At 67.3% G+C, this 42,138-nt stretch carries 47 protein-coding genes, 1 tRNA gene and 2 pseudogenes (1 of these 50 only partly in view); 31 read left to right on the plus strand and 19 right to left on the minus strand.

The window, feature by feature from the left end:
- Both hemA and murI read right to left on the minus strand, forming a co-directional pair.
- A protein-coding gene (hemA, locus tag D5S08_RS07150) for a 5-aminolevulinate synthase (RefSeq protein WP_121117099.1) crosses the window boundary here: on the minus strand, window positions 1–1,100 show its 5' portion. 121 nt of this gene lie to the left of the window's left edge; only the first 1,100 of its 1,221 coding nucleotides appear in the window; the start codon lies at window positions 1,098–1,100; its stop codon lies off the left edge, out of view.
- 103 nt (window positions 1,101–1,203) lie between these two features.
- Window positions 1,204–2,004: a glutamate racemase gene (gene murI / locus D5S08_RS07155; protein WP_121117101.1), complete on the minus strand. Its 801-nt coding sequence runs from the start codon at window positions 2,002–2,004 to the stop codon at window positions 1,204–1,206.
- Window positions 2,005–2,060: 56 nt separating this feature from the next.
- Between murI and plsY the strand changes: the two genes are divergently transcribed.
- The 3 genes from plsY to D5S08_RS07170 all read left to right on the plus strand — a co-directional run bounded on the left by plsY (window position 2,061) and on the right by D5S08_RS07170 (window position 4,148).
- Entirely contained in the window at window positions 2,061–2,660 is a 600-nt protein-coding gene (plsY, locus tag D5S08_RS07160) for a glycerol-3-phosphate 1-O-acyltransferase PlsY (protein ID WP_121116941.1), read from the plus strand.
- Complete coding sequence (gene dprA / locus D5S08_RS07165) at window positions 2,657–3,751, plus strand: DNA-processing protein DprA (protein ID WP_121116943.1); 1,095 nt, start codon at window positions 2,657–2,659, stop codon at window positions 3,749–3,751. The genes plsY and dprA overlap by 4 nt, the downstream gene beginning before the upstream one ends.
- A gap of 157 nt (window positions 3,752–3,908) precedes the next feature.
- Complete coding sequence (locus D5S08_RS07170; protein WP_121116945.1) at window positions 3,909–4,148, plus strand: twin-arginine translocase TatA/TatE family subunit; 240 nt, start codon at window positions 3,909–3,911, stop codon at window positions 4,146–4,148.
- Between the two features lie 75 nt (window positions 4,149–4,223).
- Here D5S08_RS07170 and D5S08_RS07175 read toward each other — a convergent pair whose 3' ends face one another.
- Window positions 4,224–5,453, minus strand: a complete 1,230-nt coding sequence (locus D5S08_RS07175; protein ID WP_121116947.1) for a PQQ-dependent sugar dehydrogenase — start codon at window positions 5,451–5,453, stop codon at window positions 4,224–4,226.
- Between D5S08_RS07175 and D5S08_RS07180 the strand changes: the two genes are divergently transcribed.
- The 3 genes from D5S08_RS07180 to folP all read left to right on the plus strand — a co-directional run bounded on the left by D5S08_RS07180 (window position 5,452) and on the right by folP (window position 8,526).
- Window positions 5,452–6,096, plus strand: a complete 645-nt coding sequence (locus D5S08_RS07180; RefSeq protein ID WP_121116949.1) for a ribonuclease HII — start codon at window positions 5,452–5,454, stop codon at window positions 6,094–6,096. The genes D5S08_RS07175 and D5S08_RS07180 overlap by 2 nt on opposite strands.
- Before the next feature lie 184 nt (window positions 6,097–6,280).
- A complete protein-coding gene (locus tag D5S08_RS07185) occupies window positions 6,281–7,405 on the plus strand; it encodes a site-specific DNA-methyltransferase (protein ID WP_121116951.1) in 1,125 nt (374 codons plus the stop codon).
- 2 nt (window positions 7,406–7,407) lie between these two features.
- Entirely contained in the window at window positions 7,408–8,526 is a 1,119-nt protein-coding gene (folP, locus tag D5S08_RS07190; protein ID WP_121116953.1) for a dihydropteroate synthase, read from the plus strand.
- Here folP and D5S08_RS07195 read toward each other — a convergent pair.
- Together D5S08_RS07195 and D5S08_RS07200 are read right to left on the minus strand one after the other, a co-directional pair.
- The gene (locus tag D5S08_RS07195; RefSeq protein ID WP_126665507.1) at window positions 8,523–9,167 is read right to left on the minus strand and encodes a hypothetical protein; all 645 of its coding nucleotides are present in this window, start codon (window positions 9,165–9,167) and stop codon (window positions 8,523–8,525) included. The two genes, folP and D5S08_RS07195, sit on opposite strands and share 4 nt — an antisense overlap.
- Before the next feature lie 64 nt (window positions 9,168–9,231).
- Window positions 9,232–10,647 carry a sigma-54-dependent transcriptional regulator gene (locus D5S08_RS07200; RefSeq protein WP_121116957.1) on the minus strand — a complete coding sequence of 472 codons (1,416 nt, stop codon included), beginning with the start codon at window positions 10,645–10,647 and terminating at the stop codon, window positions 9,232–9,234.
- Between the two features lie 172 nt (window positions 10,648–10,819).
- Here D5S08_RS07200 and D5S08_RS07205 point away from each other — a divergent pair, with 172 nt between their 5' ends.
- From D5S08_RS07205 to D5S08_RS07240, 8 genes are read left to right on the plus strand one after another with little or no spacing between them, the layout of a single operon-like run.
- Complete coding sequence (locus tag D5S08_RS07205; protein ID WP_121116959.1) at window positions 10,820–10,942, plus strand: aa3-type cytochrome c oxidase subunit IV; 123 nt, start codon at window positions 10,820–10,822, stop codon at window positions 10,940–10,942.
- A gap of 14 nt (window positions 10,943–10,956) precedes the next feature.
- Window positions 10,957–12,078, plus strand: a complete 1,122-nt coding sequence (locus tag D5S08_RS07210; RefSeq protein ID WP_121116961.1) for an NAD(P) transhydrogenase subunit alpha — start codon at window positions 10,957–10,959, stop codon at window positions 12,076–12,078.
- Window positions 12,079–12,082: 4 nt separating this feature from the next.
- Entirely contained in the window at window positions 12,083–12,388 is a 306-nt protein-coding gene (locus tag D5S08_RS07215; protein ID WP_121116963.1) for an NAD(P) transhydrogenase subunit alpha part 2, read from the plus strand.
- A complete protein-coding gene (locus tag D5S08_RS07220; protein ID WP_241557273.1) occupies window positions 12,385–13,857 on the plus strand; it encodes an NAD(P)(+) transhydrogenase (Re/Si-specific) subunit beta in 1,473 nt (490 codons plus the stop codon). The genes D5S08_RS07215 and D5S08_RS07220 overlap by 4 nt, the downstream gene beginning before the upstream one ends.
- The gene (locus tag D5S08_RS07225; protein WP_241557274.1) at window positions 13,854–14,219 is read left to right on the plus strand and encodes a hypothetical protein; all 366 of its coding nucleotides are present in this window, start codon (window positions 13,854–13,856) and stop codon (window positions 14,217–14,219) included. The genes D5S08_RS07220 and D5S08_RS07225 overlap by 4 nt, the downstream gene beginning before the upstream one ends.
- 45 nt (window positions 14,220–14,264) lie before the next feature.
- Entirely contained in the window at window positions 14,265–14,984 is a 720-nt protein-coding gene (locus D5S08_RS07230) for an aspartate/glutamate racemase family protein (protein WP_121116965.1), read from the plus strand.
- Between the two features lie 60 nt (window positions 14,985–15,044).
- The gene (locus D5S08_RS07235; protein ID WP_121116967.1) at window positions 15,045–16,229 is read left to right on the plus strand and encodes a deoxyguanosinetriphosphate triphosphohydrolase; all 1,185 of its coding nucleotides are present in this window, start codon (window positions 15,045–15,047) and stop codon (window positions 16,227–16,229) included.
- Window positions 16,226–16,819: a DUF938 domain-containing protein gene (locus D5S08_RS07240; protein WP_121116969.1), complete on the plus strand. Its 594-nt coding sequence runs from the start codon at window positions 16,226–16,228 to the stop codon at window positions 16,817–16,819. Before D5S08_RS07235 ends, D5S08_RS07240 begins: the two co-directional genes overlap by 4 nt.
- Before the next feature lie 10 nt (window positions 16,820–16,829).
- Here D5S08_RS07240 and D5S08_RS07245 read toward each other — a convergent pair whose 3' ends face one another.
- The 5 genes from D5S08_RS07245 to D5S08_RS07265 are packed head-to-tail and all read right to left on the minus strand — an operon-like array spanning window position 16,830 to window position 20,259.
- Window positions 16,830–16,958 carry an entericidin A/B family lipoprotein gene (locus D5S08_RS07245; RefSeq protein WP_081996058.1) on the minus strand — a complete coding sequence of 43 codons (129 nt, stop codon included), beginning with the start codon at window positions 16,956–16,958 and terminating at the stop codon, window positions 16,830–16,832.
- Window positions 16,959–17,000: 42 nt separating this feature from the next.
- Window positions 17,001–17,915, minus strand: a complete 915-nt coding sequence (locus D5S08_RS07250; RefSeq protein WP_121116971.1) for a DMT family transporter — start codon at window positions 17,913–17,915, stop codon at window positions 17,001–17,003.
- A gap of 57 nt (window positions 17,916–17,972) precedes the next feature.
- Window positions 17,973–18,269, minus strand: a complete 297-nt coding sequence (locus tag D5S08_RS07255) for a polyhydroxyalkanoic acid system family protein (RefSeq protein ID WP_121116972.1) — start codon at window positions 18,267–18,269, stop codon at window positions 17,973–17,975.
- Window positions 18,269–19,057 (minus strand): hypothetical protein, encoded by a 789-nt coding sequence (locus D5S08_RS07260; RefSeq protein WP_121116974.1) that lies wholly within the window; start codon window positions 19,055–19,057, stop codon window positions 18,269–18,271. The genes D5S08_RS07255 and D5S08_RS07260 overlap by 1 nt, the downstream gene beginning before the upstream one ends.
- Window positions 19,057–20,259, minus strand: a complete 1,203-nt coding sequence (locus tag D5S08_RS07265; protein WP_121116976.1) for a toxic anion resistance protein — start codon at window positions 20,257–20,259, stop codon at window positions 19,057–19,059. The genes D5S08_RS07260 and D5S08_RS07265 overlap by 1 nt, the downstream gene beginning before the upstream one ends.
- A 147-nt stretch (window positions 20,260–20,406) precedes the next feature.
- On the opposite strand from D5S08_RS07265, the gene D5S08_RS07270 reads away from it, so the two are divergent.
- Window positions 20,407–20,802, plus strand: a complete 396-nt coding sequence (locus tag D5S08_RS07270; protein ID WP_121117106.1) for an MAPEG family protein — start codon at window positions 20,407–20,409, stop codon at window positions 20,800–20,802.
- On the opposite strand, the gene D5S08_RS07275 is transcribed toward D5S08_RS07270, so the two are convergent.
- Both D5S08_RS07275 and D5S08_RS07280 read right to left on the minus strand, forming a co-directional pair.
- On the minus strand, window positions 20,795–21,775 hold the full coding sequence (locus D5S08_RS07275; protein ID WP_126665508.1) for a hypothetical protein: 981 nt from the start codon (window positions 21,773–21,775) through the stop codon (window positions 20,795–20,797). The genes D5S08_RS07270 and D5S08_RS07275 overlap by 8 nt on opposite strands.
- Window positions 21,776–21,861: 86 nt before the next feature.
- Complete coding sequence (locus tag D5S08_RS07280) at window positions 21,862–23,589, minus strand: fatty acyl-AMP ligase (protein WP_121117108.1); 1,728 nt, start codon at window positions 23,587–23,589, stop codon at window positions 21,862–21,864.
- 138 nt (window positions 23,590–23,727) lie between these two features.
- Here D5S08_RS07280 and D5S08_RS07285 point away from each other — a divergent pair, with 138 nt between their 5' ends.
- From D5S08_RS07285 to D5S08_RS17100, 4 genes and pseudogenes are all read left to right on the plus strand, one after another.
- Window positions 23,728–24,309 (plus strand): regulatory protein RecX, encoded by a 582-nt coding sequence (locus tag D5S08_RS07285; RefSeq protein WP_121116980.1) that lies wholly within the window; start codon window positions 23,728–23,730, stop codon window positions 24,307–24,309.
- 26 nt (window positions 24,310–24,335) lie between these two features.
- Window positions 24,336–24,824, plus strand: coding sequence for a DUF192 domain-containing protein (locus D5S08_RS07290; protein ID WP_121116982.1), 489 nt, complete (start codon window positions 24,336–24,338; stop codon window positions 24,822–24,824).
- Window positions 24,825–24,905: 81 nt separating this feature from the next.
- Window positions 24,906–25,307: an NADH:ubiquinone oxidoreductase subunit NDUFA12 gene (locus tag D5S08_RS07295; RefSeq protein ID WP_121116984.1), complete on the plus strand. Its 402-nt coding sequence runs from the start codon at window positions 24,906–24,908 to the stop codon at window positions 25,305–25,307.
- Window positions 25,308–25,498: 191 nt separating this feature from the next.
- Window positions 25,499–25,747: pseudogene (locus D5S08_RS17100) on the plus strand (DUF2155 domain-containing protein); the annotation flags it as partial.
- A 35-nt stretch (window positions 25,748–25,782) separates the two neighbouring features.
- On the opposite strand, the gene aat reads toward D5S08_RS17100, so the two are convergent.
- Window positions 25,783–26,586 carry a leucyl/phenylalanyl-tRNA--protein transferase gene (gene aat, locus D5S08_RS07305; protein ID WP_121117110.1) on the minus strand — a complete coding sequence of 268 codons (804 nt, stop codon included), beginning with the start codon at window positions 26,584–26,586 and terminating at the stop codon, window positions 25,783–25,785.
- A 92-nt stretch (window positions 26,587–26,678) separates the two neighbouring features.
- Here aat and D5S08_RS07310 point away from each other — a divergent pair.
- The 9 genes from D5S08_RS07310 (at window position 26,679) to D5S08_RS07340 (ending at window position 31,851) form a co-directional block, all read left to right on the plus strand.
- Window positions 26,679–26,754 (plus strand) — tRNA-Trp (locus D5S08_RS07310).
- Between the two features lie 143 nt (window positions 26,755–26,897).
- Window positions 26,898–27,050 (plus strand): hypothetical protein, encoded by a 153-nt coding sequence (locus D5S08_RS16910; RefSeq protein ID WP_175578894.1) that lies wholly within the window; start codon window positions 26,898–26,900, stop codon window positions 27,048–27,050.
- Between the two features lie 257 nt (window positions 27,051–27,307).
- A complete protein-coding gene (secE, locus tag D5S08_RS07315) occupies window positions 27,308–27,502 on the plus strand; it encodes a preprotein translocase subunit SecE (RefSeq protein WP_121117112.1) in 195 nt (64 codons plus the stop codon).
- 53 nt (window positions 27,503–27,555) lie between these two features.
- Window positions 27,556–28,095 carry a transcription termination/antitermination protein NusG gene (gene nusG / locus D5S08_RS07320; protein ID WP_121116986.1) on the plus strand — a complete coding sequence of 180 codons (540 nt, stop codon included), beginning with the start codon at window positions 27,556–27,558 and terminating at the stop codon, window positions 28,093–28,095.
- Between the two features lie 229 nt (window positions 28,096–28,324).
- Window positions 28,325–28,756 carry a 50S ribosomal protein L11 gene (rplK, locus tag D5S08_RS07325; RefSeq protein ID WP_121116988.1) on the plus strand — a complete coding sequence of 144 codons (432 nt, stop codon included), beginning with the start codon at window positions 28,325–28,327 and terminating at the stop codon, window positions 28,754–28,756.
- A 4-nt stretch (window positions 28,757–28,760) separates the two neighbouring features.
- Window positions 28,761–29,459, plus strand: coding sequence for a 50S ribosomal protein L1 (gene rplA, locus D5S08_RS07330; protein WP_121116990.1), 699 nt, complete (start codon window positions 28,761–28,763; stop codon window positions 29,457–29,459).
- A gap of 142 nt (window positions 29,460–29,601) precedes the next feature.
- Window positions 29,602–30,531 (plus strand): DUF3800 domain-containing protein, encoded by a 930-nt coding sequence (locus tag D5S08_RS16380; protein ID WP_126665509.1) that lies wholly within the window; start codon window positions 29,602–29,604, stop codon window positions 30,529–30,531.
- Window positions 30,532–31,050: 519 nt separating this feature from the next.
- The gene (locus D5S08_RS07335; RefSeq protein ID WP_121116992.1) at window positions 31,051–31,548 is read left to right on the plus strand and encodes a hypothetical protein; all 498 of its coding nucleotides are present in this window, start codon (window positions 31,051–31,053) and stop codon (window positions 31,546–31,548) included.
- A 105-nt stretch (window positions 31,549–31,653) separates the two neighbouring features.
- Window positions 31,654–31,851, plus strand: a complete 198-nt coding sequence (locus tag D5S08_RS07340) for a hypothetical protein (RefSeq protein ID WP_162301929.1) — start codon at window positions 31,654–31,656, stop codon at window positions 31,849–31,851.
- Between the two features lie 9 nt (window positions 31,852–31,860).
- Here the strand turns inward: D5S08_RS07340 and D5S08_RS07345 are convergent, their stop codons facing one another.
- Window positions 31,861–32,619: a competence/damage-inducible protein A gene (locus D5S08_RS07345; RefSeq protein WP_121116996.1), complete on the minus strand. Its 759-nt coding sequence runs from the start codon at window positions 32,617–32,619 to the stop codon at window positions 31,861–31,863.
- Window positions 32,620–32,693: 74 nt separating this feature from the next.
- On the opposite strand from D5S08_RS07345, the gene D5S08_RS07350 reads away from it, so the two are divergent.
- A complete protein-coding gene (locus D5S08_RS07350) occupies window positions 32,694–33,659 on the plus strand; it encodes a magnesium and cobalt transport protein CorA (RefSeq protein WP_121116998.1) in 966 nt (321 codons plus the stop codon).
- Here the strand turns inward: D5S08_RS07350 and folD are convergent.
- Window positions 33,654–34,541 (minus strand): bifunctional methylenetetrahydrofolate dehydrogenase/methenyltetrahydrofolate cyclohydrolase FolD, encoded by an 888-nt coding sequence (gene folD / locus D5S08_RS07355; RefSeq protein ID WP_121117000.1) that lies wholly within the window; start codon window positions 34,539–34,541, stop codon window positions 33,654–33,656. The two genes, D5S08_RS07350 and folD, sit on opposite strands and share 6 nt — an antisense overlap.
- Before the next feature lie 272 nt (window positions 34,542–34,813).
- Here folD and D5S08_RS07360 point away from each other — a divergent pair, with 272 nt between their 5' ends.
- Window positions 34,814–36,847 (plus strand): TonB-dependent receptor plug domain-containing protein, encoded by a 2,034-nt coding sequence (locus D5S08_RS07360; RefSeq protein ID WP_121117114.1) that lies wholly within the window; start codon window positions 34,814–34,816, stop codon window positions 36,845–36,847.
- Window positions 36,848–36,893: 46 nt separating this feature from the next.
- Window positions 36,894–37,757, plus strand: coding sequence for an alpha/beta hydrolase (locus D5S08_RS07365; RefSeq protein WP_121117002.1), 864 nt, complete (start codon window positions 36,894–36,896; stop codon window positions 37,755–37,757).
- Here the strand turns inward: D5S08_RS07365 and D5S08_RS07370 are convergent, their stop codons facing one another.
- The 4 genes and pseudogenes from D5S08_RS07370 to D5S08_RS17105 all read right to left on the minus strand — a co-directional run.
- Window positions 37,758–38,141: a hypothetical protein gene (locus tag D5S08_RS07370; protein WP_121117004.1), complete on the minus strand. Its 384-nt coding sequence runs from the start codon at window positions 38,139–38,141 to the stop codon at window positions 37,758–37,760. It lies immediately after the preceding gene.
- Window positions 38,142–38,206: 65 nt separating this feature from the next.
- Window positions 38,207–39,733, minus strand: coding sequence for a Ppx/GppA family phosphatase (locus D5S08_RS07375; RefSeq protein WP_121117006.1), 1,527 nt, complete (start codon window positions 39,731–39,733; stop codon window positions 38,207–38,209).
- On the minus strand, window positions 39,730–41,916 hold the full coding sequence (locus D5S08_RS07380) for an RNA degradosome polyphosphate kinase (protein WP_121117008.1): 2,187 nt from the start codon (window positions 41,914–41,916) through the stop codon (window positions 39,730–39,732). The genes D5S08_RS07375 and D5S08_RS07380 overlap by 4 nt, the downstream gene beginning before the upstream one ends.
- A gap of 95 nt (window positions 41,917–42,011) precedes the next feature.
- Window positions 42,012–42,138, minus strand: a pseudogene (locus tag D5S08_RS17105) (P-type DNA transfer ATPase VirB11); the annotation flags it as partial.

Here is a 42,138-nt window from a genome sequence, read left to right on the forward strand (position 1 = left end):
CCGCGCGGCACGGTGGGGAAATTGATCGGCTGCACATAGACGCCGTATTCGGCGAGCAGAATGTCGCTGATCCGCTTGGCACGGACCGGATCGCCCACCATCAGCGGCACGATATGGGTCGTGCTGTCCATCACCGGGAGGCCGGCATCACGGAACATGCGCTTCAGCATGGCGGCCGCCGCCTGCTGGGCATCACGCTCCTCGCTCGACGCCTTCAGGTGGCGCACGGAGGCGAGCACGCCGGCAACCAGCACCGGGGAGAGCGAAGTGGTGAAGATGAAGCCGGGCGCGTAGGAGCGGATGCAATCCACGATCCGTTGGTCGGCCGCGATGTAGCCACCCATCACGCCGAACGCTTTGCCCAGCGTGCCTTCGATGATGTCGATCCGGTCCGCCGCTGCGTCCCGTTCGGAGATGCCGCCGCCGCGCGCGCCATACATGCCGACCGCATGGACCTCGTCGATATAGGTCAGCGCATTGTACTTGTCGGCCAGATCGCAGATCGCATGGATCGCCGCGACATCGCCATCCATCGAATAGACGCTTTCGAACGCGATCAGCTTGGGCACTGCGGGGTCTTCCGCCGCCAGCAGCTCTTCCAGATGCGCCACGTCATTGTGGCGGAACACGCGCTTCTCGCAACCGGAATTGCGGATGCCGGCGATCATGCTGGCATGGTTCAGCTCGTCGGAGAAGATCACGCACCCCGGCAACAGTCGGGCAAGGGTGGAGAGCGTGGCGTCGTTGGAGACATAGCCGCTGGTGAACAGCAGCGCGGCTTCCTTGCCATGCAGGTCGGCCAGCTCCCGCTCCAGCTGGATATGGTAATGCGTGTTGCCGCCGATATTGCGCGTGCCGCCGCTGCCGGCGCCGACATCGTGCAGCGCCTCTTCCATCGCGGCGACCACCTTGGGGTGCTGGCCCATCGCCAAGTAGTCGTTCGAACACCAGACGGTAATCGGCTTCGGCCCATTGTGCCCGGCGAAGCAACGCGCGTTGGGATAGGCGCCCTTGTTGCGCAGGATATCAATGAACACACGATACCGGCCTTCCGAATGGAGGCGGTCGATGGCCTTGTCGAAGATCAGATCGTAGTTCAGCGGACCAGTCCGTGTTGGCGAGACATTCCGGGGCAAACCCTGCCCGTGGCATGTAAACCCTTCGCCGCGCCCTTCAAAGCGTTCACTTTGCGACGGATTCGCGTTAAAAGCGTTCACACTGTTCGACGTGGTAGTTCAGCAGCGCGGGGCCGATGGCGTGCAGATCATCGGCCGTCCCGGTGAACAGGGCCCGATCAGGCGACTTACGGATGAAGGTCTGGCCCTGCGTCAGATGTGCAATGCGCCGGGCGATTCCCGCCGCGCCGTCGACGAAGCGCACATCCGGGCCGAAGGCGTGGGACAATTTGTCCACCAGCAGCGGGAAATGCGTGCAGGCCAGCACCACCGTGTCGATCGAATCGCCGCCGGGCTGGCGGCGCAGCCCGGTCACCGCGGCCTCGATCGCGGCCGGGTCCATCGCGGCCCCGCGCAGCCGACCCTCCGCCGCCTGCACCAGTTCGGGCGCTGCATGGCGCAGCAGGCGCTTGCCGGTGGCGAACTCGGCTTCCAGCTGATCGACATAGGCCTGCCGGATGGTGGCAGCGGTGCCGAGCAGGCCGATCGTGCCGCTGCGGGTCATCGCCGCTGCGGGCTTGATCGCCGGGACTGTCCCCACGATCGGCACCTGCAGCACGTCCCGCACCATGCCCAGCGCGATGGTAGAGGCGGTGTTGCAGGCGATGGTGATCAGGCGGGGGGCGAAACGTTCGGACAGGCGGCCCAGCAATCCGGCAACCCGCGCGGCGATCTGCGCCTCCGTCTTCTCGCCATAGGGCAGCCCGGCCGTATCCGCGACATACAGCACCGGTGCCTGCGGCAGCACGCGGCGCAGCTCGGCCAGCACGGTCAGCCCGCCGATACCGGAATCGAACAGCAGGATGGGCGCGTCGGGTGCAGGCTGCATGGTCGCCCGCATATTTTGCCCCTGCCGAAATGCAAGCGAACCGCTAAGGGACAGGCATGACGCTGCCCATCGGTACCACCGCCCTCCTGGCCTTTCTGCTCGGCTATGCGATCGGATCCATCCCCTTCGGCCTGCTGCTGGTGCGCGCCGCCGGCAAGGGCGATGTGCGCGATGTCGGCTCCGGCAATATCGGCGCCACCAATGTGCTGCGTGCCGCTGGCAAGGGCATCGCCGCCGCCACGCTGGTGCTGGATGCGCTGAAGGGACTGGTGCCGATCGCCATTGCCGCGATGCTGTGGGGCGCGGGGCAGGACTGGGCGGCGCTGGGTGCTTTCCTGGGCCATTGCTTTCCCGTCTGGCTGCGGTTCAGGGGCGGCAAGGGTGTCGCCACCTTGATCGGCATCGGCCTGGGCCTGCACTGGACCATCGGTCTTTCGGTGATCGTGGTCTGGCTGGCCGTGGCCAAGCTGTCGCGCATCAGCAGCCTGGGGGGCATGGCCGCCGCCGCTGCGGCGCCGCTGGCCGCGCTCGCCTTCGGCCATACGATCTACCTGCCCGTGCTGCTGGTGGTGTTCGCGGTCGTGCTGCTGCGTCATCGCGCCAACATCGCCCGCCTGATATCCGGGACGGAGCCGCGCATCGGCCGCAAGGGATGAGCCTGACGCAGGCCGAGGCCTTTGCCCGCATCCGGCTTCTGCGCTCGCCGCATATCGGGCCGGTGTCCTACCGCCAGCTGCTGGCACGCTTCGGCACGGCTGAGGCGGCGGTCACCGCGCTGCCCGATCTCGCCCGTCGTGGCGGTCGCCCCTACACCGCGGCGCACGCGGACCGGGTGGAGCGGGAGGTGGCGGGCGTACGCCGGGCAGGCGCGCGCTACCTGTTCCATGACCAGCCGGACTATCCGCAGCTGTTGGCGCAGGCGCCTGCCGCACCGCCGATCCTGACCATGCGGGGTGCGCTGGCACTGGCGGCCCGGCCGTGTGTCGCGCTGGTCGGCGCCCGCAACGCCAGCGCCGCGGCGGTGCAGCTGGCGCGGGAGTTCGGCGCGGCGCTGGCCGCAGAAGGCTTTGCGGTCGTGTCTGGCCTAGCCCGCGGGATCGACGGGGCCGCGCATGACGGCGCCTTTCCCCACACGATCGGCGTGATCGCCAGCGGGATCGACATCGTCTACCCGCCGCAGCACCGCGACCTGCAGGAACGCATCGCCAGCGACGGTCTGCTCCTGGCGGAACAGCCGGTCGGTACGGAGCCGCGCGGCAGCCACTTCCCCAGCCGCAACCGCATCATCGCGGGGCTGTCGCTGGGCACTCTGGTGGTGGAGGCCGCGCCGCAATCGGGCTCGCTCATTACTGCGCGACTCGCGGGCGAATATGGGCGGGGGGTCATGGCCATCCCCGGTAGCCCGCTGGAGCCCCGCAGCGCCGGGGCCAACGAACTGATCCGCGACGGCGCCGTGCTGGTGCAGGATCCGGCGCAGGTGGCGGAGCTGCTGCGCCGGTTTGACGGAACCCCGCGCACGGCGCTGGCGGAACGCCAGCAGCCCTTCATCGCCTTCGAGGACGAGCCGGCAGAAGGCCCGGCGGGCAGCGACATTGCCGCTCTGATGAGCCCTGCTCCGGTGCATGTGGACGAGCTGATCCGGCAAAGCGGGCAGGGCACCGGCGCCGTGCAGATGGCGCTGCTGGAGCTGGAGATCGCCGGCCGGCTGGTCCGTCACGAAGGCGGGCGCGTGTCGCTGGCCAGTTGAGCCGCTTCAGCTATCGCTTGAAACGGAGCGGGAGCACCATCTACCGCAAGACCCGATCATCCATTGTCTCGGCTCGGCTTGCTGGTGTAAGTACGCGATTAACCGGCGCTTCTCACCGATAAACCATCGAGTGCGCCATGGCTTCTGGAGATGCGTGATGGCTTCCTTCTCACTCGTACACTGGCTGGTCGTAGCCGTCGTGGTCCTGGTGCTGTTCGGCCGGGGCAAGATCTCGGAGACGATGGGCGACTTCGGAAAGGGGATCAAAAGTTTCCGCAAGGGAATGACGGAAGAGGAATCCGCACCGGCACCCAAGCTGGCGCAGATCACTGTCGCCAATGACGGCAACGCTCAGCCGGCGACGACCGATGCCGGCGTGCGGACGACGAACTCCTGACGAACAGCCCCGGTCGCGATCAGCTTGCGACCGGGGCCTGCTGCGGCGCGCTGCCGCTCTTCCCGGCGCGTCAAATCAACGTGGTGTCAGTCGCAGCAACCGGCCGCCAACGCCATCCTCGATCAGCAGCAGCGATCCGTCTGGCGCTTCCTCGATATCGCGCAGACGCTCGGGGAAGGGATGGCGGGCCTCTTCCGTGCCGCTCTCGCCATTGATCGACACCCGCACCAGCGCCTTCGATGACAGGCCCGGGATCAGGGCCTGACCCTGCCATTGCGGGAACATGGACCCGCGATAGAACAGGAAGTCACCTGGCGCGATCACCGGGGTCCAGCCGATCGCCGGAGCGCGGAATTCAGGGCGGGTGGCGTGGTCCGGGATGGGCGTGCCGTCGTAATCGATGCCGTCCGACACGATCGGCCAGCCATAATTCTCGCCCGCCGACACCAGGTTCAGCTCATCTCCGCCGCGTGGCCCATGCTCCAGATCCCACAGCCGGCCCTGCGCGTCGAAGTGCAGGCCCAGGATGTTGCGGTGGCCCAGGGACCAGATCTCCCGCGAAACACCGCCCCGCTCTGCGAAGGGATTGCCGGCGGTCGGCGTGCCGTCCAGGTTCAGGCGCAGCACCTTGCCGAGATTGACGCCCGGATCCTGCGCGGGGGTCTTCTTCTGCCGATCTCCGGACGCCAGGAACAGATGCTGCCCATCGGGCGAGAAGGCGATCCGGTGCGAGTAATGACCGGCGCCGCTCACCTTGGGCTGCTGCCGCCAGATGACCTGCAGGTTCTCCACCCGGCAGCCCGTGTTGCCGTCGCATGCCAGCGTCCCGCGCCCCAGTGCCGCGCCGCGTGTATCGCCTTCACCCGCCTCCGCCCAGGTCAGGTAGATCGTGCGCCCGCCCAGCTCGGCAGCGCTCTCGGCGGGCAGGAAGGCGACATCGCCAAGCCCGCCCTGACCGGCATAGGCTACCTGCGGCAGGCCGGAGACTTCACCGGTGCGCCCGGTGGCCAGATCGACGAACTTCATCGTACCCGCGCGCTCCGTCACGAAGACCGTGCGGGTGCCCGGTGCCATTGCCAGCGCCCACGGCTCCGCAAAACTGCCCAGCGATGCCGCCTGGAAAGGCGCATCGCCTTGCAGCGTGACCGCCTGACCGGCTGCATAAGCCGCCGGCGAAGAGGCCGGAGCTGCTTTGGCGACCGCCGGGGCGGACGTGAAGGGACTATCCCCCGTATCAGCGCTGCCGCAGCTTGCGGAACAGAGCGCGACGGGTAACAGGCTGCTGACAAGGAACGGAATTCGCATGCTTTCGGGAACGCCCTCTCCGGATTTTTGTGCCAGCCTTGGCGCGCCGCTGATCGTGGGCGTCGATGAGGCGGGGCGCGGGCCGCTGGCCGGGCCGGTCGTCGCGGCCGCCGTGCTGCTGTGTCGGCCCCGGCCGGCCGGGCTGGATGATTCCAAGAAGCTGACCGCGGATCGCCGTGCCTTGCTGGAGGAACGCATCCTGCGCCGCTGCGCCTGGGGCATCGGGGTGGTGGAGGTGGAGGCGATCGACCGGCTCAACATCTTCGGCGCCACCATGCTGGCGATGACGCTGGCGGTGGAGCAGCTCTGCACCGCACTGGGCCGCGACTGCTGCCAGGTGCTGGTGGATGGCAACCTTACCCCCGCCGGCCGCCGCATGGAATGGCGCTGGCCCGCCCGCGCCATTGTCGGCGGCGATGCGTGCGAACCGGCGATCAGCGCCGCCTCCATCCTGGCGAAGGAGCATCGCGACCGGCTGATGCGGGCCGCCGCGGCCGATCACCCGCATTACGGGTGGGACCGGAACAAGGGTTATGGCACGCCCGATCACCTTGCGGCCTTGCGCACGCACGGGCCCAGCCCGCTGCATCGCCGCTCCTTCGCACCCGTCGCGCAGGCCGATCTGTTTTCCTGCGCGGGCTGAGTCCTGCCGGCCACACCACAGCATGTTGAGTCCCCTTGGCAGGGTCGGACTCAACATGCTGCGCCGAACTCCTTTCGTTCCGTCCGGCCCAAGCAGAATCGGGGCGACTCGGCAGAAAAGCTGGACTTGACGAGGGAGTCCCTGATCGCGCACGCTGTGGATAAGTCACAGGGGCAGGCAGATAATGGGCGAAGTTCTTTCCATCCGCGCACCGCGCACCAGCAGCACGACGAAGGCGGAGCTGCCGCTGGGGCAGATCCTGTCGGGCGACTGTATCGAGGCGATGCGTTCGCTGCCGCCGCGCAGCGTGGACCTGATCTTCGCCGATCCGCCGTACAATCTGCAGCTGGGTGGTGATCTCAACCGCCCGGATGGCAGCATGGTGGATGCGGTGACGGACGCTTGGGACCGGTTCGACAGCTTCGCCGCCTATGATGCCTTCACCCGCGAATGGCTGGCCCAGTGCCGCCGCGTGCTGAAGCCGGACGGCGCCTTGTGGGTGATCGGCAGCTACCACAACATCTTTCGGGTCGGCTCGATGATGCAGGATCTGGGCTTCTGGCTGCTGAACGACATCGTCTGGCGCAAGGCCAATCCGATGCCCAACTTTCGCGGCACCCGCTTCACCAACGCGCATGAGACGCTGCTGTGGGCCAGCATGGGCGAACGCAGCCGGTATCACTTCAACTATCGGGCGATGAAGACCCTGAATGACGAGCTGCAGATGCGCAGCGACTGGCTGATTCCCTTGTGCGGCGGGCAGGAACGGCTGAAGCGCGACGGGACCAAGGCGCACCCGACGCAGAAGCCCGAAGCGCTGCTCTATCGCGTGTTGCTGGCCACGACGGAGCGGGGCGACGTGGTGCTGGATCCGTTCTTCGGTACCGGCACGACGGGTGCAGTGGCCAAGCGGCTGGGTCGGGAATGGATCGGTTGCGAGCGCGAGGCGATCTATCGCGAGGTGGCCATGGAGCGGATCGAGGCTGCCCTGCCGCTGGATGAAAGCGCGCTGGAAGTGATGCAGAGCCGCAAGGGTGCCCCGCGCGTCGCCTTCGGCACGCTGGTGGAAACCGGCCTGGTGCCGCCGGGCAGCGTGCTGTTCGACCGGCAGCAGCGCTGGCGCGCCCATGTACGGGCCGATGGCTCGCTGGAATGCGGCGGCCATACCGGATCGATCCACGGGGTCGGCAAGGCGCTGCAGGATGCGCCCAGCTGCAATGGCTGGACCTTCTGGCATGTCGAGCATGAAGGCACGGCCAAGCCGATCGACGCGCTGCGCCAGCTGCACCTGCTCGCTGTCGACGATTGAGCATGAGCGGCAATGCCCGGGTTTATGTCCAGCCGCTGACGTCCGCGCCATCCCCGCAGGCGCTGGATGGCGACGCGGTGCGGCTGGCCGGCGGCATGGCCTGGGCCCATGCATTCGCCGTGATCGTGACGGAGGATGGCCGGGTCACTCGGCGCGACGTCGCGACACCCACCTCGATTGCTGCCACACTGGCGCGTCTGCCTACCGATCTGATGGCGGAGGGGGAGGCGCAATGGGCCAACCTCACCCGTCCGCGCGCGCCGCTCGCGACCAGGGGCGGCACCCTGCGGCTGGACGAGCCGCAGGTGATGGGTATCCTGAATGTCACGCCTGACAGCTTTTCCGATGGTGGCCGGCACATCGCCGACCCCGCCGAACACGTCCGCGCGATGCTCGAGGCCGGGGCGACGATCATCGATGTGGGCGGCGAAAGCACTAGGCCGGGCGCCGATCCGGTGTGGGAAGGGGACGAGATCGCCCGCATCGTGCCGGCGGTGGAAGCTTGCCGCCAGCTGGGTGCGCTGATCAGCCTGGACACCCGCCGGGCCGCGGTGATGGAAGCCGGGCTGGCTGCCGGCGCGCATGTCATCAATGATGTCTCGGCCTTGTACGATGATGCGTACGCAACGCAGGTGGTCGCGGCTGCCGGTGTGCCGGTGGTGCTGATGCACGCGCCGGGCGCAGGCGGGGGCGGGGGGCTGCACGCTGGTGGCGACTACACCAACATCCTGTTCGACGTGTTCGACTGGCTGCGTGCCGCGCGCGACCGGGCTGTCGCCGCCGGAATCTCGCCCGATCGCATCATGCTCGACCCCGGCATCGGCTTCGGCAAGCCGCTCGCCGGCAATCTTGCATTGCTGAACGGGCTGGCCCTGTTCCATGCGCTGGGCCATCCGGTGCTGGTGGGCGCCAGCCGCAAGCGCATGATCGGCGCGCTGCATGCGGAGGCACCCGCCGGCGCGCGCCTGGGCGGCAGCGTGGCCCTGGCACTCGCGGCCATGCAGGCCGGGTGCCAGATCGTGCGCGTGCATGATGTCTGGGATACGGTGCAGGCCCGCAATGTGTGGCGCGCATTGCGCGATGGCGCACTCAGCGACGTGAGCGGACTGCCCGTGCCCTAGTGGCGGGCACCTGGCAGCGCCTTGGCCAGGCTGCGGATCGTTGCCGCGATCGCGGCCTGCGCCACGCGGTTGTCGGTTACGAGCTCCTGCTCCGCCACCATCAGCGTGCGTTCGCCTACCGGGATGAAGCGGTATAGCGAATGCCGGCCCAGCCGGGTGCGCCTGTAAGCAAAGCCGACCGACCCATCCAGCCGCGCCGGCATCAGTTCCGCACCGAGGCCGGCCTGTATGAAGTCTTCCCGGTAATCCTGGATCGGGCGTTCCAGCAGGGACATGACCAGTCCGCCTTCGTCACGAGCATTGCAGGTGCGGCGACGGGGTGGATCGCCGTAGATGCAGCCTTGCTGCCCCAGCAGGTCGGCGCGATCCGCGGGTACCAGCTTGGCACCCCAGGCCTGCTGCTGCGGCCCGATCGGGAACATGATCGGCATCTCGATCAGGGTCAGCGCCTCCTGGTCGTAATCGAAGCGCAAGGGGCCAAGACTGCCCGACTGCAGCTCCGCCAGCACCTCGTCACCATCCATCACGTCGATACCGGCGACGTCCGGCCCACTTCCGCTAGCGCTGCCCGGCTGCTGTTCGCATCCGCCCAAGGCAGGCAGGCACAGCAGGGCACACAGAAGAAACCGGGACGAGATCATACAGGTGCAAGTGCGCGCCTGCCCTGCCGGTTCCTGCCATATTGCTGGCAGCGAAGCATTGTGGTCACACTGTGTTATCCATGCCGAGGTCCGCCAGCTTGCGGTACAGGGTGGATCGCCCGATCCCCAGCCGGCGGGCGACCTCCGACATGCGGCCGCGATAATGCCCGATCGCCAGCCGGATCACATCGGCCTCGACCTCTTCCAGCGAACGCAGGTGACCGTCGCTGGTGAAGATGTCGACGCCGCCGCGCTCCGTCGGCTGACCGCCACGATCGCCCTCGCCGACCAGCTCGGCCAGTTGCGGGAAGTCCTGTTCGGTCAACGCATTGCCGTCGCAGAACACCGCTGCACGAAACAGCACCGCCTGCAGCTGGCGCACATTGCCCGGCCAGTCATACCCGGCCAGCAGGGTCAGCGCGCCATCGGTGATGCCCAGTTGCCGCAGCCCAGGCTCGGCCGCGATCCGCGCCAGGAAGTGGCGGGCGAGCGCCACGATATCACCATGCCGTTCGCGCAAGGGGGGCACCGCGATCACCGTGGCGCTGACCACGCCCAGCAGATCGTCGTTGAAGTTGCCGGTGGTCGCCAGGTCGATCAGCGGCAGGTGACTGGTCGCGATCACCCGCACGTCCAGGTGGAAACCGTGCGGCGAACCGATCGGCCGGACGCGGCCATCGCGCAGCACCTGCGCCAGTTGGGTCTGCACATCGGGGGGCAGGTGGTCGATCTCGTTCAGCACCAGCGTTCCGCCGTCACTGGCCTGCAAGGCGCCGACATGGCGTTCGAAGGCGCCGGCAAATGCCCCTTGTTCATGACCGAACAGGACGGAAGCCAGGCTGGCCTGCGGGATGGCGGCGATGTTCAGGATGCGGAACGGGGCGCGTACACGGGGGCTGGCGGCATGGATGGCGCGCACCAGCATCTCCTTGCCCGTACCGCGCTCCCCTTCGATCAGCAGGTTGCCATGGCCACGCGCCGCCTTGGCCGCGCGGGCCAGGGCGGTGCGGAACGGCGGCGCGGTGCCGACCATGGCGTCGAAGTCCAGCACGGCCGGCATCTTCTCGCTCAGCGGCGTCAGTTCCTGCTGCCAGGCGGCGGCGGCGGTCACGTTGCGCAGCGCCTGCATCAGCCGCTCGGGCGCGACCGGCTTCACCAGATAATCGCTGGCGCCCGCCCGCATCGCGGCCACGGCCTGCACGGGGGAGGAACTGCCGGTCAGCACCAGCACGGGCAGCGTGGGCCGCCTTTCGCGCATGGTGGTGATCAGTTCCATCAAATCGTCCCCCGGCACGATCTGGTCCAGGATGATGGCGCTGATCCCCGATCCGTCCCGCGACTTCAGCAGGTCCAGCGCCGTCACCGGATCCCGCGCGACGGATGCGCGCCACCCTTCACGCCCGGCGAGCGCGGTGATCAGCCTGATCTGCGCCGGCGCGTTATCGATCAACAGCAACGTTCGCGCACCCGGCTCGGCCATCCGCTCCAACACCTTAGATTGCCCCATTCATGCTCCCAGTTAGTCGCCACTGGTAAAAAGCCATTTAACCCCATAGCGCGGATGTTGCGTGAGGATAGCTGACGAAGTAGCATGCTTCCAATGTGATAATGACTGAAATCATTATGGTTAACTGTCTGGTGGAGGACATACGATGGAACCGGCAAACGACATGGAGGCCGCGGGCAGCACATATGCCGGCTTCATCGGTACGCTGAAGTGGTCGGTGCCGCTGATCGCGGTGCTGGTCTTCATCATCGTCCTGGCGATCTCCTGATCGCGCCGGCAGCGGTGCGCATCGCCGTCCTGGCCGAAAGCGCAGCGGGCGAGACCCGCGTCGCGGCCACGCCCGAAACAGTCCGCAAGTTTCTGGCGCTTGGCGCCGAAGTCGCGGTGGAGCGCGGCGCCGGAGAGACGGCTGCCATCTCGGACGCGGATTACGAGGTCGCCGGCGCCACGCTGGGGCTGGCGGCGGAGGTGGTGCAGGGCGCCGCTATCGTGCTCGGCATCCAGGCGCCGGAACCGCACCTGCTGGCCGGGGCAGCCCCCGGCGCACAGGTAGCGGCCCTGTTCGATCCGTTCACGCAGCCCGCCCGGGTGCAGGCCTATGCCGCCGCCGGGCTGGAGGCGTGGAGCATGGAGCTGATGCCCCGCATCACGCGGGCGCAAAGCATGGATGTGCTGTCCAGCCAGTCCAACCTCGCCGGCTACAAGGCGGTGCTGGCCGCCGCGAACCAGTATGGCCGCGCCTTCCCGATGATGATGACCGCCGCGGGCACCGTGTCCGCCGCGCGCGTCTTCGTGATGGGGGTGGGCGTCGCCGGCCTGCAGGCGATCGCCACCGCGCGCCGCCTGGGCGCGCAGGTCAGCGCCACCGATGTGCGTAGCGCCACGCGCGAACAGATCCAGTCGCTGGGCGCCAAGCCCGTCTTCGTGGAGAATGTCGCCGGGATCGAGGGCGAGGGCAGCGGCGGCTATGCCAGCGAGATGAGCCCGGAATACCAGCAGGCGCAGGCCGAGCTGGTCAGCGGCCATCTGGCCAAGCAGGACATCGTCATCACCACCGCGCTGATCCCCGGCCGGCCCGCCCCGCGCCTGATCACGGATGCACAGATCGCCACCATGCGGCGCGGCAGCGTGATCTACGATCTCGCCGTGGCGCAGGGCGGCAATGTGGAAGGTTCCGTCGCCGACCAGGTGGTGGAGCGGCATGGCGTCACGATCATGGGGTATAGCAACACGCCCGCACTGCTGCCGGCGGATGCCAGCGCCCTGTTCTCCCGCAACCTGCTGAACTTCCTGTCCGCCTTCTGGGACAAGGAGCAAGGGCGCCCCGTGCTGGACGAGGAGATCGGCAATGCCGTGCGGCTGACGCAGGGCGGCGCTGTCGTGCATGAGAGGTTGAAAGGCTGAGCCAATGGATTTCATCTCCATCCTCTCCATCTTCGTGATGGCCTGCTTCGTCGGCTATTACGTCGTCTGGTCCGTCACCCCTGCGCTGCACACGCCGCTGATGGCAGTGACCAACGCGATCAGCTCCGTCATCATTGTCGGCGCGCTGATCGCATCGGCGGAGGCGGGCAGTCCAGCAGCCAAGTGGCTGGGACTGGGCGCGGTGGTGCTGGCCAGCGTCAACATCTTCGGCGGCTTCGCCGTGACCGAACGGATGCTGGCCATGTACAGGAAGAAGGATCGGCCCGCCGCCAAGGGGCCGCGCACATGATGCTGGCACCCGAGAATACGGTCGACCTCAGCCTCGCCGCCGATGCTGCTCATGCGGTGAACCCATGGGTGGCGCTCGCCTATCTGGCGGCGGGCGTGCTGTTCATCCTGGCCTTGCGCGGCCTGTCCAGCCCGGCCACCAGCCGGCGCGGCAACCGTTATGGCATGGCAGGCATGGCCATTGCCGTGATCACCACCTTGGTGACGCACAGCATCGCCAGCCTGCCGGAGATCCTGGCCGCCATCGCCATCGGCGGCGCGATCGGCTTCGTCATCGCCCGCCGCATCGCCATGACCGCGATGCCGCAGCTCGTGGCCGCCTTTCACAGCCTGGTCGGCCTCGCCGCCGTGCTGGTGGCGGCGGCCGCCTTCCTGAACCCGGCAGCGTTCGGCATTCTCGGGCTCGACGGCAACATCCTGCCGGTCAGCCGGCTGGAACTGATGCTGGGTGCGGCCATCGGCGCGATCACCTTCTCCGGCAGTGTCATCGCCTTTCTGAAGCTGAACGGCAGCTTGAGCGGCGCGGCGATCCTGCTACCGGCACGGCACTGGATCAATCTCGGCACGCTGGCGGGCATCCTCGTCCTCACGGTGATGTTCACCCATTCGCCGGTCGGCGGCCCGGGCGAGAACCCGCTGTTCTGGGTGGTGCTGGGGCTGGCCTTCGCCATCGGCTTCCTGCTGATCATCCCGATCGGCGGCGCGGACATGCCGGTGGTGGTGTCCATGCTGAATTCCTATTCCGGCTGGGCCGCAGCCGCGATGGGATTCACGCTGCACAACACCGCCATGATCATCACCGGCGCGCTGGTGGGATCGTCGGGTGCGATCCTCAGCTACATCATGTGCCGGGCCATGAACCGCTCGTTCCTGTCGGTGATCGCCGGCGGCTTCGGCGCGGAAGCGTCCAGCAGCGGGGGCGAGGCGCGGGAGCAGCGCGCCTACAAGCAAGGCAGCGCGGATGATGCCGCCTTTATGCTGAAGCAGGCCGAAAGCGTGATCATCATTCCCGGCTACGGCATGGCGGTGGCCCAGGCGCAGCACGCCTTGCGCGAAATGGGCGACCTGCTGAAGGAGGAAGGCGTCAGCGTTCGCTACGCCATCCACCCCGTCGCCGGCCGCATGCCCGGGCACATGAACGTGCTGCTGGCGGAAGCCAACGTCCCCTATGACGACGTGTTCGAACTGGAGGACATCAACAGCCAGTTCGCACAGGCCGACGTCGCCTTCATCATCGGCGCGAACGACGTGGTGAACCCCGCGGCCAAGACGGACAAGGGCAGCCCAATCTACGGCATGCCGGTGTTCGATGTCGACAAGGCCAAAACCGTGATGTTCATCAAGCGGTCAATGGGCGGGGTCGGCTATGCCGGGGTGGACAATGACGTGTTCTACATGGACCAGACCATGATGCTGCTGGCCGATGCCAAGAAGATGGTCGAGGAAATCAACAAGGCGCTGTCCGCATGATCAAGACCCCTTTGCTGCTGTTGGCGGCGTGCATCGGCGTGATCACGCTGGCACTGGGCGGTTGCGCGCAGGTGATCGCCGAGAGCCGTGTACGTTCCGCATTGCAGGGGGCGGGCCTGTCCGAACGCAATGCCACCTGCATGGCAGGCCGGATGGTGGATCGCCTGACGATCGAGCAGCTGCGCCGGCTGGAGGGGCTCAAGCCGCAGCAGGGGGAGCCGGCCCGGCCGGCCACTCTTGGTGATTATGTCGAACGGGTGCGCCGCGTCGGCGATCCGGAGGTGGTAACGGTGACCGCCTCGTCCGCAGCCCTGTGCGCAACCGGTCTCGCATGGCTGGACGCTGGCGCCGCTCCTTCCTAGAACCGGGGTGCCGGGTCGGGCCGGCAGGTTGGCGAAGGAGGCAATGTGCGCAAGCTGGGGTTGATCGGGGGCATGAGCTGGGTGTCCACCCGCACCTATTACGAACACATCAACCGCATCATCCAGCAGCGTCGCGACCGGCGCACCAGCGCGCCGCTGCTGATCGAAAGCGTGGATTTCGCGCAGCTCTACGCCCTGCGCACCGAGGATGACTGGCAGCGCGCCGCCACGATCCTGACCGCCAGCGCGCAACGGCTAGAGGCTGCCGGGGCGCAAGGCCTGATCATCGGCGCCAATTCCATGCACCGCGTGTATGACAGCGTGAGCAAGGCCGTATCGATCCCCATCCTGCATATCGCCGATTGCGTGGGCGAACGGATGCAGGCCGATGGCGTGGGCACCGCCGCCCTGCTGGGCACGCGCAACGTCATGGTGGAAGGGTTCTACCGCCGCCGGCTGGTCGCCCGCGGCGTGGACCTGCTGCCGCCGGACATGAACAATGTGGAGCAGCTGGACCAGATCATCTACGAGGAACTGATGGTCGGCCGCGTCACCCGCAGCGCCGAACGCGCGTTGAAAACCATGCTGACCGTTATCCAGCAGGGCGGCACGGAGGCGGTGGTGCTGGCCTGCACCGAACTGGAGATGGTGGTCGATACCGACGCCAATGTCCTGCCTATCTATGACAGCGCGCGCATTCATTCCGAAGCCGCCGCCGAATGGATCCTGGCGGACGGCGAACAGGTGGATAACATCGCCGCCTGAGGCCGCGTTCGCCTCCTGTTCACGGTGACAGGGAGGCGGCCGGGCTCTAGCCACGCAGGCATGGTCCCCGGCTCCTTTCGCGCACCCTACGCCGCAGACCCCACCCGGTCACGCGGACGCGAATTCGCCACGCCCGGGGCCGGAGAGCAGGGGGGTGCCCGCGGTCCGCGCAGCGCGTTCCAGCGTGATCGCGACCGCATCATCCATTCCATCGCCTTCCGCCGGCTGGCCGGCAAGACGCAGGTCTTCATCGCGCCCGACGGCGATCATTACCGCGTCCGCCTGACGCACAGCTTGGAAGTCGCGCAGATCGGCCGCACGCTCGCCCGCGCGCTGCAGTTGGACGAGGATCTGACGGAGGCGCTGTGCCTGGCGCACGATATCGGCCACCCGCCCTTCGGCCATTCGGGCGAGGATGCGCTCCATGCGGCGCTGGCCGATCATGGCGGGTTCGACCACAACGAACATTGCCTGCGCACGCTGATGCGGCTGGACAGCCCCTATTGCGACCTGCCTGGCCTGAACCTCAGCTGGGAAGTGCTGGAAGGGCTCGCCAAGCATAATGGTCCCGTCACCTCCGCCGGCTGGGCGCTGGCGGAACTGGACGCCGCCTTTCCGCTGCGCCTGAACGAACATGCCAGTCTGGAGGCGCAGGTCGCGTCGCTGGCGGACGACATCGCCTATGACAATCACGACATCGACGATGGCCTGCGCGGCGGGTTCCTGCAGCTGGACGACCTGCTGACGCTCCCCGAACTTGCCGATCAGTGGCGGGACGTGGAGCGGCGCCATCCGGGCAGCAACCGCCAGGCGCAATTGCGCGAACTGGTGCGCACGCAAATCGGCCTGATGGTCAACGACCTGATCGCCACCACCAAGGCGCGGATCGCCACGGTCGGCTCCGTGGAGGAAGTGCGCGCCGCCGGCGAACCGCTGGCGACCTTTTCCCCCGCCATGGCGGAGTACGAACGACGCCTGAAACGCTTCATGTACCAGCGGCTCTATTACCACCCCGAACAGAAGGCGACCGCGTTGCGCGCCCGCGAAGTGGTGGCGCAGCTGTTCACCGCCTTCCGCGATGATCCTGCGCTGATGGGCGACAGCTGGCAGCACCGCCTGCCGGCCGATGAACCCGCCCACAGTCGCCACATCGCCGATTACATCGCCGGCATGACCGACCGCTTCGCCATCGACCAGTTCCGCCGCGCGACCGGCACCGTGCCGGAGAGCCTGTCGAGCGTATGAAGGGCCACGCGCCCGCCGCCTTGCGCAATCGCGCGCCGATTGCCGCCGTGCTGGCGGAGGAACTGCCGGAATGGGGCATCGTCCTGGAGGTCGCCAGCGGCACGGGCGAGCATGTCGTCCATTTTGCTCAGGCGTTCCCGCACCTGGTATGGCAGCCGAGCGACCCCGATGCGGATGCCCGCGCCTCCATCGCCGCCTGGGCGCAGGAGGCGCAGCTGCCCGACCTGCTGCCCCCGATCGCGCTCGATTGTTCGGCGGCCGAGTGGCCGGTGCCGCGGGCGGACGCGATCTTCTGCAGCAACATGGTGCATATCAGCCCGGTCGCAGCGACGCTGGGCCTGGTGGCAGGGGCGGCCCGGCTGTTGCCGGCCGGTGCGCCGCTGCTGGTTTACGGGCCGTTTGTGGAAAGGGACGTGCCCACGGCGCCGTCCAACCTGGCCTTCCATGCCGACCTGCAGCGACGCAATCCGCGCTGGGGCCTGCGCGACCTCGCCTGGCTGGACGAGGTCGCCGGCGCGCACGGGCTGAGCCGTACGCGCCGGGTGGCGATGCCGGCCAACAATCTGATGCTGACCTACCGCCGGGGCTGAAGGACCGGGCTCAGAGAGCCCGGTCGCCGGCTTCGCCCACGCTCTGGATGTCGCGGCCAACGCCCTTGACGGTGTTGCAGGCGCTGACGGTCAGCGTGGCGGCGGCGAGGCAGAGGGCGAGGGCAAGCTTGCGGGTCATGATGGTGGCTCCTTTTTCAGCTACAATGCACTAGCAAGCCAATCAGGCATCTTCCAGCGGCGCCGGCGCCCGGCGCGCACGGGACAGGCGGTGTTCGCGCCAGGCAATCACGACCCCGGCCCCGGCGATCAGCGGCGCACCGAACCAGGTGCTGCCCGGCGGCAAGGTGTCGAACAGCAGGAAGCCATACAGCGTGGCCCAGAACAGCGCGGAATAATCCATCACGATCACGCTGGAGAGTGACCCGAAGCGCAGGGCCGCCGTCAGCAGCAATTGCCCGATCAGCCCGCTGACGCCGATGCCCGCGATCAGCAGCCAGCCGGTCGTATCATGTGCCTGGCTCACGAAGGGCAGGGCGATCGCCGTCATCGGGGCAGAAAAGGCCGCGAAGTAGAACACGATGCTCAGCGGCTTGTCCGTGCGGTTCAGGTCGGCGATCTGGATGGAGATCAGCGCCACCATGAACGCCGCGCCCAGCGCCACCAGCGCGCCATGCAGCGGGAAATGACTGCCGCCCGGCTGCGCGATGATCAGCACACCGGCAAACCCCGCCAGCACCGCGGACCAGCGCCACAACCCGACCTGTTCCTTCAGCAGCACGACGGACAGCAGCACAGCGAAGATCGGCGCGGTGAAGCTGAAGGTCGTAGCCTCCGCCAGCGGCAGCAGAATGACCGCGCCGAAGGTGCACGCCATGCCGATCGTGCCATACAGCGCGCGCAGAAACTGCGTACCGGGGCGGCGGGTCTTCAGCGGCTGCAGGCTGCGCGCGGTCACCAGCACCCAGCCCAGCAGCAGCGGCACGGTGATGAACTGGCGCCAGAACATCAGTTCCAGCAGGTGCACGCCGCGCTGCGATGCCAGCTTGATCAGCGCCGACATCGTCGCCAGCGCGGCAACCGCGCCAAGGCGGATCAGCAGGGCGAGGAGCGGCCGGGTGGCCAGGGCGGCTTGCATGCTGCATTGCCATAGGTGCAGCGCAGCATCGCGCAACCGCGAAGGTGATGGCCGGCTCTATTTCAGCAGCTTGGGCCCCTGCTGGCGGATGGCGCCGGCGATCATCGGCTCCAGGAAGCTCAGCATCGGCGGCAGCGTCACGCTGAACAGCAGCTGCGTGTCGTCGATGTCCACGTTGCCGTCCACGACCTGTCCCATGGCGGTGATTGTCATGTGCATCCGGTCGGGCGTGGGCCAGTCGGTCTTCACCTCCGCCGCGCCGCCCGGCATGGCATCGGCCAGCGTATGACTGCGACTGCGCAGCCGTTCGCGCGCGGTGTCCCGGCCCAGCGTGTGGGGAATGGCGACCTGCATCAATGCTTCTCCGGCTGTGTGGCGATCTGTGGGGCGATCTGGGGCGTGTCACCCGCGACTTCGCCATCGCTGTATCGGTATTCCAGGAACCGGGTTCGCACGGCCAGATCGTCCAGCGCGCCATCGGCCAGCTGGCGGGTCACCCGGTCCAGCTCCTCGCTGATCCGGCCCAGGCTTTCGGACAGGCGATCATCGGCGGTGGCGCCCGCATGATCCTCCCGCCGCAGCGATGCCGGCACGCGGCGCCATGCGTCCACCGTTTCGGGCAGGTGTTCGCCCACCAGCTTGCGCGTTTCCGCGGCGGCGGGGTGGCCGGGATCGATCGTCTCCAGCTGCAGGCCCAGCGCATCCAGCTGCACGCCGATCCGATCCACCAGCGTCACCGCCGGCGCGGGCAGGGCAGGGCGCTGATGCTCCAGCCACAGCTCCGTCCGCGCGACCAGTTGGCGCGCATCGCTGGTCCGGGTCAGGTCCGCACGGCGCGGGACCTTCACCTTGGGAAAGTTGCTGAACACCAGCACGGCGACCAGCAGCGCCAATGCCGTCAGCATGACACCGGCGAAACCAATGCCGTTCAGCACCAGCCCGGCCACCATCGCCGCCACCAGAATGGCGAGCACCGCCGCGCCGATCAGCTTCAGCCGGTTGACCAGGTTGCGCCGCCGCAGCCGGGCGGAGCCTTCGCCGATCGGCTGCCTGTCGACGCGCCGGCCGCCCCGCCGGTTCTCGTCCAGCGACGCGCGGGCGCTGCGCAGGATGGTGTCGCTGTGATGCGTGCTGTCGGCCATCAGCTATCCAGGCTCAGCAGCCCGCGCTGCTCGATCTGCGCCGCCGCCTGCGACTGTCCTTCGGCCAGGGCGATATAGCCCTTGGACTTCTCCACCTCGGCAGACAGCGTGGTCACTGTCTGGCGCATGCTTTCCAGCGCGCGCAGCTTGAAGGTGTCGACCTCGTCCATCGTGTCGTAGATGTTCTGGAAGGCGCGCTGCAGCGTTTCCAGCGGGATGGTGCTGCTGGCCGCCTGCTCGTGGATGCGGCCGGTGTTCTCGCGCAGCAGCTTGCTGGTGGAATCGATGATCCCGGCGGTGGTCTGGTTCAGCGCGGTGATCTGGCCCAGCACCAACCGCTGGTTGGTCATCGCCTGGGCCACCGTCACCGCCGTGCGCAGCGCGCCCACGGTGGTGGTGCTGGCCCGGTCCACGCCCTTGACCAGTTCGACATTGTTCTTCTTGACCAGATCCAGCGCCAGATAACCCTGCACGCTGACCGCCATCTGCGTCAGCAGGTCCTGCGTGCGCTGACGGACATAGAACAGCGCGGTCTCGCGCACCGCTTTGGCCTTGGCCGGATCGGTCGAGTCCAGATTGGCGGCCTCCTCCTCCAGCCGGGCGTCCAGCGAGTTGGAGATATGGATCATCTGCTCCAGCTTGCCCATCGCCTCCCACAGCTTCTGCCGTTCCAGGTCGATGGCGGCATTGTCCATCAGCAGCTCGTCCTTGCCGCTGGACAGCCGCGTCAGGATCGCCTGGATGTGCCCCTGCGCGGAGGAATAGCTGTCGAAATAGGTCTTCAGCTTGTTGCCGAAGGGAATGATGCCCAGCAGCTTGCGCGGGGCGGTCGCCTTGCGGCCGGGATCCAGCTCTTCCACCGTGCGGCGCAGTTCGGCGAGGTCGGTGCCGACACCGCTATCCTTGTCCATCGCGCGGACCGGGCGATCCAGGAACCGGTTGGACATCTGCGCCGCGGCGGCGATCTCCTTGCGGCCCATATTGGTGATCTGGTCGACCTTCTTGCCGAAATCGGGCGAGTTCGCGTCCAGCGCCACCAACTCGGCGACGAAGCCTTCGACCCGCTCATCCAGCTTGTTCTTCTGCGCGGCATCGACCGGCACCAGGCCGGCGGCACGTTCCGCCGTCACCACCGGCACAGGATCGGGCGGCGTCAGTTCCAGCTTGAAATCGTCGGTCGTGGCGGTCGGCGTCGTGGCCATGCGTATCGTCTCCCGGGTGCCTCCAGCTGTATTAGTTGCGCAAGACACGCAATTCAAGCGGTTCACGTTCCAGTCGCACCCCGCTATTGCCCTCGCTGGGCCGACCCGCGCGAAGATGCGCCCGTGCAGGAGCAATAGGAGGTGTATTTGCCAACCGAACTCGCCGTGCTGGTGCTGGGCGCCGTGCTGCTGCTGGTGCACATCATGCTGGCCGGGCAATTCAAGACGCTGCAATATGGCGTCGAATGGAACGCCGGCGCGCGCGATGCCGACATGCCGCCGCTGAACGCGGTGGCCGGCCGGCTCAGCCGCGCGCAGGCGAACTACCAGGAAACCTTTCCGGTCGCGATCGTCGCGCTGATCGGCGTGGTGCTGGCAGGCAAGACCAGCGATCTCACCGCCATCGCCACATGGACGTGGCTGGTGAGCCGGATCGTCTATCTGCCGCTCTACTGGGCCGGGGTGCCCTATGTCCGCTCGCTGGCCTGGGGTGTCGCCACGCTGGCGCTGGTGGTGATCCTGGGCGTGCTGCTGTTCAGCTGACCCGCTCGCGGCCGGACTGGGCCAGCCGCTGGCGCGCGGTGTTGCCCGGCACGGCCACCTGCACGGAAGGATCGAACTCGCGCCCGACACCGGCGGCCCCGTCCTCCACCCACACCTCCACCAGCGTCTGGCTGTAGCCTGACGGGATGTAGCGCACGCGGAACCCGTCCGGATGCTCGCTCCACCGGCCTGACGGGATCACCTGGCTGCCCGGCCCTAGCGGGGCGGCACCGGCCAGGACGGCGATCGACTCCAGTTGCGCGAAATCGCCACCACCGCTGGCGAAGGCCTGCCGCAGCTCGGCCTCCGCCTCCACCACGGCGCGCAAGGGGGCGGGTACCTGGCCCAGCAGGCGGCTGAACGAATTGCCAGGCAGCAGGTCCAGCGCCGATCGGTTCAGCGTGGCCAGCTGGCGCGGGCTCAGCAGCGCGGCTGCCGCCAGCCGCAGACCATTGTTCAGGTCTTCCAGCTTGGCGCGCGACAGGATCGCCCAGATCAGCGACTGCACCGTCGATTGCTCGATCTCCGGCCGGGCCACCGAATTGCGCAGGATAACGCGCACCACGATCTCGGCCGACCCCGCCAGCGGGGCATACAGGTATCCATCGCCTTCGCCCGGGCCATGCGTGCCGGCATGCAGGCAGTAGCTCTGCGCGCTGTAGCTGTAATAGCCCGGCTGCAGCATGAAACCGCCGGTTGCGGTCCGCTCCAGCGCGGTCATCGGGGATGCCGGCACGGTGGGCGTCACGCCGTCCAGCTCGGGCGCGCCCCACTGCGCATCACCCAGGCTGGTGGTGATCGGCTGCCCGCCGCCGATCAGGCCGTCGATCCCGATGCTTTCGGTCACGCCGCGCACCAGATCGCCCAACCGGAACTGCGCCCGCGCTGCCGGCGCCGCCACCGCACAGGCGAGCCCGCCCGCGATCATCGCCCGCCGTGTCGCCGAAACGCCCTTGGCCGCACACTCGTCCATGCAGATACTCCCCCCAAAGCCCCTGCGCGCTGTGTTGCGAACAGCGCGCGATTTGGCAAGCGGGAAGGGTGCTGCGCGTCAGGCGTTCAAGCCGCCAGCGTGAACGGCTCAATCTCGCCCGAAAGATACAACTTCTTGGCCTTGGCCCGGCTCAGCTTGCCGCTGCTGGTGCGCGGCAGGCTGCGGGGCGGGACCAGTTCGACCACGCAGTTCATGCCGGTGATCGCGCGCACCTTGTCGCGGATCGTGTCGCGCAGCCGCAGCCGGTCCTCCGGGTCGGAGACGCGGCAATGCACCAGCACGGCGGGCGCTTCCTCGCCATTGTCCGTCTCGATGGAGAAGGCGGCGATATCGCCATGGTTGAAGCCGGGCAGCTGTTCCACCGCCCATTCGATATCCTGCGGCCAATGGTTCTTGCCGTTGATGATGATCATGTCCTTCGCCCGGCCGACGATGAACAGGTAGCCTTCCGCCATGTAGCCCATGTCGCCGGTGTCGAGCCAGCCATCCACCATGCAGTCGGCGGTCGCCTCCGCATTGCGGAAGTAGGAATGCATCACCGACGGGCCGCGGCACCAGACCTTGCCGATCTGCCGGTCCTTGCGCAGGCCGCCATCCTCGCCGCGGATCGCCACTTCCATGTCGGGCAGCGGCTTGCCGCAATTCACGATCGCGCGGTAGCGGGCCGGGCGGCTGAGGTCGCGGCGCGTGCCGCTCAGCCGTTCCTCCTCCACCAGCTCCACCCGGATGCCCTCGCCCGGTGGCATCACCGTGACCGCCAGCGTCGCCTCCGCCAAGCCGTAGCTGGGGGTGAAGGCGCCCGCCTTGAACCCGGCAGGGGCGAAAGCATTCACGAAGCCCTGCATCACGTCCGGCCGGATCATGTCCGCGCCATTGCCCGCGATGCGCCAGCGGGACAGGTCGAAGCGGTCGGCCACGCTGCTCTGGCTGGAGATGCGCCGGGCGCAGATGTCATAGCCGAAGGTCGGCGAGTAGGAGAGCGTCGTGCCCTGGTTGCGGCTGATCAGGTCCAGCCAGGCGAGCGGGCGCCGCGCGAAATGTTCCGTCTTCAGGTAATCCACGCTGACCTGATTGGCGATCAGCGACAGGAAGCAGCCGACCAGGCCCATGTCATGATACCACGGCAGCCAGCTTACGGCGCGATCGCCTTCGCCCACTTCCATGCTGGTGGAATGGCCATACAGATTGTGCAGCAGCGCCCGGTGGGTCACCGCCACGCCGGTAGGGAACCGGGTCGATCCGCTGGAATATTGCAGGTAGCAGATGTCGTCCGGCTCGGGCGTCGGCAGCTCCACCTCGGGCGCCTCGCGCTCCGCGAAGCTGGCCCAGTCCAGGCCCTGGCAACCCTGCCGCGCCGCCGCCTCGCCGCACATGTCGGCCAGTTCCGGCGGATACAGCAAGATCGTCGGATCCGCGCTCCCCAGCTGCAGCGCCAGCTGCTCGATATAATTTTCGCGTCCACCGAACGTGGTCGGCAGCGGCAGCGGCACGGGCCAGGCACCCGCATAGACCGCGCCGCAGAACAGGGCGGCAAACGGCGCAGCGGTGTCCGCGATCAGCGCGACCCGGTCGCCCTTGCCGATACCCAGGGCCAGCAGCCGGCGCGCGCAGGCCAGCGCATCCGCACGCATGCGGGAATAGGGGTAAACCTCCGCCAGTTCCCCACGCATGTCGTGGAAATTCAGGCCCTTTTCGCTCTGCGCGGCATATTCGATCGCCTCCACGAAGGTGGCGAAATCCGCACGCCGACGCGGCAGCGGGCAATCATTGGGGGTTGGAACCAAATTCGTCATATGCTGCAAGGCCAAACCCATCCCATGGCGCTGCCTGGCGCCTTTGCTCTATACACAAGGCACCGATCCCCAGGGGGCTCCGGGCCAAACTGCTCCCTTTGGCAAGGAGTGTGGCAGCAATAAGGCGATACTCCCAGGATGCAAGGTGACGAACCCGGTGATCCACAGGCGCAGACCGGTCGCCGCCGCATCCCGCCGCCGCTTGATCGCACCCGGCTGGAGGACCTGGCGCTCGCCTATGTCGCGCGCTTTGCCACCAGTGCGGGCAAGCTGGAACGCTATCTGACACGCAAGCTGCGCGAACGCGGCTGGAGCGGGGAGGGGCAGCCGCCGGTCGCTGCCATCATCGTCCGCCATGTGGAACTGGGCTATATCGACGATGCAGGCTTTGCCCGCGCGCGCGCGGGATCGCTGCTGCGGCGCGGCTACGGCCCGCGCCGTATCGGGCAAGTGCTGGGGGAGGCCGGCATTGCGGAACCGATCCGCCATGATGTGCGCCCTGATGGGCCCGCCCGGCGGCAGGCGGCGCTGGCCTTGGCCCGCAAGCGGCGCTTCGGTCCGTTTGGCGGAAAGGTGGCGGCCGATCCGGCGCTGCGCCAGAAACAGATTGCGGCCATGCTGCGCGCAGGCCACATGCTGGCCGAGGTGCGCGGCGTGATCGATGCGCCCAGCACGGCGGTGGCCGAAGGCTGGGCCGCCGCGGCCGATGATGATGACTGACACACGATGACCTTCACGAGGTGACTATGCGCCTGGCGTCCCTGCTGCTTTCCGCCCTGTCCGCCACCGCCGTGGTCGCCTGCGCACCGCAGGATGGCAGCGCCGGTTCGACGGCCCAGGCCGCGCCCGCCGTGCACGCGGAGTCCGGCCTGCGCGTGATCCCGCTGACGGTGGAGGCCGGCGGCACGACGCACCGCTTCCGCGTGGAAGTGGCCGAATCGGCCGAGGCGCAGGCGCGCGGGCTGATGTTCCGCACGAAGATGGGGCAGGACGAGGGGATGATCTTCCCCTACCGCTCGCCGCAGCAGCTGTCCTTCTGGATGCGCAACACGGTGCTGCCGCTGGACCTGGTCTTCATCGGGGCGGACAATCGGGTGATCAATGTCGCCGCCAATGCGGTGCCTTATTCGGAAGATCAGCTGATGTCCGAAGGGCCGGCGATCGCGGTGCTGGAACTGAATGGCGGCCGCGCGGCGCAGCTGGGCATCGGCCCGGGCGCCGTGGTCCGCTGGTAAGGCGCGGACACGCGATACGAGTGGCAACCTTTCTGCTGCCCCTTGCGCTTGGCAGGGGCGGCGCGCTAACGGCGGGGCACGATGGGTATTCTCGGCAAGATCTTCACCTGGTGGGACGGCGCAACGATCGGCACCGCCCTGTTCTCCGCCCGCAAGGGGGAGCAGGTCGGCACTGACGCGCAGGGCAACAAGTACTTCCGCGCCGCCAAGCTGCGCGGGCCTGACGGGCGCGAGAAGCGCTGGATCATGTATAATGGAGCCAACGATGCCAGCCGCGTGCCAGCGGAATGGCATGGCTGGCTGCATCATTCCTACGATGCACTGCCGGAAAGTCATCTGGCCCCGTCCAAGATCTGGGAAGTGGACTACACTCCCAACGCCACCGGCACGGTGGGCGCCTACCGGCCGGCCGGCGCGCTGGAGAAGGGTGGCCGTCGCGCGCGCGCGACAGGCGACTACGAAGCCTGGTCGCCCGACGCCTGAGATGATGGCCTGGTGGTGAAGGCGCGGTCATGACAGCCCGTTCCGCCGCGTTGGCGGCGGCATTGCCGCTGCTGCTGCTCGCCTGTTCCGACGGCGCGCCGGAGCCGGAGGCGGAAAGCACCGCCATTCCGCGCGAACTCGCCGCACCGCCCGCACCGCCTGCACCGGCCGGGGAGACCATCGGCACGCCCATGGCGCAGCGCGTGGCGACGCTGGGCCTGCTGAACAAGCGCAACAACATCACGCAGGATGTCGAGCTGAAGCCCGGTGAGAGCCGGCGCGTGGGCGACGTGATCCTGCGCCTCGCCACCTGCGAACGCACCGCCCCGTGGGAGCCGCGGGCAGAGACCGGTGCCTTTGTGCAGGTGCTGGTGCAGGAACGCGCGCAGGCGGGCGCGGAACCGCAATGGCGCGGCATCTTTTCCGGCTGGTTGTTCAGGAATTCGCCCAGCCTGAATGTGGTCGAACACCCGATCTACGATGTCTGGATCAAGGATTGCGCGATGAGCTTCCCGGGGGAGGAGGCCACGCCCCGCTCGCCGGCGGCTTCCGGTGCCTCATCTTCACGCGCCGCACCTGCGCCGGCTGCCACGCCGTCGCCGACACCCACGCCGGAGGAGCCGGCGCCTGCGCCCGAAGCGGCGGACAGCACCGCGCAGTAGGTTTCGCGAAGATTGTCCGCCCGGCCATGTGCCACGGCGGCGGTCAGCGATTGCAGGTAATCCTCCCGGCTGACCGTCACCGCGCCCATGGAGTGCAGGTGATCGGTCATGAACTGGCAGTCCAGCAGCCGGAACCCCGCCAGCCGCATCAGCGCCACCAGCCAGGCCAGCGCCACCTTGGATGCGTCCCGCCGGCGGCTGAACATGCTCTCGCCACAGAACACCCGCTCGAACGCAACGCCATACAACCCGCCGACCAGCGTGCCGTCTTCCCAGCATTCCACCGAATGGGCATGCCCGGCCGCGAAAAGTGCGCGATAGCTGGCGTCGATCGGCTGGTTGATCCAGGTATCGCTGCTGCCGGCCCGCGGCGCGGCGCAGGCCTCGATCACGCCCGCGAAATCCGCGTCCACCGTCACCCGGAACCGGTCGCGCCGGATTGTGCGGGCCAGGGAACGGGAACAATGGAACCCGTCCAGCGGGATGATCGCCCGCTCGCGCGGCTCCACCCAGAAGATCTGCTCGTCCGTCCGCCCGTCCGCCATCGGGAAGATCCCGCTGCGATAGGCGTTGAGCAACAGCTCGGTCGGGATCGGCGGCGGGGTCGGCGCATGCATCGCGCCCACGCTTAGCAGAGCCGCATCCACGCGAAACCCGTCACGCACGCTTGCCAAGCGGCGCCGGCCTGTTTAGGGGGCGCGTCTCCTGCAGGAGTGTAGCTCAGTTGGTAGAGCATCGGTCTCCAAAACCGAGGGCCGTGGGTTCGAGTCCCTCCACTCCTGCCAATCCCCTGACCTGAACCGACCGGTGTGGCGGCAAAGCCACACAGCGCGTCCGTCGTGCCCGCCAGCGGGACGTATCGGGAACCCTTGCGACCAGCCGTTCATTATCGGCGGTAAGTAACATCGCAACTCAAGGGAGGTTACCGATGTCGAGCCTCAGTTTCCGCAGCAGCCAGCCCGATCGCTGGACCTTGCCCCGCCCGCAGCAGAATGCCGGCACCCGCTTCCGCATCCACGGCCCGATCCTGCCGATGGAGGAACGACCGGGCTTCCTGGCCCGCTTCTTCCGCCGCTTCTGACCGGCGGCACCTGACATTTCACGGCGGCCCTGCAGCGATGCGGGGCCGTCCTGCATTCGGGGGCAGGGCGCCGCCAGCGCCAGTACGCCCCGGCCGCCTTGCCATCCGCACCTGCCCGCGCTACATGCGCCTCCGCTTTCCGACATCGGAGCCATCCTGCCCCTCCCGGCCCGCACGGCCGGGGCGGCGATGAGCCCATGGCGGCAGGCGCAGTCATTGCCACGGCCGGTCAGCGGCCCCAGCCGAGCGAGCGAAAGATGGAAAAGACCAGTCCCGGGGAATTCATCCGCCAGGTCCGTTCCGAAGCGGGCAAGGTCGTCTGGCCCACCCGCCAGGAAACCACCCGCACGGCGATCTTCGTCGCCATTCTGGTCGTGATCCTGTCGGTGTTCTTCCTGGGCGTCGACTCCGTGTTCGGCGCCGTCGTGCGCTGGCTGCTCACGCTGGTTTGACCCTTACCGGGGCCCACCGGCCCTGACCTGAAAAGACGCGCAAGGAACCGCCCATGCCCGCCCGTTGGTACATCATTCACGCCTATTCCGGCTTCGAGAACAAGGTCCGCGAGTCCATCCTGACGGAGGCTGACCGCATGGGCCTGGCCGAAGCCGTGGAGGAGGTGCAGGTCCCGACCGAGACCATCAACGAGGTGAAGCGCGGCAAGCGGGTGCAGACCGAACGCAAGTTCATGCCCGGCTATGTCCTCGCCAAGCTGAACATGACGGACGACGTCTACCACCTCGTCAAGAACACGCCCAAGGTCACCGGCTTCCTCGGCAATGGCGGCAAGCCGCAGCCGATTTCGGAGCGGGAGGCCGCCCGCTATTTCGGCGGCATGGAAGAGGCGAAGGCCGCTCCCAAGAAGCAGGTCACCGTCGATTACGAGATCGGCGATCAGGTCAAGGTCAATGCCGGCCCGTTCACCAGCTTCAACGGCATCGTGGAGGAGCTGGATTTCGACAAGAGCCGCGTAAAGGTCGCCGTGTCGATCTTCGGCCGCGCCACGCAGGTGGAAATGGGCTTCGAAGAGGTCGAGCTGGTCAAGTAAGACCCGCCCGGATCGAACATCAGCAAGGGGCGCGCAGGCCGACTGCGCGCCCCTTGTCGTATCCGCCGCGAAGGCTTGCGAAAACCGGGCCGGTCCGCTATGCGCGCCGCTTCCCAAAGCTCGGGAAACCACGCGGAAGGTGCATCCAGCCCGGATGTGCCGTTCGTACCGCTTACCATGAGTCCCGCGCCGAACAGGCCCGGGGCGACAGTGAGAAAGGAGGCCAGCGATGGCCAAGAAGATTACCGGCTATATCAAGCTGCAGGTTGCGGCCGGCAGCGCCACCCCGTCCCCGCCGATCGGCCCTGCGCTGGGTCAGCGCGGCGTCAACATCATGGAATTCTGCAAGGCCTTCAACGCTTCGACTCAGGAGCTGGAGAAGGGCATGCCGATCCCGACGGTCATCACCGTCTATGCGGATCGTTCCTTCACGTTCGAGACCAAGACCCCGCCCGCCAGCTTCCTGATCAAGAAGGCCGCCGGCCTGAAGTCGGGTTCCAAGGAGCCGGGCAAGAACATCGTGGGCCAGATCTCCCGCTCCGCGCTGGCCGATATCGCGCAGCAGAAGATGAAGGATCTGAACGCGAACGATATCGACCAGGCGACCAAGATCATCGAGGGCTCCGCGCGCTCGATGGGCCTCGAAGTGGTGGAGGGCTGACCCAATGGCAAAGTTGACCAAGCGCCAGAAGATGCTGGCCGAGACCCTCGATGCCGAGAAGCTCTACGGCTTTGACGAGGCGCTGACCACGCTGCGCGGCCTCGCCAGCAAGAAGTTCGACGAGACGATCGAGATCGCCATGAACCTGGGCGTGGACCCGCGTCATGCCGACCAGATGGTCCGTGGCATGGTGTCGCTGCCGTCGGGCACCGGCAAGACCATCCGCGTTGCCGTGTTCGCCCGTGGTGACAAGGCTGCCGAGGCCGAGGCCGCCGGTGCCGACAAGGTCGGTGCCGAGGACCTGATGGAAGACATCCAGAACGGCAATGTCGATTATGACCGGATCATCGCGACGCCGGACATGATGGGCGTCGTCGGCCGGCTGGGCAAGCTGCTGGGCCCCAAGGGCCTGATGCCGAACCCGAAGCTGGGCACCGTGACCCCCAACGTGGCGCAGGCCGTGAAGGACGCCAAGGGCGGCCAGGTCGAGTTCCGCGTGGAGAAGCAGGGCATCATCCATGCCGGCCTGGGCAAGGTCAGCTTCAGCGATGACGAGCTGAAGACCAACTTCAAGGCCTTCACCGACGCGATCGTGCGCGCCAAGCCCTCGGGCTCCAAGGGCAAGTACGTCCGCAAGGTCTCACTCAGCTCTTCCATGGGGCCGGGCCTGAAGCTGGACCTGGAAGAAGTGCAGGGCGCCTGACGCTTTTTACCAGCTTAGGCTGAACATGAGAGGCCGGGAGGGGAGACCCTTCCGGCCTTTTTTCTGTAAAGCTGGCAAGCGTTGCTGCTGTTACTGACTTCTTCGTTTTGCAAGTAGGTTGCTGGGGTCCATTGCTATGCGCTTGATCTATGCGGATGAGGCCGGAACCGCTCCGGCAGAGCCGGTGCGGGTAGTTGCATGTGTGATCATTGAAGGGGATGACCAATGGCGCTCTATTGATCATCAACTCTCGCGTGTAATCCGTGAAAGCGTCCCTGAATTATATCGAAATGGCTTTATATTCCACGGAAAAGAAGTCTTTAACGGCGGAAAGCATATTAGTCGATATGAGTGGGCATTTAACGAAAGATTGGACTTCTTCAAAGAAGTTGTCAGCCTGCCTTTTGCTTATGATCTGCCAGTATCATTGGGTGTTGTATGGAGCGACATGCTATCAGGTGGTGAAGGTCTTCCAGACTTCATTGCAAATGGTACTGTCAAAAAGCAACATTATGAGCACCTAATGGCGTTCGGCTACAGCTTGGAACGGGCGGATCACTTCCTGAGAAAGTACCTTTCGGGTTGCGAAAACGGTGTGGTCATCGCTGAGGATCTGCCGGAAAATAGAGCGCTACTTGCGAGAGGTGGTCTGGTGTTCCGAGAGGCGCCGTATGAGCTACCTAGTAGCGGACTGACGCCAAATATCTTTCAAGATATGTACGGATTAACTCCACCCCCAGTACATTATCAAATAAAGCATATTATTGATGCTCCTCACTTTGCAAAGAAAGGGCAAGCTTCATTGCTACAATTAGCAGATGCTTGTGCCTTTGCATTCCGTAGGTATCTTTCCCGTCTTAATCACGGCGAAGACTTAATTCTATCGATGCTTGGGCCTAAGCAGGGGCCAGCCTTTGTCGCAGAACCTGCCTGGTTCGATGCGGTATCATCTGGGTTATTCAATGTTGAGTCATATGTTACTGACGAGATTAGAGCTAAAAACGTTGAAGCATTCGAAGCTGCGATGATGGCTAAAGCATTGTGCGATCTCTTGATGGGTGAGCCTGATTGAAACAGCAGGTCTGTGCTAAGCGCAGATTGCACGTATTGTTGCTTTGATACGCCTGGGCTACTAAAAGACATCTCTCTACATCTGCCACTTGCGCTTACGCCCGCGCACCATAAGCATTCGTGGCAGAACCTCGTTCGAGCGCCCCAAGCCTTGGCAGCCTTACCCGCCTGCCTGCCTGCCCGCCTTTCTTCCCGCCCCGCTGCGCGCCCGCCAAGATGACTCGACTTCGCAGCGGCAGCCCCCCTTGATCAGCCTGCTCGTGTAAACAGCAAGGCCACTTGGCCTTCATTGTCATGCCGAACTCGTTTCGGCATCCATCTTTCATTGTGCGCCGCCGTTCGTTCCTGCGCGGTGGGTCCTGAAACGAGTTCAGGACGACGTGGGGTGGAGACGGTACACCCCTGTAATTCGCGACGTCAGTGCGTTGCTCTCTGCGCCTCCGTTAGCGCCAACCCTCCGCGACTCCGCGCAGACCAAACCACTTTCCTACACCCACCCCGCGCGCCTACGCGCGAGCGCATGAGCAACCGCCGCAACACCTCACCCAGGCGCCGCAAGCCCTGGCAGGCCTATCTGCGCCTCCCCGCCTTCCTCCCCGTCCCGCTGCGCGCCCGCCGCGATGGCTGGACGCCGCAGCGGCAGGCCCGCTTCATCGGCCTGCTCGCGCAGACCGGCTGCGTGCGCAAAGCCGCGCAGATGCTCGGGCTCAGCCGGGAAAGCGCCTATCGCCTGCGCCGCCATCCGCAGGCCGGTTCCTTCATCGCCGCCTGGAACACCGCCTTGCAGGGCCGCACACAGCCGCGCTGGAAGTTCACACACGCCGACCGCGCCCCGCTCGCCTTCGGGGAACTGCTGCAGCCGCGCCTGTGGCGCCGCCGCTTCGTGGGCATCCAGCGCAAGTCCAGCGATTCCGCGCTTCTCGCGCTGCTGGCCAGCCTCGACCGGCAGACCGCCGGCTGCGATTTCGACCCCTTCACGGACCGGCAGACGCGCGCACTTTTCGGCCGTTTCTGGTAAACTTCGCCACCCCTCCGAACCCCTGCCGGAAACACGGGCCCTCTCGCACGTTGGTTCGCCAACAAAGCATTGACGGAGAAGACCATGGCGGGCGGATTATGGAGCGTGTTGACGGTATTGGGGCCGATCCTGCTGATCGGCGTGATCGGCTGGGCCATGCTGCGCAATCGCGGCGGCACGAAGCGGGAGGTCGATCAGGCCGAACGCGGCGCGGTCGATCTGCGGCATGATCTGGATGACGATGCCCAGGTGACGGATCACACCATCACCAACACGGACGATCACCCCGGAACCCGGCGCTAGAGGCCGCCCTTACAACCCACCCGGCGTCCAGTCCCACCCCGCCGCGCCCAGCGCGTCGCACAGGGTGTCGCGGCACGATGCCAGCATCTCCGCATCGGTCGACCGGATCACGAAATTGGCCCCGCTGCGCCCTTCCTTGAAGAAGGGGTAGCTGCCGATCTGGCATCCTTCATGCGCCTTCTCGACGGTGCGCAGGATATCCGCCACCTCGCTTTCCGGCGCGCGGCTGCCGATCGTCTCGGTCAGCAGGGGCAGGCCGCCCTCCAGCGATCCGGTCAGCGCGTCCAGCATGCCCGCGGTGATGCCCGGCACGCCGGCCATGATGTAGATATTGCCATGCCGGATGCCCGGCGCCCCGCTGATCCGGTTGGGGATCAGGTCCGCCCCTTCCGGCACCCGCGCCATGCGCAGCCGCGCCGGGTTGGTCCCGCCGCGGGTGGAGTAATACTCCTCCAGGATGGCACGCGCCTCCGGATGCTCGACCACCGGCACGCCCAATGCGGCGGCGATGGCATCCACGGTGATGTCGTCATGCGTCGGCCCGATGCCGCCGGTGGTGAACAGGTAATCGTTGCGGGCGCGCAGTGTGTTCACCGCCTCCACGATGGCGTCCTGCACATCGGGCACCACCCGCACCTCGGCCAGGCGGATGTTCTGGATCTGCAGCCAGCTGGCGATCTGCGCGATGTTCTTGTCGGCCGTGCGGCCGGACAGGATCTCGTCCCCGATCACGATCAGCGCGGCGGTCCAGATGCGGGGTGTGTTCATGGCGTGGGCGATAGGACAAAGCCGGGCCACGCGCCAGATTGCACCGCGGGCGCTACTCTGCCACGTCCGGCGCCATGACCATCGCCGCCGCCCGCCGCTACCGCTCCGGTTCCGTGATCGATCGCCAGCTGTCGCTTGATGCCGGGCCAGCGGGGGAAGGGGAGTTCGACTGGATCGGCCTGGTCGAACCCACGGCGGAGGAGATGGAGCAGGTCCAGCGCCGGTACGAGCTGCACCCGCTGGCGGTGGAGGACGCGCTCGGCCGGCGGCAGATGCCCAAGGCGGAAAGCTACGCCCACCAGCTGTTCGTGGTCGTCAAGACCGCCAGCTTCGGGGAGGATGACCGCATTGTCTATGGCCAGACCGCCATCTTCCTGGGCCACGATTTCGTCGTCAGCGTCCGGCAGGGCAACGCGCAGGGTCATGTCGAGGTGCGCAGCTGGCTGGAGGCCGTGCCCGACCGGCTGTCCGAAGGGCCGGACATCGTGCTGCATGGGCTGCTCGATTTCATCGTCGACCAGTACAGCCCCCTGCTGGACCGGCTGGAGCAGATCGTGGACGAGATGGAGGACGCCGCCGTCGCCAGCTTCCCGCGCCCCGACTCGATCCGCCGCATCTTCCGCCTCCGCCGGGAGATGCGCCGGTTCGAGGAAGTGGCCGGCCGGACGGAGGAGGTTGCCGGCAAGCTGGGCCAGGTGCCGCTGCCCTGCATCGACGAACACGCCCGGCCCTACTTCCGCGACATCTACGACCACGCCAAGCGCGCCGAAAGCCGCGCCCGCTGGCTGACCGACACGCTGGGCAACATCGTCGACATCGCCGGCCTGCTGGAACAGAGCCGACAGGGCGACATCAGCCGCCAGCTGGCCGGCTGGGCCGCGATCCTGGCGGTGCCGACCGCCATTGCCGGCATCTACGGCATGAACTTCGAATGGATGCCGGAGCTGCACGCCCGCTACGGCTATTTCGTGGTGCTGGGCGTGATGGCGGCGATCTGCACCGGTCTGTTCATCCGCTTCCGCCGGATGGGCTGGCTATAGCGTCTCGGCTTCGGCCACCGTCTCGCCGGCGGAGACGCGGGCCGCCTTCACGGTGTTGCTCAGCAGGCAGGCAATGGTCATCGGCCCCACGCCGCCCGGCACCGGGGTGACCGCGCGGGCATGGTCCATCTCGGCAAAGGCGACGTCGCCCACCAGCCGGTCCTTGCCGTTCTCGCCCGCGATGCGCGTGATGCCGACGTCGATGATCACCGCGCCCGGCTTCACCCAGTCGCCCCGCACCAGTTCGGGGGAGCCGGCCGCGGCGACGATGATGTCGGCCTTGCGGGTGATCTGCGGCAGATCCTTGGTGTGGATATGCGTTACGGTGACCGTCGCCTCGCGCTCCAGCAGCAGCATGGCGATGGGCTTGCCCACGATGTTGGACTTGCCGATCACCACGACGTCCAGCCCCTTCAGGTCGGGCAGCACGCTGTCGAGCAGCATCATCACGCCCAGCGGCGTGCACGGCACGATGCCACCGGTGCCAGTGGACAGCCGCCCGACATTGACCGGGTGGAACCCGTCCACATCCTTGTCCGGCAGGATCGCGTCCAGCACCGCGCCTTGGTCGATATGCGGGGGCAGCGGCACCTGGCACAGGATGCCATGGACCTGCGGATCGGCATTGAGTCCGGCGATCACCGCCATCAGCTCGCCTTCGGTGGTGGTGGCGGGCAGGCGGCGTTCGAAGCTGGTGATGCCCACCGCCTCGCAGCCCTTGATCTTGCGACGGACATAGACCTGGCTGGCCGGATCATCCCCCACCAGCACCACGGCGAGGCCCGGACGCGGACCGCCGGCGGCGACAAGCGCGGCGACATCGGCCCGGGTGCGTTCGTCCAGGGTGCGGGCCAGCGCCTTGCCGTCGATCAGTTCTGCCATGCGGTACCCCTCGCGCCCTGATGCCGGGCGGCGTAATCGTGGATCCATTCAGGCGACGTATTCGGCCTGCCAAATGGGTGAATGCGGCCAAACCCGGCCGTGGCCCGGTCCTTAGCTTGCGCCGGAGCGATTCGACCAGCCAGTCCGGTGCGGCAGTGCCCGGTGATCTCCCCGTCCGGCAGGCTGCCCTTGGCTGATGGTGCCCCCTGTGGCACGGGCGCGCCATGAATGACGACCAACGCCGCGCCGCAGGGGCAGACTGCACCAGCCCAATGCGCTTTCACGCCAGCCTGCCCGCTGTGCGCCGGCTTCTTGGCCGCGCCGGCGTCGCAGCGTTGCTGGCTGGCGCGGCCATCGTGCCGGCCGTGGCACAGGATTCCGGGCCGATCATCGTGACCGGCACCGGCCTGCCGGACACGCCCGCAACGCCGGCTTACGGAACAGTGACGATCGACCGAGAGACGATCACCAGCAGCGCATCGGGCCGGCTGGAGGATGTGCTGGGCAATGTCGCCGGGTTCCAGCAATTCCGCCGGTCGGACAGCCGGTCGAGCAACCCTTCGGCGCAAGGCATCACCTTGCGGGCGCTGGGCGGCAATGCCAGCAGCCGGGCACAGGTGCTGCTGGATGGCGTGCCGATGGCCGATCCGTTCTTCGGCTATATCCCGTTCAGCGCCATCGCGCCGGAGCGGCTGGCGCGAGCACGGGTGACGCGCGGCGGCGGGTCCGGCCCGTTCGGCGCAGGCGCGCTGGCCGGTACGGTGGAACTGGAGAGCGCGGGCGCCGAGACCCTGGGCCTGTTCAGTGGCGAGGCGCTGGTGGATCATCGCGGGGAGACGGCGCTGTCGGCCACCGTGGCGCCGGAACTAAGCGACGGGTTCGCGGTGGTCAGCGGCCGGTGGGATCGCGGGCAGGGCTTCTTCACCACGCCGGCGGACCAGCGCGTGCCCCCGACGGCGCGGGCGGCCTTCGACAGCTGGTCCGCCAGTGCGCGGTTGGTACAACAGGTGGCGCCGGCGCTGGAACTGCAGCTGCGCGGCCTGGCCTTCGACGATCATCGCATGCTGCGTTTCGCCGGGGCGGACAGCAGCAGCCAGGGGCAGGACCTGTCCGTGCGGCTGGTGGGGCGTGGGGCGTGGCAGGTGGATGCGCTGGCCTATGGCCAGTGGCGCAACTTCACCAATCGCGTGATATCCGCCACCAGCTACGCCCTGACGCTGGACCAGCGGGATACGCCATCGACCGGGTTCGGCGGCAAGCTGGAGGTGCGGCCGCCGGTTGGCGGCGGGCACACGCTGCGGCTCGGCACGGATTACCGCCGGTCCGAAGGTGACTTGGCGGAGGATCGCTATCTCGCCAGCGGGGCGGCCAATGGCAGCCGCTTCGCCGGCGGGGTCAACAGCACGCTGGGCCTGTTCGTGGAAGATGACTGGCAGCTGGGACCGGTGGTGCTGACCGGCGGCCTGCGCGCCGATCGCTGGTCCATCCGCAATGGCTACCAGCGCAATCTGGCCGGTAGCGGCGCGGTCTTGCTGGACGAGACCTATGCCGACCGCGAGGGCTGGGAAGTGAACTGGCGGGCGGGCGCCACCTACGATGCAGGCGCCGGCGTACAGCTGCGCGCGGCGGGCTATAGCGGGTTCCGCCTGCCGAACCTGAACGAGCTTTATCGACCCTTTGTGGTGTTTCCCGTCACCACCAGCGCCAATCCGCGCCTCGGCAACGAGCGGCTGACCGGCGTGGAGGCGGGGGTCGACTGGCAGCTGGCGCCGGCGGCACGCCTGTCGTTCACGGCGTTCGACAATCGCATCCGGGGCGCGATCGCCAATGTGACCCTGACCGGTACGGAGCGACAGCGGCAAAACCTGGACGCCGTGCGCGCCCGCGGGCTGGAACTGGCGGGCGAGGTGACGCAGGGGCGGCTGGCGCTGGAAGGAACGCTGGCCCTGACCGATGCCGAAGTCGAGGCTGATGGCGCGGCCGCGGCGCTGGACGGATATCGGCCGGCGCAGGTGCCTGCCTGGGCCGGCAGCGCAACGGTCAGCTGGAACCTGGCGGAAGGTGCCCGGATCGCTGCGACGCTGCGCCATGTCGGGCGGCAGTTCGAGGGCGATCAGGAGGACGATCCGCTGCCGGCTGCAACCACGGTGGACCTGTTCGCCCAGGTTCCGCTACACGGCGCGCTGACGCTGGTCGGACGGATCGAGAACCTGCTGGATGAAGACATCGTCACCCGCAACGGCGGCGGCTCCATCGATCTGGGCGTGCCGTTCACCGCCTGGGCGGGCGTAAGGTACGGTTTTTGACCGTACAATCCCTGTCTCCTGTCACAATGGCGCGATAGGGGAGTACATGACCCCCGATCTGCAAACCAGCATCGCCCGCGAAGGGCGCGAAGTGACGCCGCGCATGATTGCGGCGACGCGCCAGCTGTTCGCGCCGTTGCTGGACCTGCCTGACCCGGGCGTGCTGCGCGATGTGCCCTATGGCCCAGATATCCGGCACCGCATGGACCTGTATCCCGGCAGCGACGGTGTGGCGCGGCCGGTGCTGCTGTTCGCCGGCGGTGGCGGGTACGATCAGGATCGATGGCCGGATGCGGGGGCCCGGCCGGACAATGTCGCCGCAATGGCGGCATGCCGGGGGATGCTGGGGGCAGTGATGCAATACCGTCTGGCGCCCGAACATCGCTTCCCCGCCGGGCCAGAGGATGTCGCGCGTGCGGTCGCGTGGCTGCGCGACCATGCGGCCGATCATGGCGGCGATCCGCTGAAGATCGTGCTGGTGGGCCATTGCACCGGGGCAACGCATGTCGGCGGCTATCTGGCGGATCCGTCGCTGCATGTCGGCCCGGCTGGCGGTGTGGCCGGCGCCATATTGATGTCGGGCATCTACGATCCGCGCAATGCCACGCCCGATGATGGGGCAAAGGCCTATTTCGGAGCGGACCGCCGGACCTGGGGGGAGGCGTCCTGCGCGGTCGGATTGCTGAGCACCGACGTGCCGCTGCTGTTCACCGTGTCCGAGCTCGATCCGCCCGACCACCAGACGCAGGCGGCGCAGATGGTCGGTGCCTGGGGGCTGGCGCATGCAGCCTACGCGCCGATGCACCTGCTGATTGGGCACAATCACGTATCGCCGGTGCTGAGCGTGGGGACGCCGGAGCGCGACGTCGAGGGATTGATCACCAACTTCGTACGGCGTGTGACCGCCTGATCAGCGCGGCGGCGGGTTGCCGAACGTCGCGCCGCGCAGGAGGTTGGCCTGCTCCCGCGCGACAATGGCCCGGACCTGCAACTCACGGCCTTCATCCGGCGAAAGGCCGTCCCGGGCATAGCGCTCCGCCACGCTGTCCAGCAGCTGCGCTTCCCGGCGCAGGTGCCGCGCCGTCCGCCGGTCCAGCGTTCCGGCGTCCCGCCCTTCCTCGATCGTGTCGTGCAGGTCGCGCAACTCGGTCGGGGCCGGCACTTCGACCGGCTTGATGATGATCCGGCTGCCGGACGGGGGCGGCGGGGATCGCGGCACAATCTGCGCCGCGGCCATTTGTGGGATGGCGGCAAAGGCAAGTCCGGTCAGGATCGCGACGAGAGTGGCACGCATGGCAACCTCCAACGGTGGAGGCCAGAACATCGCACCATGGGTGAACCCGGTCTGAACTTCCGCGATCAGGCAGTTGGCGGATCGGCCCGCTCCGCCACGCGCAATTCATGCTCCAGCCCGATCCACTGGGCCAGGTTGCGCAGGTCTCCCAACACCGGCCCGGCGGCCAGCGCGGCGCGTGCGGGATCGACCCGCAGGACGAGGCGGCCGCCCTCCCGCCGCAAGGTGCTCGTCATCAGCGAGACATGCGAACCCGCACCCAGCCGGCGGCACAGCCGGATGGCGAGACCCCAGCCAACCGCTTCGCGCACGCGCTCCTCGCTGGTGAGGCGCAGCAGATCCGGAACGATCGTCGGCTTGCCACATGCGCCATGCAGCGCCGCGGCCAGTCGCGCCCGACCGGCGGCATCGATCCCCAGCCAACGTTTCTCCAGCGCCCAGTCCAACGCGTGGCGCAGCCGCATGTTCGGTTCAAGCCGGGCGGCGGCGATCGCCAGCATGGTGGCCGCCAGGCGCAGCCGCTCGCTGCCGCTCTCGGGCGTCTCGTCGCCGCTCGCCACGTCGGCCGTCCAGCCGGTGATGGTCGCCGCCAGGGCGGGGGAGGCGCCGCGCGGTTCCGTGAACTGGCCAATGGCGGACAGCAGCGGATCCTGCTGGCAGGCGGCTGCATCCAGGCCGCCATAGAGCAGCCCTTCGCGCAAGCCCCAGGCGGAAAAGACCAGGCTGTCGGGCCGCAGCTCGCCCAGCAGCACGCGCAGCATGGCGGCGGCATCGGGCAGCACGGCGGCGCGGGTCTTGGAAATGCCCTTGATCTTCGCCAACTCCGCCGGGGTGCACTTCTCCACGATGCGGACATAGCGGTCCGCATCGGCGGTGGAGAGGCGATAGCCGTGCGGATCGGTCAGCGGGTGGTCGGCCGCGCGCATGGCGTAAGCGGCGAAGGCGCGCCAGGTGCCACCCACCATGTACAATTGCCCGGTCGTCTGATCGCCGCCATTTGCCTCCGCGATGATCCGCGCCACCCGGCTGCGGAATGCCTCCGCACCGCCGTCGCGCAGGGCGGGCAGGCGCAGCGTACCGAGCGGCAGGCTGGTGCCGCCATGGGACTGTCCTTCGCCGATGCGAACAAGTTCCAGGCTGCCGCCGCCCAGATCGGCCACGGTGCCGGTCGCGCCCGGGAACGCGCCGATCACGCCCATGGCGGAGGTCTGCGCCTCCTCCCGGCCGCTCAGCAGCCGGGGCGACAGGCCGAGCTCGGTCACTCGCGCCAGGAACTCGGGCCCGTTGCGGGCATCGCGGACGGCGGCGGTGGCGACCGTCTGCACATCCTGGATATCCAGATCGGCCAGGATGGTGGCAAAGCGCGCCAGCATCGTGAGGGCGGACTGCATCGCCGCCTCGGGCATGAGCCCGGTGCTGGACAGGTCCTGCCCCAGCCGGGCGCTCACCTTCTCGTTCAGGAACACTTCCGGCGCGCGGACGGAGCCGGCATAAACCACCAGGCGGACGGTGTTGGAGCCGATGTCGATCACGGCGCGATCCGGCCGCTCCAGCGCGGCGGCGGTCCGGCGGATGCCTGCGCGCGCGATCATGCCGCACCCCGGCGCAGCGTCAGCTTGGGCACCCGGCTGTCCTTCAGCGCATCACCCCGGCCCGACAGGCTGGGATTGGTCATGAAATAGGCATGGAGGTTGAAGCCTTCGCCTTCACCATCATCGGCCACGCGTTCCCAGCTGCCATCCTCGCCATCCAGCAGCCAGCTCTGTTCGGTATCGAGGAGGTTGGCCATCAGCACCTGTTCCAGCACCTGATCGTGCACGGTGGGGTTGCTGATGGGGACCAGCAATTCCACCCGGCGATTGAGGTTGCGGCTCATGGCATCGGCACTGGTGATGAACACTTCCGCGCCTCCGCTCGGCATTTCCGTCCCGTTGGCAAAGGCCCAGATGCGACTGTGTTCCAGGAAGCGGCCGATGATCGACTTGACGGTGATGTTTTCGGACAGGCCGGCGATGCCGGGCCGCAGGCAGCAGATACCGCGCACGATCAGCACGACGCGCACGCCGGCCTGGCTGGCAGCGTAGAGCCGGTCGATCACGCCTTCTTCGGTGAGCGAGTTCATCTTGGCCCAGATCGCCGCCGGGCGCCCTTCGCGGCAATTGGCGATCTCTCGGTCGATCTTGGCGTATAATGTCTCACGCAGGTTCAGCGGCGACACCGCCAGCCGTTCCAGCCCCTGCGGCTCGACATAGCCGGTGATGAAGTTGAACAGCTTGGACGCATCGCGCGCAATGGCGGGATCAGCCGTGAAGAAGCTGAGATCGGTATAGATGCGCGCGGTGATCGGATGGTAATTGCCCGTGCCGAAATGGCAGTAGGTGCGATAGCCTTCCTCCTCCTGCCGCACGACCAGCGACACCTTGGCGTGGGTCTTCCAGTCCACGAAGCCGTAGATCACCTGCACGCCGGCACGTTCCAGCTCGCTGGCCCATTTCAGGTTCTGCTCCTCGTCGAAGCGGGCCTTCAGCTCGACCACGGCGGTCACCGACTTGCCCGCTTCCGCCGCCTCCACCAGCGCGGCGATGATCGGCGATTGGTGGCCGGCGCGGTACAGCGTCTGCTTGATGGAGATCACCGCCGGATCGTTCGCCGCCTGCCTGACGAAATCCGCCACCACTTCGAAACTCTCGTAAGGGTGGTGGATCACGATGTCCTTCTCGCGGATGGCGGCGAAGCAGTCGCCGTCATGTTCCATCACGCGTTCGGGGTAGCGGGGGGTGTAGGGGATGAACTTCAGGTCGGGCCGGTCATCGCCCACGATCTGCGACAGGTCGCTGACGCCTACCAGATGGTCGAGCTGCAGCACCATCGCCTGCTGCAGACCCAGCTGTTCGCGCAGCATCTGTTCCCCTGCGGGATCGAAGGCGTGGTCCAGTTCCAGCAGGATCACCTTGCCCCGGCGGCGGCGCTGGATGGCGGTGCGGTAGTAGCGGACCAGATCCTCCGCATCCTCCTCGATCTCGATATCGCTGTCGCGCAGCAGGCGGAACACGCCATCGCCATCGACGCGGAAACCGGGGAACAGCAACGTGGCGTAGCGGCACACGATCTGCTCGGTGGTGAGGTACAGCGCATCCTTGCCGGGGACCCGCACGAACCGCGGCAGGGCGCTGGGGATCAGCACCATTTCCACCAGGCTGCTGCCGTCATCTTCCCGTGTCAGGTTGAACAGCACCCCGATGCCGCGATTGGCGACGAAGGGGAAGGGGTGCGCCGGATCGATCGCCTGGGGGGTGATGACCGGCATGATGGAGTTCAGGAAATAGTCGCGCAGCCAGGCATCGGCCGCATCGTCGACCCGGTCATCGCCCGCGATGTGGATACCCTGGTCCGCCAGCAATGGCTTCAGGTCCGCCAGGATCGCCTGCTGCTTGCCCGTCAGGTCCAGCACTTTGGTGTTGATGGCGGCCAGCTGCTGCCCGGGGGTGCGGCCGTCCAGCGACATGTTGCCAACATTGCTGCGGATCTGCCCCGCCAGCCCGGCGACGCGGATCATCAGGAACTCGTCCAGATTGCTGCCGCTGATCGACAGGAAGCGTAGCCGTTCCAGCAGCGGATAGGCGCTGTTGCAGGCTTCTGCCAGCACGCGGTCGTTGAAGGACAGCCAGCTGAGTTCACGGTTGAAGTAGCGTTCTTCCTGCACCGCCGGCCCAGCCAGCAGGGCTTCGGAGGATGCAACACTGTCGGGGCGGACATTCTGCACGGTACTGCTCATGACCGGTAACTGGGCTCCAAAGCTGATCGACCGGATCTTACCGGGTCTGCCCGCCTCCGCTAGCCGGGGAATGCGTCATTTGGAAGCAGCGCGGCTCAGGCCAGGATGTCCGCCGGGCGCGCGATGGCGCTGATCCCGCGGCGGCCGTCGCTGCGATCCAGCTGCACGATGACGTCGATCACCGACGCGGCATAGGCGATGGTGTCGCTGCGGGTCAGGCCG

The sequence above is a fragment of the Croceibacterium ferulae genome (assembly GCF_003660445.1).
Lineage (GTDB): Bacteria > Pseudomonadota > Alphaproteobacteria > Sphingomonadales > Sphingomonadaceae > Croceibacterium > Croceibacterium ferulae.

Bases quoted from the DNA above. Each gene is read 5' to 3' on its own strand.
- murI (WP_121117101.1), bottom strand. From the start codon at position 2,004: ATGCAGCCTGCACCCGACGCGCCCATCCTGCTGTTCGATTCCGGTATC.
- plsY (WP_121116941.1), top strand. From the start codon at position 2,061: ATGACGCTGCCCATCGGTACCACCGCCCTCCTGGCCTTTCTGCTCGGC.
- dprA (WP_121116943.1), top strand. From the start codon at position 2,657: ATGAGCCTGACGCAGGCCGAGGCCTTTGCCCGCATCCGGCTTCTGCGC.
- D5S08_RS07170 (WP_121116945.1), top strand. From the start codon at position 3,909: ATGGCTTCCTTCTCACTCGTACACTGGCTGGTCGTAGCCGTCGTGGTC.
- D5S08_RS07180 (WP_121116949.1), top strand. From the start codon at position 5,452: ATGCTTTCGGGAACGCCCTCTCCGGATTTTTGTGCCAGCCTTGGCGCG.
- D5S08_RS07175 (WP_121116947.1), bottom strand. From the start codon at position 5,453: ATGCGAATTCCGTTCCTTGTCAGCAGCCTGTTACCCGTCGCGCTCTGT.
- D5S08_RS07185 (WP_121116951.1), top strand. From the start codon at position 6,281: ATGGGCGAAGTTCTTTCCATCCGCGCACCGCGCACCAGCAGCACGACG.
- folP (WP_121116953.1), top strand. From the start codon at position 7,408: ATGAGCGGCAATGCCCGGGTTTATGTCCAGCCGCTGACGTCCGCGCCA.
- D5S08_RS07195 (WP_126665507.1), bottom strand. From the start codon at position 9,167: ATGATCTCGTCCCGGTTTCTTCTGTGTGCCCTGCTGTGCCTGCCTGCC.
- D5S08_RS07200 (WP_121116957.1), bottom strand. From the start codon at position 10,647: ATGGCCGAGCCGGGTGCGCGAACGTTGCTGTTGATCGATAACGCGCCG.
- D5S08_RS07205 (WP_121116959.1), top strand. From the start codon at position 10,820: ATGGAACCGGCAAACGACATGGAGGCCGCGGGCAGCACATATGCCGGC.
- D5S08_RS07215 (WP_121116963.1), top strand. From the start codon at position 12,083: ATGGATTTCATCTCCATCCTCTCCATCTTCGTGATGGCCTGCTTCGTC.
- D5S08_RS07220 (WP_241557273.1), top strand. From the start codon at position 12,385: ATGATGCTGGCACCCGAGAATACGGTCGACCTCAGCCTCGCCGCCGAT.
- D5S08_RS07225 (WP_241557274.1), top strand. From the start codon at position 13,854: ATGATCAAGACCCCTTTGCTGCTGTTGGCGGCGTGCATCGGCGTGATC.
- D5S08_RS07235 (WP_121116967.1), top strand. From the start codon at position 15,045: ATGGTCCCCGGCTCCTTTCGCGCACCCTACGCCGCAGACCCCACCCGG.
- D5S08_RS07240 (WP_121116969.1), top strand. From the start codon at position 16,226: ATGAAGGGCCACGCGCCCGCCGCCTTGCGCAATCGCGCGCCGATTGCC.
- D5S08_RS07245 (WP_081996058.1), bottom strand. From the start codon at position 16,958: ATGACCCGCAAGCTTGCCCTCGCCCTCTGCCTCGCCGCCGCCACGCTG.
- D5S08_RS07250 (WP_121116971.1), bottom strand. From the start codon at position 17,915: ATGCAAGCCGCCCTGGCCACCCGGCCGCTCCTCGCCCTGCTGATCCGC.
- D5S08_RS07255 (WP_121116972.1), bottom strand. From the start codon at position 18,269: ATGCAGGTCGCCATTCCCCACACGCTGGGCCGGGACACCGCGCGCGAA.
- D5S08_RS07260 (WP_121116974.1), bottom strand. From the start codon at position 19,057: ATGGCCGACAGCACGCATCACAGCGACACCATCCTGCGCAGCGCCCGC.
- D5S08_RS07265 (WP_121116976.1), bottom strand. From the start codon at position 20,259: ATGGCCACGACGCCGACCGCCACGACCGACGATTTCAAGCTGGAACTG.
- D5S08_RS07275 (WP_126665508.1), bottom strand. From the start codon at position 21,775: ATGGACGAGTGTGCGGCCAAGGGCGTTTCGGCGACACGGCGGGCGATG.
- D5S08_RS07280 (WP_121117108.1), bottom strand. From the start codon at position 23,589: ATGACGAATTTGGTTCCAACCCCCAATGATTGCCCGCTGCCGCGTCGG.
- D5S08_RS07285 (WP_121116980.1), top strand. From the start codon at position 23,728: ATGCAAGGTGACGAACCCGGTGATCCACAGGCGCAGACCGGTCGCCGC.
- D5S08_RS07290 (WP_121116982.1), top strand. From the start codon at position 24,336: ATGCGCCTGGCGTCCCTGCTGCTTTCCGCCCTGTCCGCCACCGCCGTG.
- D5S08_RS07295 (WP_121116984.1), top strand. From the start codon at position 24,906: ATGGGTATTCTCGGCAAGATCTTCACCTGGTGGGACGGCGCAACGATC.
- aat (WP_121117110.1), bottom strand. From the start codon at position 26,586: ATGCATGCGCCGACCCCGCCGCCGATCCCGACCGAGCTGTTGCTCAAC.
- D5S08_RS16910 (WP_175578894.1), top strand. From the start codon at position 26,898: ATGTCGAGCCTCAGTTTCCGCAGCAGCCAGCCCGATCGCTGGACCTTG.
- secE (WP_121117112.1), top strand. From the start codon at position 27,308: ATGGAAAAGACCAGTCCCGGGGAATTCATCCGCCAGGTCCGTTCCGAA.
- nusG (WP_121116986.1), top strand. From the start codon at position 27,556: ATGCCCGCCCGTTGGTACATCATTCACGCCTATTCCGGCTTCGAGAAC.
- rplK (WP_121116988.1), top strand. From the start codon at position 28,325: ATGGCCAAGAAGATTACCGGCTATATCAAGCTGCAGGTTGCGGCCGGC.
- rplA (WP_121116990.1), top strand. From the start codon at position 28,761: ATGGCAAAGTTGACCAAGCGCCAGAAGATGCTGGCCGAGACCCTCGAT.
- D5S08_RS07335 (WP_121116992.1), top strand. From the start codon at position 31,051: ATGAGCAACCGCCGCAACACCTCACCCAGGCGCCGCAAGCCCTGGCAG.
- D5S08_RS07345 (WP_121116996.1), bottom strand. From the start codon at position 32,619: ATGAACACACCCCGCATCTGGACCGCCGCGCTGATCGTGATCGGGGAC.
- D5S08_RS07350 (WP_121116998.1), top strand. From the start codon at position 32,694: ATGACCATCGCCGCCGCCCGCCGCTACCGCTCCGGTTCCGTGATCGAT.
- folD (WP_121117000.1), bottom strand. From the start codon at position 34,541: ATGGCAGAACTGATCGACGGCAAGGCGCTGGCCCGCACCCTGGACGAA.
- D5S08_RS07360 (WP_121117114.1), top strand. From the start codon at position 34,814: ATGCGCTTTCACGCCAGCCTGCCCGCTGTGCGCCGGCTTCTTGGCCGC.
- D5S08_RS07365 (WP_121117002.1), top strand. From the start codon at position 36,894: ATGACCCCCGATCTGCAAACCAGCATCGCCCGCGAAGGGCGCGAAGTG.
- D5S08_RS07370 (WP_121117004.1), bottom strand. From the start codon at position 38,141: ATGCGTGCCACTCTCGTCGCGATCCTGACCGGACTTGCCTTTGCCGCC.
- D5S08_RS07375 (WP_121117006.1), bottom strand. From the start codon at position 39,733: ATGATCGCGCGCGCAGGCATCCGCCGGACCGCCGCCGCGCTGGAGCGG.
- D5S08_RS07380 (WP_121117008.1), bottom strand. From the start codon at position 41,916: ATGAGCAGTACCGTGCAGAATGTCCGCCCCGACAGTGTTGCATCCTCC.